Here is a 57,671-nt window from a genome sequence, read left to right as displayed (position 1 = left end):
CTGTTTTATTTCTCAGAATAACCTCATTTACTTATATACGTTTCACCGCACCTACTTAAGCTGCGGGTCTGCTAACGCTCTGCCAAATCTTTTATCAATTGCTCTATCTTCTTCTTTCTTATTTTTTCTTGTTTTTTTGCCACTTTAACCTCTTGACTTAAAGCTTTGTAAATGGAAATACACATAAAAGCCATAATAATTCCAAACGGCAATGCTGTAATAATGGAAGCTGTTTGCAGGCTATTCAATCCTCCACTCCATAACAAAACAATGGCAATTGAAGATTGAAGAATCCCCCATGTAAATTTAATCTTATTGGATGGGTTAAGATCTCCTTTAGAAGATAACATGCCTAGAACAAAGGTTGCAGAGTCGGCAGATGTAATAAAAAAAGTTATGATTAAAAGGGTTGCAATTACACTCATAATGATTCCAAACGGCAATCCTTCCAAGGTTATAAATAAAGCAGAAGTAATATCATTTTGTACAGCCTGAGTAATTTTTTCCCCCTCAAACATTTGAAGATGCAGGGCACTTCCTCCAAACACAGAAAACCATATAAAACTAAATAAACTTGGAATCATGAGGACACCTAAAACAAACTCTTTAATTGTCCTTCCTTTTGACACCCTAGCAATAAACATTCCAACAAAAGGTGCCCACGCAATCCACCAAGCCCAATAAAATAGCGTCCATGTCCCAATCCATGGATTGTCTTGAAAAGGCGTTAATCTTAAGCTCATCTGCAGGAGGTTTTGGATATAGGACCCAATACTTACAGTAAAAGTATCTAATAAAAAAGATGTTGGACCAAGTATAAAGGTAACAATTAGTAATCCTGCAGCCAAAATGAGATTCCCATTACTCAATAATAAGATCCCTTTGTCAAGCCCTGTTGTTGCAGAAATCAGATACAGAACAGTGACTATCATTATGATAATTATTTGCCAGGAGGTTGATGTTGGAATACCAAATAAATGTGATAAACCGCCATTTATTTGTAAAGCGCCGAGCCCAAGTGATGTGGCTACCCCGAAAACAGTTGCAATTATGGCCAAAATATCGATTGCTTGTCCTACTGGTCCATTTACTTTTTCCTTTAACAGCGGGTAAAAGGTGGAACTTATTAATCCCTTGAACCCCTTTCGATATTGAAAATAGGCTAAAGATAAAGAAATGATTGTGTAAATAGCCCAAGGATGTAATCCCCAATGAAAAAATGAGTAGCGAACAGCTAACCTTGCAGCTTCAGGCGTCCTAGCATCTCCATATGGTGGGTCCATATAATGAGAAATCGGTTCTGCAACGCCCCAAAATACAAGTCCAATTCCCATTCCTGCACTGAATAGCATAGCAAACCATGAGAGATTTGAATATTCTGGCTCGTCATCATCAGAACCTAACCTTATATCTCCAAACTTACTAAAGGCTAAAAAAAAAGCAAATATTAAAAAACCCAAAGTTAAAAACAGATACAGCCATCCAAAGTTATCAATCGTAAAAGAAAATGCCTCTTTAGATACAGTACCTAAGTTTTTTGGAGCAAATGCCCCCCATAATACAAATAATAAAGTAATAAAGATGGATATTTTATAAACCATTAGACCCTCCTCCAATTAACACCATTTTTTTTATCATTTGTAAAAAACCATTCTTTAATCGTCTTTTTAAACTTAATGTATTTCCTCCTTTCTCATTAGTACCTTTTTTATTACGTCTGCCGATTCATTTCAGGGACAAGGCCTTGAGTTACTGTTTTTTCATTAGATGGTGCCTGACACCCAACTAATACCGCTAATTGAAAAAGCTGACTCGAAGTGATCTGCCCCCCGTCAAGTAGACATCGGAAATAAATAAACGACACTAAGCGGCGTTAGCCCTGTATTCTAAAGGGCTAACGCCGTTTAGTCTTTTTTGCAGTCTTTCATGATTATAAAACAGTATGTAATCCTCTATGTCTTTCTTCAACTCTTCAAACGTATTGTATCTGTTTAGATAATACTTCTCGCATTTTAATGTCCCCCAAAATGCCTCCATTGGTCCGTTATCAATACACCTTTCCACTCTAGACATACTGTGCACTATTTTTGCTTTTTCAATTTTCCTTTTAAATGCAGGGGAAGTATATTGGAATCCTCTGTCACTATGAAGAAGGGGATTGGCATTCGGGTTAGCCTCTAATGCTAAATCAAGGGTCTTAAACACCAACGGATTATTATTGGATGTTCCTAATACATAACTTACGATTGATCCATCGTACAAGTCTAAAATTGCACTCAAATAAGCCTTTTGTGAGGAACCGTATTTCATTTCGGTCACATCTGTCAGCCACTTTTCATTTGGCTTCTCTGCGTTGAAATCCCTATTTAATAGGTTCTCAGCTACATGTTGTGGAGTGCTCGGCTTATATTTTTTTCTTTTACGACGAATAACCGACTGGATTCCAGCAATCCTCATCAGTCTATACACACGCTTATGGTTAATATCCTTTGATAACGTACGTCTTAGATTCATTGTTATGCGGCGATAGCCATATATGCCGTCCACCTTCTTATATAGGCGCTTTATCTCCTCAAGGATTTCCTCGTTTAAACTTTCATTTTCTGAAGGGGAACGGTCAAGCCACTTATAATACGCTGCACGTGAAATTCTCGCAATCTTACATAATAGAACGATGGAAAAATTCTCTTCCTGATGAAGTTCCTGTATAGCTACGTATTTATCCGTTAATCGGGTCTGGCTTAAGATTGCTTCTTTAAACGCCTCCTTTCGAGTTCCTCCAACTTTTTTAAAAATGCATTTTCTGCCCGAAGACGTTCATTTTCCCGCTCTAACCGCTTCATTTCTCGCTGGATTTTCTCCTCCTGAGTTAATTCTGGATCTATCTTACTCCGCCCTCGCTTATCTTTAAGACCGTCTTCTCCTTCTTTTTCATACTTCTTCATCCATTGATACACCTGTTGATAAGAAACTTCGAAAAGCTCCGAAGCCTGGTGATAATTTTTTCCGTTCTGTAGACAATACATAACAATTTCCAAACGTTCTTCAAGCGTGGTAGATCGACCTTTAATCATAGAGTTACTCATCCTTTTCGTCTCTTTTAATTCTCTATGATCATTATAATGCTTTATCCACTTTCTCAACACAGAGTCGCTTGATATTTCATACTTACGTACAATCTCAATCAGGGAATAGGTTCCTGAAAGATAATCAAGAACAGCAGCCGTTTTTACCTCGATAGAATACCCTTTCCAACCGCTAGATCCTTCAAGCCCCTTGATCCCATATGTTTCAAATAGAAACATCCATTTTTTAATCGTATTCTTCGAAATGTTGTTTTGACAGCAGAAGTCTGGAATAGAGGTTTGTCTGTCCAGATAAGCCATAATTAACTCATACTTTTCTTGTGCAGTATACGCACTTTTCGCCATAGAAAAAGCCCCCAACAAAGCAAACAGATTTTTATTATTTCATCTGTCTACTTTATCGGGAGCATATCAAAGTAGTCATCGTTTGAACGACTCTTGAGTCAGCTTCTTTGTAATTATTTCAAGTCTTCAATAGAATCAATATCCATGTAGGCAGGTACAACGAGTCCCAGTTTGGTCCCTTTTAGGTTTTCGCCGAGGTCTTCGAATTTGCCTTTATATTTTTTGTAATAATCTTCATGGGTCGATGGCAGCCAGCCCGCTACATGCGCATCTAAGCTTCCGTCTGCGATTCCTGTCCACATTGGACCAGCTTCTACTTGGAGAAGGGTTACTTTATAGCCAAGGTCCGTTAAGACCTTTCCAATGACGTTCGTGCTCGCAATTTCACTATCCCATGCCACGTAGCCAAGGGTTATTTTGTCTCCGTCTACTTTGCCCGCTCCGTTTGTCCACTCGCTTACTTTATCAGCATTGTCTTTCACCCACTTAGCAGCGGCTTCTTCCGGATCTTCACCATTTACAATACTATTCATGACCACACCCATATCATCCGGATTCCAATTGAATTGGTCAAGAACTGTATAAGCATCAGGAAGGTCTTCTTTTAAACCATTTCTAGCAATGGTATGAATATTTTCATCTTCTCCGAAAACACCCTTTGGATCTTCTAAGTACTTTAAATCAAATTGAGCAAACATCCAGTGTGGAGTCCAGCCAGTGACAATGATTGGTTCTTTTTTATTATAAGCTTTTTTCAATGAGGCTGTCATGGCAGCACTCGACCCTTCTACAAGTTTCCAGTCATCTAAGCCATATTCATCGATTGCTTTTGCTGTGGCCTTCATGAGACCAGCACCAGGGTCAATTCCAATAATTTTATAGTCGACGCTATCTCCTACAGACGCCTCTTTTTTCCCGCCTTCGTCATCCTTTGTGGTTTTGTCAGAACCGCAGGCAGCTAGCCCCATTGTCAGCAATGCCGCCAATAATAGAAACATCCATTTCTTTATCATTAAGCATTTCCCCCTTGTTTTTTATTTTTTCCTATATTTTGAGTAATCCGGTCTAGAATAATAGCAATGACAACGATCGAAAGACCGGCTTCAAACCCTTTGCCAATTTGAATTTGAGTAACAGCCCGGTACACATCTGCTCCCAGACCTGGAGCGCCAACCATAGATGCGATGACAACCATGGAAAGAGCCAGCATAATGCTTTGGTTGATTCCTGCCATAATCGTTGGCATAGCCAGTGGAAGCTGTACTTTAAGTAATCTTTGAATTGTTGTCGAACCAAAAGCCTCTGTGGCTTCAATAATGTCAGCAGGTACTTGTTGAATCCCGAGAATCGTTAACCGAATCGTCGGTGGCATAGCAAAAATCACAGAAGCGACAACGCCTGGAACTACTCCGATATTAAAAAAGAAAATAGCAGGAATAAGGTAGACAAAGGCGGGCATGGTTTGCATAAAGTCTAATATCGGTGATGCAATTTTCTTCACCGTTTGCTTTTGCGAGGCCCAGATTCCCAACGGTATACCTAAAACAATTGAAATGATGACGGCTGTTAACACCAGTGCCAATGTCTCAAGCATTGGTTCCCAGTAGCCAAGATTGGCGATTAAAAATAAACCTATTAAGGTAAAGAGTGCTATTCCTTTATTTGAAACTTTCCAGGCGAGTAAAGTTAATAGAATCATAAATAAGTAGGAAGGAATATAACCAAAGCCGATTACCATTCCATCCACAATGGATTGGAGAAAGTTGGTAATTCCATCAAAAGCTACTGCCAAATGAACCGTCAGCCAGTTTACAAATGTATCTACCCAATCGGCTATTGGGATTTTCGGGAGCCATTGTTCCATGTTATTTTCACCCCCTTGTCTTCTTGGTTAGCTGCTATCTCAGCCTTTGCTTGTTCAAAGTTGTTAATAGAATCATTGTTACCAGCTAACGCTCCAATGACGGCACCTCGGACAAGAATTCCATTTAGCCGTCGCATATGGTCGACAACTGCCACAGGAATAGTAGCAATGGAAACTTTCTCAAATAAATCGGTTAGCAGTGTATCAGGTGAAACAGTCGAAACATCCGCCTGTAAAATGTCTATGATTCCTTTATTCCGGTCAATCGCCTCTTTTGCATCTGCGGCTGTTATAGCGCCTAGTAATCGTTTCTTTCTATCCACGACATATATACTAGATATCCCTAAATCTCTCATCATTTGAAGAGCAACACGTGGGCCCTTTTCAACTGAAACAGCTTCTGCCCGTTTCATGACATGCCCTGCAGTTAAAACTTTAGATAAATCTACATCCTCTACGAATCTCTCCACATAGTCGTTTGATGGATTCATTAGGATCTCTTCTGGTGTTCCAATTTGGACAATGGAACCATCTTTCATGAGGGCAATACGATCGCCTATTCTTAGGGCTTCATCTAAATCATGGGTAATAAATACAATTGTTTTTTTCATGGTTGATTGAAGCTCAAGAAGCTCATCCTGCATGTCTTTGCGAATCAAGGGGTCCAACGCGCTAAAGGCTTCATCCATCAGCAAAATATCTGCATCATTGGCTAATGCTCTTGCTAATCCAACTCTTTGCTGCATTCCACCGCTTAATTGTTTAGGGAACTGGAATTCATATCCATCGAGCCCTACGAGTTTTAAAGCATCCATGGCTTTGTTTATTCGGGTTTCTTTTGGTACTCCTTGAACCTCTAAACCATACTCTGTATTCTCTAAGACAGTTCGATGGGGAAGAAGTGCAAATTTTTGGAAGACCATGCTTATTTTTTGGCGGCGAACATCTCTTAAATGTTCTTTTTTCATTTTTACGATATCCATGCCGTCAATCAAAACTTCACCGTCGGTCGGGTCGATTAACCGGTTAAGCATGCGGACAAGAGTAGACTTGCCGCTTCCTGATAAACCCATGATGACAAAGATCTCTCCTGATTCGACATCAAATGTTGCTTGATTTACCCCAACAGTCGCCCCTGTTTTCTTTAAAATACTTTGTTTTGTTTCCCCACTTTGTAATAACTGAAGGGCTTTTTTGGGTTTTCCAAAGATTTTCGTTACATTACGGACGCTGATTTTTTTATTATTAGAATTCAAGTGATCACCTCATTGCTGTTTCGTAAGTAGTGGAACTTTTTTCATTATAGTGCCAACTTACCGTAATTAGCAAAGTTGTTAATTGGGCAAATTTGGGCGTAAAGTACGTACAGAAAAAACTGTACGTACTGAATATGCAACATTCTCTAAATTCCTTGGAATTGCTCTCATTTCCTCTATAAGTGAATTCTTTACTTTTAAAATATACATGGTAGTCTTAGTAGGTACATTTATATAAAATGGATGTGATACAAAATGAATGGCGAAAAAAAGTTGGAGCAAGCACGTGAACGGGTGATTGAAGCTATTTCTCAAAATATGAATTTATATGGGGTAACTGAATCCATTGGAAGATTATATGGGGCTTTGTATTTTCAGGAGGGCCCGTTAACACTAGATGAAATGAAAGACGAGCTTGGGATGAGTAAAACTAGTATGAGTACCTCGGTCCGAAGTTTGTTAGAACTGAAGATGGTAGGAAAGGTTTGGAAAAAGGGCGTACGGAAGGACCTTTATCAAGCGGAGCCAGATTGGTATCAGACCTTTATCGACTTTTTTTCTATTAAATGGAGAACGGGAATCTCGATTAATGTTTCCGCTATGGAGAAGTCGCTGACAGAATTACAATCACTTTTAGAAGATGATAAAATCGATAGGAAGATACAATCGGAAGCAAGACTGGATATTGAAAAACTAAACGATGCTCTCGAATACTATGACTGGCTGAATCGCCTCGTGGACAGCTTTGAATCGAAAGAGATTTTTAACTATATTCCTAAGAAAAAGTGAAAATACAGGCTTGTACCAATGGACTACAATGACGTGACCTTTATATTACAAAAAATCAACAAAAAAAACCAGAATAGGTAATATGCAAGGTTTTTATGCACATTATCTATTCTGGTTTTTTGCAAAACAATATTTTTCCGATAAGTTATGATGAATATTTCCATAACTCCTGCTTCTTATTGGCCCCCCAGTCGAATATGCTTTAATTCCAACTTTTGAAGCTGTTTCAATTCCTCCAGTATATCCATTATAGACAGTATTTCAAATATAATGAATGTTTCATGTGAAACAAAGTGGGGAAATTGGGGATTCTGTTCTCCACTAACTTCACTTTGGGAATGTCTTAGATGTCGATCCAGTGCGTCTATTAATCGATGATTAGAGTTGGACCTGCAAATATGATCTCCCTGAAGAATCCTCTTCACTAATTGGAATGCTGAAATCATCATTTCTTTTTTATCATCGTCCAAGTGACTCTTAAGTGGGGGAAGAGAGTTTAAATTCCCTAGATGATGTATCATCTGATGCAATAAGTTAATTTTTTTATGTGCATAATGGAATACTCTTATTTCCTCTCTACTAAAATGATGAATCTTGCATTCTTTTTTCTGATTTTCACATAAAGTATCAACGGCTTCCAATTTTTTAACAAATGACTGAAACTTCATTTTTGTTTCTTTATGCAATGGGTGCCCATATACTATTTCTAGTCCCCTCTTTTCAATGTATAGGCCGGCCTCCAAAAATAGTTGTTTTGTTTTATTCATAATATTCTCAGAATAATCTGGGCGAAACACCAAAAGGTTTACTAATGATGAAACCATTAAACCAATACTTGTCGTTCCGAGCCTGATAAAAAATGATTCGATAAATTGATGATGAACCGTCGATATCATTGCCACACCTGTTAGGGTAGCAACCAAAATCCCCGCATGCAGCCGCAGCTTATGGCAAGTAAAGATTGTTCCTAAAGCTACTAAAGTGTAAGTAAACGGACGGTCACCGAAAAAAAACGTGAATAAAACAGAATAAGCTGCGCCTATCGCGGAGGCTGGGAAGCGAATAAATGCTTTTTTTATCGAGTCTAGTGATGTAGGCTCAATTGTAACAATTGCAGTAATGACTGCAAACATCTCCGGCCATTTTAATAAATAACAAAGCATTGATGTCAATAAAACTGCAATGCCGGTCTTAATAATTCTGCCTCCAACAAATTTGTTATGATGTAAAATCTCCAATATGACCTTACCTTCCCAATATTGTTATGGTTCCATTATACCGCAGGAAGAATGGAAAGAATGGAAAAATAGGTGGAAAACACCTCTTTTAAAAGTTGCCCTTAATTTCTCAAAAAACATAGACACAAAAAAAGTTATCATTATATTGACCTTTTGAAGCTAGTATCTCTCTGCTTGAATCTCCTTCACCGCTAATCTTGAAGTTGTATTAATCATTTTTTTCCTGTATGGGGAGGCTTGTTAATGTTGTAAATGCTTTTGCCACTTTTCTTGCGAAGGAGAGAGGCGGTTCAACCGATTGAATATGAATATACATCAGATTTGGTTGAGCAAATATCCAGTGATTATGCAAGGCACCCACAATTAATCCTTGAGCCACAACAGATCTTGTGAAATTTGGGATTTCCTGTTCAAGTAATGTTATCTCCCCAAGGTTTAGTGCATTACCATTTACATCCAATGACTCAAAAGAAATTCCTACTGGTAAAACAGAATGACTTGGCCGTCCTTGGACATGAACATCAAAACTGCGCTTTAAACTAACCGAACAGCCATTTTTCACCATTTTAGCTTTACCATTTAATATTTGGGCAAATTGGTCTCCCAGCTGCTTCATGTTATTCATTCATTAGCCCCCTTTTCCGCATTCTCCGAAAATAAGCCTATTAAGATTATATTCACGAGTGAAAAATATATAAAGAAAACTTGCCGATTGACGAGCCCTTAAGGGGGAAGTCAGATGAGTAGTTCGCCTAAAAGCTCAACTTTTAGGCTGCGCTGCAAATGCTCACGAGCTTTCCTAATTAGCTAAAAAAATACGTACAAAGGACGTATCTCTTAGTTACTGTATATTTAGCCCATTACTTTCTCGAAAAACGAGAGAGGAACCTTCATCATATAATAGACGATTGGTTAGACATAATTAATAAAAAACTGCTTCTATTTATGGTAAGGTTCACCGTAACTTTAAAAAGAGCAGTTTTCTGGATACGGATCTGTACTTGAAAGGAACCATCTTATTTTTATAATCATATTATACAAATAAGATAAATGGAGAAGGTGGTTGTCATTGGGGCTTCAATATATTTAGATTTTTTGTCAAAGTTTGGTGTTAGTGGTGCACATCCTGGTGGTATTAAACTAACAAAGAAAATATTCGAGAATGAAAAGATTAACAATTCTTCTCGAATTTTAGATGTGGGTTGTGGTACCGGCCAAACAGCTGCCTATTTAGCAGCCCATTATGGTGCAAAAGTAACAGGGCTGGATATCAACCCTATAATGATAGAAAAAGCCAAAAATAGAATGACAAAATACCAATTACCGGTGGACATTATTCAGGGCTCAATAGAAAAATGTCCGTTAAAAGACAGCCAATATGACTTTATTATTTCCGAATCTGTTCTTTCTTTTGTCAACAAGCCTAGAGCACTTAAGGAAATATTTCGATTATTAAAGCATGATGGTCGGTTTATTGCAAATGAACTTACCGTTAATGGGAGTCTTAGGGTGAATTCCGAAGAGGAAATTAAACAATTTTATGGGTTAGATTCTATCCTCACGGAAAAGGATTGGATAACCTTAATTCAACAGGCTAGTTTTAAAAATATAAATACTTTTATGAAAAAACCATCTATCCTTCAAAACCATTCAATGCCTGAATTCCAGTACTCAGAGCATATTGAACCTAAACTTTATGAGGTTATACATCAGCATTTTCATTTAATGGTAAAATATCAGGGGGCTTTGGACTATAGAATATTTTTATGTACTAAATAGTTATTTAGAAACTCCCCTATAGAAAGCATTCATGAGCGATTGCTCTTAATTGTTTTTTTCTTCGAGTAGGAGAGGGGATTAACCCCCGACCTCTCACACCACCATCATTGACTTTTGTCTGATGAAGATGGATTTTCGTTTTGACCTTGATCACTTATATCTGAATCTTGAGTCACCGTAATAATCACGGAATTAGCAGGGGAATAATCTCCCATTGAAAAATTAGCACCAAATAATTTTAAGTTTGCAGTATGGCTATTGTGTAAGGTTCTTCCTATATTAATGCTTGCATTTTGTGCCATCCCGTTTACGTGCAGGTTGAAAATATTAATTTGATTAGACATAAGAGCCTCCAATTAAACGTAGGTTTTGATATAAATTATGTTAAACAAGCATATTAAGAAATGGACAAACATGGAATTTAATATATATAGTTTTTATCCTATCTCTTAAATGCGATAAAAATTCATTCATCGGCATACGTAGCCTTTTCAATCCTTTTCTATCCATATCACCATTTCAAATCAATACTGTTGGGCGTTCATACAGGACCTATCTAAATTTATTATGTAAGGATAAACGAATGAAAATTTTATAGACTGGATGTTTGCCGCCCACACATAGAAAAGGCCTGTAGGTACCTATCCACTACAGGCCTTTTTTGTATAGATTTTTAAATAAAGAATGGGAAAAATGGCCCAAATCTTCTTATCCCAAAGAAAGGGAACCCAAATAACCCAAATGGTCCGAAGAAAGGGAAAAACTGTCTGCTTTCGCTGCTTTCGCTGCCTGCATCCATTGTGTGCGTTGGCATATGAGAATGCTCCATCTTCGGCATAAGAATATACATTTTCTCCCTGTCATAGCTATGAAGTATGCCCTGGTAAACAGATCCATCATTTAGTTCCACTTGAACAAACTGGTAGATATGTTTTTTGCACTTTTTATGGAAATTCTCCATATCTCTTTCAGCATATATAGCATCCTGGTTAATATATGGTTGCATAAAATGACCTCCTCTAATTCACTACCTTTACAACCTATTCTTTGACGAGGTTTTGTGTTACCTAAACTTTGAATAAAACCACATTATACCTGCAGTTAATTAGGAATTATCCATCAACAACGCAAGATACAATTCCAGCCAGGATTACAGTCTAAAACTCTTAGTGTAACAAAATACAAATTAATTAAATAGAAGAAAAAATTACTTATTTTTTATTAAATTCAGATACTTTCTTATATTGTTTATATTCATAATAAAATGATGAATTAAAACGATATACAGGCTCCCTGTGTAAAAATTCTGGGAGCTGGATAAATGAAAGTTTTATCATTTGACCTTTATAGGTTAACAAGGAGGAATGTATCAAATGAAAAAAAGGGCATTAGCACTAACCGTATTAATCATCCTCTCCCTTATTACTGTTACAGTTGTTGGAGCAAAATCGTTATATGTAACAAAACCGGTGCCAAAAGGGGAAAGACATTCCATTTCAGAAATTGTCAGTCCTAGTAGTAAATGGGAAAAGGTCGCAACTGGAAGTGGATTTATGGAGGGCATTAATTTCGACCGCAGCGGAAATATTTGGATGGTTAGTCCGCCTACAGGTGAAATTATTAAGGTCGAAGACGATAAGATTTCAATCATAGAAAAATATGCAGGGCTCCTCCCTGTAGGGGCAAAGTTTCACAAGGATGGACGCCTTTTTATCACGGATGTTACTGGAACACTCTATGCCTATGACCCTACTACTGGAGATCGCACAACCATTGTTGATTCTTACAATGGCAGCCCTTTAAAAGGTCTAAATGACCTCGTGTTTGACCAAGATGGTGGACTTTATTTTACAGAGCCAATGGGATCCAGTGCAACGAAACCAACAGGACGTGTTTTCTACTTGCCACCGAATAGTAAAGAACCAGTACTCTTTCAAGAAGGGATTGCTTATCCAAATGGGATTGCGATTTCAGCTAACGGTCAACGTGTATATATCTCTGAGTTCGCTACAAACCGAATTATCTCCGTACCTTCAAAGAATGCTAAAGACGCACGTGAAACTCCGTTTGTCTTCGGTCAATTTGAAGGCGGAATCGGTCCAGATGGCTTGGCCGTCGATACGGAGGGCAATCTTTATGTAGCCCATTTCCAGGCTGGTGAAATTGTCGTACTTGATGCAAGTGGATTTAAATACGGTACCATTCGCCTGCCTAAGGATGAGGGGACATTTACCACCAATCTGACTTTTCATAATGGATACCTTTATATAACAGAGTCATCGAAAAATGAAGTCTGGCGTATTGAGGTCAAAAAGGATGGTTTGCAGCCTTACGGATTACAATAGAACTAACAATGATAGAGGTTTTTATGGATAATTTATAGACAGAAAATAATAGTTTCTCCCTTCTTCAAAAATCTCTCGGGTTTTCTAGGGCTGCCACAAAACATTATTGTGACAGCCCCTTTTTTTGTTGTATCAAGAAAAGAAACGTAATCAAGCACTATAATTGGGTGTTAGAAGTGATAGAATTCTATGCAAAAAATTTGAAATGTAAAACTGCCTCTATTTATGGTAAGGTTCCCCCCGATTAATCCGAAACGCTCTATATATCTGCTCAACGAGTATGAGCCTCATCAATTGGTGGGGGAAGGTCATCCGCGAAAAAGAAAGCTGCTCATTCGATCTTTTTATGACTTCCTCACTTAAGCCCAATGACCCGCCGATCACAAAGGCAATCTTACTTTTTCCATAGGTAGCTAGCTTGTCTAGTGAATCAGCAAGTTCCTCGGATGAGCTTAATTTCCCCTGAATCGCTAAGGCAATTACATATGTATCTTGGCTAATCTTTGCTAAAATTCTTTCGCCTTCTTTTTGCTTTACTTGCACCATTTCCAACTCACTTAATATTTCAGGTGCTTTTTCATCGGCAACTTCAATGACATCAACTTTTGCATAGGCAGTCAGTCGTTTTAAATACTCCTCAATACCCTGTTTTAAATATTTCTCTTTCAATTTACCAACCGTAACAATCGAGATATTCACAATCCACAACCCTTTTCAACTTGATTACAAACAGCTTACAAACAAGATATCCACAGAAGTTATCCACATATTCACAATTTTTATCCACATCTTGTATGGAATCATTTGTTCGCCACCATATATACAGCTTGTTTTTCACAATATTCACAGCCTGTTGATGACTTATCCACAGGGATTTGTGATAATACTGGATATGTTTGATATTGGTCCACAATATCATCTAAAGCAATCTCCACATGTTCCTCACAGCTATAAATCATTTTTCACTTCAACCTTTCTTACACTTCATAATTAATTTTATTGTTTACAGTAAACCGTTCTGTCATACGAACTGCCTCAATAACTAATACATCATAACACAAATAAAAACAGGAAAGTGAACGGTTCACTTTCCTGTTTTGCCTACGCTTTTATTGAGTTGTTTCTGCTGCTAATCTTAATGTCGTCTGCTTCAACTTACCTTCACGGTAATATTTAATCTCCAATTGATCGCCAATTTTCTTTTTCTGGTACAAATGTTTCCGAAGATCAATGACGTCGTTAATTTTTTGCCCATCCATCTCTACGATGACATCCAACTCTTGCAAGCCTGCTTGAGCGGCTGGCGAATTGGGTACGACTTGTCGTAAGGCTACACCATAATTGATTGATCGAGGCAATTTCAACGCTTCTTCTTGATAGTAGGCTGGAATTTCAGAGACTGATTTTAAATCCACTCCCATATATGGACGTTTAACCGTTCCAAACTTTTCAAGATCATCGATAATTGGCCGGGCTGAATTGATTGGGATGGATAATCCAATTCCTTCAACTGCATTTTGCGCAATTTTCATGGAGTTAATTCCAACCAACTGGCCGGTAATATTAATTAAGGCCCCGCCGCTGTTTCCTGGATTAATGGCCGCATCGGTTTGCAGTACTTCTGCATTCCAGTCGATTAATCCATCCTGATTAATATCAACCGGAATCGTCCGCTTAAGTCCAGAGATAATTCCTTGTGTGACCGACCCTGAAAAGGTTGCACCAAGCGGGTTCCCGATTGCAATAACGGGTTCACCCATTTTTAAACTATCGGAATCACCAAATTCAGCTACCTTTTTTATCTTGTCCGCATCGACCTCGAGGACAGCCAAATCAGTCCAGACATCACTGCCGAGCAGCTTAGCTGGGATCTTTGTCCCGTCGATCAAGCTTACTTCCAGCTTTGTCGCCCCTTCAACCACATGATGGTTTGTGACAACGAAAGCTTTACCCCCAACCTTCTTATAGACAACTCCAGAGCCTGTTCCAGCGGCTTCTTCCTCTGAATCGGCTTGATTATCTGACCAAAAGCTGGTGGACTGGATATTATTGATTCCGACAACCGCATCAGCTGCTTTTTCAACAGCCTTCGTTGTATTTGTGTTCACATCATAGGCAACCTGTTTATGGATGAAATTCTGATCATTATTATTGTTAGTTGATTCTACTGCATTGTTTTCATTTGTATCAATTTGGTAGGGGAGGAACCCACGATTGGATAAGGCTGGAATAGCAATGATTACTAAAATTGCACCAAGTATCGCACCAACTACGCTGGCTAGGAAAACTCCACCCCTGTTTCCTTTCTGTTCCCTGAAGCGGTTTTGTGAATGATCATCATAATAACCCACTTTACATCATTCCTCACTTTCCGAAAAGATAGCTATCGTTTATTTTGGCTTATAATTACAATTATACTCGTTCATCTATAAATTACTAAATAATTACCTTGTATTAATAAAAACTTACGACTTTGTTCATAGTTTTTTCATAAATAGGTTGGGTCATTGATTTGCGCTCCAGGCGCTTCGCTTTCCGCTCCAATCAACATAGTTATTAACCTCTAACACTGCCAATAAAAAAAGAATGAAGTGCCTTATGAAAAAGGTACTTCATTCTTTTATAAATGTACTATACAGCTGTTAAAGCTGTTGGTGTTTTCGGGTCTGTATCGTAAAGGCCAAATTGTTCGCCAACAATCAGCCCACGCTCCTGAAGGGTCTGTGTTACCGCCATTTTTGCTAAGTCCTTCATGTTATTATCCATGCTTAAATGGGCAAGATAAATTCGCTTAGTTTGATCGCCAACCACATCACTCATCGCAAAGGCTGCGTCCTCATTAGAAACGTGGCCCACATCACTTAAAATTCTTCGTTTAATATTCCATGGGTATCTGCCCATCCGAAGCATTTGAACATCATGGTTGGATTCAAAAATATACACATCTGCATTGGAGATGGTCCCCTTCATCCTGTCACTGACATAGCCTGTATCCGTGATTAAGACAAGTTTTTTTCCTCCATGATGAAAAACGTAAAACATAGGTTCTGCAGCATCATGTGATACCCCGAATGATTCAATATCAACAGCACCAAAGCTCTTCACTGTTTCCATATTGAAAACAAACTTTTGCTCCGTTGGAATCACGCCGACCGAGTGTTCCATCGCCCGCCAAGTTTTTTCATTCGCGTATACAGGCAACTGATATTTACGGGCGAGAACCCCAATTCCCTTAATATGGTCACTGTGCTCATGCGTGACAAATATTCCGGAAAGTTTACTAATATCACGGTCAATTTGTCCAAACAGTGCCTCCATTTGCTTACCGCTAAACCCAGCATCAACTAGAAACGAATGTTCATCAGACTCCACATAAAGGGCGTTCCCTGTACTCCCGCTTGCAAGAATGCTATAACTTAAAGACATGCTATTTCACTCCAATTTACTATTTTCATCGCTGTTAAATTGAATAATCTGCCCTTCAAATGCGTTCACAAACAGGCTCTCCTTACCATCGACCTCAAAGCGCCAAGTTGGTGCTAATACTTGTGAAGCAGCCAACTGGATGAGTGTGGAGTAGCCAAGCTCTACCCTGGTAATTTTACTCTTCGACTTCAACATCCCTTTCTGGTGCAAGGTTTCAATCGCCTTTAACGGCTTAAGAATTTCTTCTTTTGCTGTTAAAGTTTCCATTTCCTCCAGGAAGGTCTGTTCATAAGATACAATTTGATCAGCTTCATTCACTTTAAATGTGATCATCCCATTAATATTCTTAAACAACGGGAAATTCTCCGATCGTTGATAGTAAGTGATCGTTTGATCTTTGTTACTTTTCTCTCCAAATTGATAATCTTCTCCAAAAAGCACATTATCCGTTAAAAAGGTAGAAAGCTCTGCCGGTTCAAACTTATTAGTTAACTGCAGTGGTTTCTCTAATTTGGCATGGAGAGAGGTTGTCCCGATTCCGCTTAGAACAACAGTCTGTCCCTTAAGTTTTTTAATATCTTCTTGATTAAACATCTTAGGCTTTGCACTGAGGTATTGAGCCTTAATGGGATCCTTGGGAAGGTCCACAAATTTGATTTCATCCGCTTTCAGTTTTTCTTCAAACGAGGCCTCAGTAATCACCTCATATTTATTGGCATCACGGACTTTCATGAATTGAAATAAGAGATAAACATCTAAAATTAAGAACGTTATAATAAAAATTGTTTTAATCTTACTCCAATCCATGCTGCAATCCTCCTAGGTCTTCCATCGTAATCTGTCCCCATGTTTTATCATAGCGATAGAACCAGGCGGGTTCTAAAAGGATTAGCTTATTCTCATCTGAATCCCTTTCCATCCGATAGCCCAAGATCATTTCTTCAAGAAGACTTGGCTTAAAGTTCTTTTTGTTTTGTAAAAATTTCAGTGCATCATGCCCCGATGGGCGTGTGACCTTTTTCATTTCCGTTGTAAGGGGAAGCTCCAAAGAAATATTTGGCCGAATATATTGATTGATTTCATCTCGGCCCCAAACCTCACTAATTTCAGCAATCCCGTTTCCGTTAAAGACAGGATAGCCTTCGATGCTGTATAAACGAAAGGTTACGGAGTGATTAAGTTCATTTTTATCAACATAGCGATAAGGGTCTGTCCAGCCGCCATGTTCGTTCACAAAGTCAATACTCCGTTTGACTAAATCATAAGAGCTATTAACAAAATTCTCTTCCACGGTTGGATTGACATAGCGAAGGACGTTACTTTCAAAATTCAACGTCATTTTACTAGAATCGTTCGTATATTCCTCCCCTGAAGGGACGAAGCTTTTTTGCACAAAACTAGGGTCGTTGAAAAGTGCTTCTTTAAATTCCTCAGAATCAAGATTAACAGGCAAATATTTATAGGTTGTCATTTCTGTTTCAGTTTCTGGAAGGAAAATCGTCCGCCATTCAGAAGCTTCATAGGCGAAATGACGTGGGAACTGCGCTGCATTTTTATAAATATTACGATTGAATTCACTTAAATGAGCAGAAGAAATATGACTTATATATACTTGCTGATGTTCAGTGGAAACAAAATAAACAATCCCATTTTCCTTTTCTGAATTCTCAACATTGACAATGATTCGATTGAAGGTGAAAGAAGGTATTTTTTTACCCTCAATATTTAAGACACTGCGATATAACTCAATCGGGACTTCTCCTGGAAAAATAATTTCCGCATTGCCGCTGCCATGGATTAATTCCTTAATGTTTTTCACATCGTTTGTATATTTTTTTACATCAAAAAAGGCCCAACTGCTTAATTGTTTGAGAACCTTTTCGATCTCTTCTGTGTTATTGGTTCCATAATGCTGACCCTTAACGTGAAAAAACACCTGGTCAGGCCTGACGATCTTTTGGACCTCTTGTTTTTCACTTAAGGTGACTTCAGCTACCGTTTTACTCTTTTCCATCGTTTCGTAATTAGGCTGGTAGGTCCAAAGATTCCATGTTAAAAGAATACTAACCAGAACTAAAAAGGTTAAAATTCCTGATTTAATATTTTCGTATCTCATGACCATTCATCCTCTTCAGAACGTTCATATGGGAGTGAAAAGGAAATCTTTGTTCCTTTCCCTTCCTCACTTGTTGCCCAGATTGCCCCACCATGAGCATTAACCATTTCCTTTGCAATCGCCAGACCTAGGCCCGTACCGCCTAGTTTCCGAGTTCTCGCTTTATCGACACGATAAAAACGATCAAAAATCTTTCCAATATTCTCTTTCGGAATCCCCATGCCTTGGTCTGTTACGCTGACAATAATTTTATCGTCCATCTCTTTAATCGAAAATGTAACGTTTCCGCCTTCAGGTGAATACTTTAAGGCATTTGAAATAATATTGTATAAGACCTGTGTCATTTTATCTTCATCAATTTCAACAAATATCACATGATTCGGGAGTTTTCTTTTAAAGGTGACGTTTTGTTCCTTCGACATTTCAAACCTGTCAATGATGCGGTGGAAGAAGTCGACGAAGTTTACCCATTCGATTTTCAGCCTGTAATCCGTACTATCCATTTTTGAAAGCTGGAGCAAGTCATTGACCAAGCGAATCATTCTTTCTGTTTCGGTCCGCGTCACTTCTAAAAATTCCGGAGCAATCTCCTCATCCCGCCAGGCACCATCTGCAAGAGCTTCTAAATAACTCCTCATTGTCGTTAGCGGTGTCCTAAGTTCATGGGATACATTGGCGACAAACTCTCTTCGTTCGGCGTCAATTTTTTCTTGATCCGTGATATCATGCAAAACCGCAATTAATCCATTGACAAAGCCCGTGTCTTTTTGAATCACAGAGAAATTGGCACGCAGGAAATAACGCTCGGTTTTTGTACTGTAATCTAAGATGATTGAATCCTTTTCCTCCAATAAGTCTTCGAAGGAATTGGTATCATCTAAATCTAATAACGAGACAATTGGCTGGGTCAGCACTGTTTCACGTGAAACATTCAGCATTTCTGCCGCTGGTTCATTGATTAAAATAACCCGGCCTTTCCTGTCGGTAGCAATAACACCATCCGTCATATAGGACAAAACAGATGACAGCTTCCGACGTTCCCCTTCGGTCATGGCCTGTGCTTCCTGGAGCTTTTTCGTTAAATTATTAAACGTAACGGCCAGTGTCCCAATTTCATCATTGCCATATACTTTTACTTTCCTTGAAAAATTACCCTTGGTCATCGCTAAGGCCTGCTTCTTCATATCAGCAATCGGTCTTGTGATGGTTTGGGCTAATAATATCCCTAATATAGCTGTAATCGATAAGGCAATTGCTGTCCCTGTAGCAAAAATCCCATTAATAGTTTTCATCTGTTCAAAGACATTTTCTATTTTTGCGACAAGATAGATTGCACCAATTACTTTTTTACCAGACATAATTGGAGTAGAAAGGACCCAAATCCGATGGCCTGTTTGGGGGTCGATTAATATTGCGCTTTGATCCTCTTCTAAAACCATTGATTGTTTGATTCGGAGCTCTGTTGTCCTTTGTCCAACCACCCCTTGGTTACTGGGATGTGAGGTACCAAGAATTTTAAGAGACCTGTTTTCAATCACCCGAACTTCCGAAATATCACCTGCATCAAAGTCTCTGAGGATTTTTTTGATATCCTCTTCGAGTGTTGGATCTTCAGGCGTTCTCTCTTTCTCCATTTCCTGAACCAGATTGTAGGCAAGCAAATCAACCCGTTGCTTTATCGAAGTCTGGAAGTTTGTCCGTAATGTTTCTTCAAGCTGTTTGACAAAATAAACGCCGATAATTTGCATGGCTACTAAAATAAGGAGGACATAGATGATAACGAATTTTACGTTTATAGAGCGAAAGAAACCAACCTTTCTCATTCATCTTACTCCTGTTCAGGATTCCGCAAATAGTAACCAACTCCGCGGCGAGTAACAATCCACGTTGGATGACTCGGGCTGTCCTCAATTTTTTCCCGCAATCTTCTAACCGTTACATCAACGGTCCGCACGTCTCCGTAGTAATCGTAACCCCAAACCGTTTGCAGGAGGTGTTCCCTTGTCATCACTTGACCGATATGTTTAGCCAAATAGTAAAGCAATTCAAATTCACGGTGTGTAAGCTCGATTGTCTCACCGCGTTTTGAAACAACATAAGCATCAGGATGGATAATAAGTGAACCAATTTCAATTTCATTGGTTTCGTTCTCTTCATCTGGCTGCGTCAGAATTTGCTGGTGACGGCGCAAGTTAGCTTTTACGCGCGCAATCAATTCTCTTGTACTAAACGGTTTGGTTACATAATCATCCGCACCGAGTTCAAGACCTAAGACTTTGTCAATTTCAGAGTCTTTGGCAGTCAACATAATAATCGGCATTTCATACTTCTTGCGGACTTCACGGCAAACTTCCATCCCGTCTCGTAAAGGAAGCATAATATCTAAGAGGATTAAGTCAGGTTCGATTTCATCAACCAACTGGAGTGCTTCGTTTCCATCATAAGCACAATAGACAACATAACCTTCTTTTTTTAAGTTAAACTGTAAGATATCAGCAATTGGCTTTTCATCATCAACTACAAGAATTTTCTTTTCCATACCATATCTCCTTATCATTTAGTCGATCTAATCTATTTAACAAATGCTCTAGAAGTCATAACTATACTAGATTACTGTATCATGTTATTGGCATAAATTCACCTATAAGTACTATTTGGAAAGATCTGGGTCATGGTGCCAGACAATTCTCTAAGAATAAAGAAAAGCCTCTAGTGACAACTAGAGACTTACCTTTTACTTTAAATAGGAAAGTGGATTTACTAGGCTGCCATTCTTATACACTTCAAAATGCAAGTGTACACCTGTTGCATCTCCCGTAGCTCCCATTACACCTATACTAGTACCCTTTGAAACTGTCTGGCCTACCCTAACCTTGAGCGACGACATGTGTCCATAAAGGGTACGGTAACCATTTTGATGGTCAATGACAATTTTATTCCCATAACCGCCGCCCCAGCCAGCAGAAACAACGACGCCATTATCGGCTGCCTTTATTGTTCTGTTGCTTGGTCTGGCAATATCAATACCTTTGTGCATTCTGCCCCATCTAGGCCCTTGTTTACTGGATACATACCCACCTACAGTCGGCCAGGCAAAGTTTCCTTCCCCACGAGACGGAATGACTTTTGTTCCTTTGATAACAATCTGATTCACAGGCTGTTCAAGGACTGTCGCATTTGACTCCACTTTCTGCACTGCTACACCATTTTGTTCAGTAATTTTATAGTTAACAGACCGCGAGCCACTTTTACCCTCTTGTTTTACCTTTTTCTCACCTTTTAGCAAGGAAGAGTCTTCAACAACTGTATTTTTAAATGGAATTTCTTCCTTTTTATTTACTTCTTTATCAATAATCACTTCGATAAATGGTTTCGGAACGGTAATATTAATTTTTTCGCCAATCTTTAAGAGCGTATCCCCTTTTAGTCCCGGATTCACTGCTAAGATCTCCGCCAATGTCAAGTCGTGGTCTTGTGCAATCATTTCGAGCACATCGCCTTCTTTAATCACATATTTCTGTTCTTCTAATGTACCTTTTTGTAAAAAGGCAACTGCTTCTTCAGCTGACATCATTTTTTGTGGAACAATATTTTCTACTGAAAAGGAAACATTTTTTGATAATCGAACGTCTAATAGACGCGACTCATTTTCTTTTAATGCTGGTAATGTCGAATTGACGGAAGCTTTTCTGGCCTTAAGTTCGGTTAATTGATCCTCCGGCACGTATTGTTGGATTAGCTTCTTCATAACTTCTTCAGCTGTATTTTGATTATCTACGTAAACAACGGGCTTACCATCAATAATAATCGCAGAGGCCTCTGTTTGAAGTTGGAATATACTCTTAATAGTTCGGACTGTTTCTTGCTTCTTTGCAGCAGAAGGAAATACTTGATATGGAATGTTTTGCACCTGTTGATCGATTTTGTTGCTGTCATCGACTTTTGCAGCAATTATTTTATTTACAACAGCCTTATCTGCAATATTTCCAATATATGTACCATCCAGATATACGTCATAATCTTTGGTTGATTTTGATGTATCTGCAAAAGCAACCGGTCCGTTACTAAATGCAATCAGCGATGAAGCAATTGTAGTAGCAATCGTTATCTTAAGAAATAACTTTTTTGTTTTTGATACCTTATTGAAAAGCAGCATTTTTCCTCCCTAAACCACGGTAAAACCCTCTTAATCTAGTGTTTACCCACAAAAGAATTCCCCAGTATTTTAGACCTTCTATACTTTAACATAATTTTTTGTAAATAGATTAATAGTCTTTATACTGTAACAAAAATGTATAATTACTGACATTCACCTACATTTACGTGAAATATTCTAATTAGATTTCCGTGTTTTTCTTTTTAAAAAGCAGGGGAAAGTCCCTATTAAATAAGGGTTTTTCTAGTTCTGAAGGAGGAGGATATAATTATTACAATAATCGACAAAAACTCATGGTTCTTTTGTAAAAAAGAGGTGGTTTTATTACACTGGGATTACAATTTCAATTTTTAACTAAAAAAAGAAGCTTGCAAATGCAAACTTCTCTTTTTATGGCTCAGGACGGAATCGAACCGCCGACACAAGGATTTTCAGTCCTTTGCTCTACCGACTGAGCTACTGAGCCACTTATATGGCGGTCTGGACGGGACTCGAACCCGCGACCTCCTGCGTGACAGGCAGGCATTCTAACCAACTGAACTACCAGACCAATATTTAATTGATTGTCAGCAAGGAAACCGTCCTTGCCAGCCTCTTACTGACAATCAAAAGCCATGACCCCTACGGGACTCGAACCCGTGTTACCTCCGTGAAAGGGAGGTGTCTTAACCGCTTGACCAAGGGGCCATATATTGAAAGTTATTTTGCAAAAGCAAAAAACTTTGGTGAGCCATGAAGGACTCGAACCTTCGACCCTCTGATTAAAAGTCAGATGCTCTACCAACTGAGCTAATGGCTCGTACTAAAAAACGTTTCAAAAACTTTATCGTACTGTGACGACGCTTTTTATAATAGCACGGACTATCTACTCAACGCAATACTTTTTTTAAAAAAACTTTTTAAAAGATTTGAAGCCCTCTAATTAGAGGGCTCCATTAGTTAAGTAACAATTAAATTTGTCTCCATGGGCTGCGGACTACATTTGTTTGATTTCGATCTGGTCCAACAGAGAACGTAGTTAACGGAATTCCAGTAAGCTGTGTTACACGTTCCACGTAATGACGTGCATTTTCAGGTAATTCATCTAATGTTTTAACTCCAGTAATATCCTCACTCCAGCCAGGTAATTCTTCATAGACAGGTTCGCACTGTGATAAAACCTTTAAGCTAGCAGGATATTCTGTAATCAATTCATCTTTATAACGATATGCAGTACAAATCTTCAATGTCTCAAGACCCGATAGTACATCAATCGAGTTGAGGGACAGGTCGGTTAAGCCACTTACACGGCGAGCATGACGAACTACCACACTGTCAAACCAGCCAATTCGACGAGGACGCCCAGTTGTTGTGCCATATTCACGACCAACTTCGCGGATACGATCGCCGATTTCATCATTTAGTTCAGTAGGGAAAGGTCCATCACCAACACGAGAAGTGTATGCCTTACACACTCCAACCACATGAGTGATTTTAGATGGTCCGACACCAGACCCAATCGTTACACCGCCGGCTACTGGGTTAGATGAGGTCACGAATGGGTATGTACCTTGGTCAATATCAAGCATGACACCCTGTGCGCCTTCAAAAAGAACCCGTTTGCCTTCATCTAAGGCATCATTCAATACAACTGATGTATCACAAACATATTGTTTAATTTGCTGACCATATTCATAATACTCTTCTAGGATTTCTTCCTTCGTAAATCCTGTAGTCTCATAAATACGTTCGAACAAACGATTTTTCTCTTGTAAATTACGATCAAGCTTTTCTTCAAATACATCGTGTTCGAGCAGGTCAGCGATTCTAATCCCCACACGGGCTGCCTTATCCATATAGGCAGGTCCAATCCCTTTTTTAGTCGTTCCAATTTTATTAGCGCCCTTACTTTCCTCTTCCACTGCATCTAGTTTTAAATGATATGGAAGGATGACATGGGCACGGTTACTGATACGAAGATTATCGGTTGTAACGCCCTTTTCATGTAAGTAGGCAAGTTCGGTTACAAGTGCCTTTGGATCAACAACCATACCATTACCAATTACACAAATTTTTTCCTTATAAAATATTCCTGATGGAATTAGATGTAATTTGTATGTTTCTCCATTGAACTTAATGGTGTGGCCTGCATTATTTCCTCCCTGGTAACGGGCAATTGCCTCGGCATTTTCTGAAAGGAAATCGGTAATTTTACCCTTTCCTTCATCTCCCCATTGCGTCCCAACCACTACTACTGATGACATATAAGGCACCTCCAAATTAAATACGATTTTCTTTTTTCCATACACAAGTTTACCAACTTTCATGGCTAAAAGCAAACAAAACACGAACGTTTTATATATGGGTATATTATTATGTTCGTAAAATATTAATTTAGGAATCTATCAAAATCGCATCCTGCAGATTTAGATATTTCTCAAATAAAATAGAATTATAGTTTCGTAAAATAATGATAAGGAAGTGAAATATGATTATTAAACATCGGCAAGAGCAATCGGAAATAATAATTTTAAGATCATTAAATGTTCGAATGAGTTTATCAGATAAGGAAATAACTAACTATTTAAGTCTTAAAAAAGGATACGAAGGGGAGCAAAAGAGTGATGTCTGGTTAGAAGGGCTTTCCGAGGATTGGCTTATTATCCATGATTTATTACTTGAGTATAACAATTCTAAATTTCAAATTGATACCTTACTTATTTCGCAGGACACCATTTACCCCATTATCTAAGCCTCCACGACCAATATTCGCTGTTAATCTACACACAAAAAAGGCTAGCCAAAAAAACTTGGCTAGCCTTAATCTATGCACCCGGCGGATCATTATACCGTGTCTCGAGGTTAACGAACTTATTATATTCCTTAACAAAGGCTAACGACACTGTTCCGGTCGGGCCGTTACGCTGCTTGGCAATAATGATCTCGATAATATTCTTATTCTCTGATTCTTTATCATAGTAGTCATCACGATACAAGAACGCCACGATATCGGCATCCTGCTCAATACTTCCGGATTCACGGATATCGGACATCATCGGGCGTTTATCTTGACGCTGCTCGACACCACGGGAGAGCTGAGAAAGAGCAATAACAGGAACCTTCAATTCACGTGCTAATTGCTTTAGGGAACGTGAAATCTCAGAAACTTCCTGCTGACGGTTTTCACCAGATCGTCCGCTTCCTAAGATCAGCTGCAAGTAATCAATTAAAATCATGCCTAAACCATGCTCCTGCTGGAGACGGCGGCATTTGGAACGGATGTCACTGATACGGACCCCTGGAGTATCATCGATAAAAATCCCTGAACTCGACAAGCTGCCCATCGCCATCGTCAGCTTACCCCAGTCTTCATCCGTCAGGGAACCTGTACGAAGTCTTTGCGCATCGATATTTCCCTCAGAACAAAGCATACGCATAACCAGCTGTTCGGCACCCATCTCCAGACTAAAAATCGCGACATTTTCATTCGTTTTCGTCGCCACATTGGCTGCAATATTCAAGGCAAACGCTGTTTTACCCACGGAAGGACGGGCACCAACAATAATTAAGTCATTACGCTGGAATCCAGCTGTCATTCGGTCCAGTTCCGCAAATCCTGTTGAAATACCCGTAATGTCCCCAACACGGTTATGCATTTCCTCAATATTGTCATACGTACGCACAAGTACATCCTTGATATTATGGAAAGCACCGGCATTCTTTCGCTGCGCCACTTCCATAATACTTTTCTCCGCTTCACTTAAGAGAGCTTCCACTTCATCTTCGCGGGAATATCCATCCGAAGCAATGCTTGTTGCGGTACGAATTAATCTTCTAAGTAATGACTTTTCTTCTACTATTCTTGCATAATACTCAATATTTGCTGCTGTCGGAACAGAGGCAGCCAATTCCCCTAAATAACTAACCCCGCCTGTATCTTCAATCAGTTTGGCAGCTGAAAGCTCCTCAGTTACCGTAACTAAGTCAACTGCTTTCCCTTGATCATTTAGACTAAGCATGACATTAAATATTTTTTGGTGGGAAGCACGATAAAAATCCTCAGGAATTAATATTTCTGAAGCTAAAATCAAAGAGGCAGGTTCTAAAAAAATCGCCCCTAACACAGCCTGTTCGGCCTCTATATTTTGCGGCGGCATCCTGTCCGCATATAAGTCATTCATCTATCAAAAACCTCCTATCATGAAGAGGATGATTTATATAAAAATAGCATAAGCTCAGCAATTATCAAAGTTCTAAACTATCATATCCTATCCAAAAAAGAAAAAAGTGACCAGTTAAGACCGATCACATGGCGTTGATTACATTTTATATTCTATCATGTTCCGCAGCGATTTCGCACTGGGAAAATTTTTATTTTACTTCGGTAACAGAAACGGTTAACGTTGCGACGACTTCATGATGGAGCTTCACCGGAACCTTTGTGTGGCCAAGCGTACGAATCGCATCCGCTAATTCCATTTTGCGTTTATCGATTTTAATACCATGTTTCTTTTGTAATTCTTCAGCAATCTGCTTCGTGGTAATCGAGCCAAATAAGCGGCCGCCTTCACCAGCTTTAGCAGTTAATTCCACCGTAATTTGATCCAATACCTCTTTTAATTTTTGTGCTTCCGCTAATTCTTCAGCTGCTTCTTTTTCTTCCTTCTTCTTAAGTGCATCCAGCGTACTGATATTCGCGTTATTGGCTTCCTTTGCTAAACCTTGTTTAATTAAAAAGTTATGGGCATAACCATCAGCTACATTCTTGACTTCGCCCTTTTTCCCTTTACCTTTCACGTCTTTTAAGAAAATTACTTTCATTCTTTTTTCACTCCTTCTAAATATTCATCAATTGCTAGCTTTAATTTACTTTCCGTTTCTGCGATCGATAAGCCACTCAGCTGTGTGGCGGCGTTAGTCAGGTGCCCTCCGCCTTTTAAGGCTTCCATAATTACTTGGACATTGATGTTTCCGAGTGACCTTGCACTGATGCCAATGACCCCTTCGCTGCGCTCGGAGATAACAAAGGAAGCAAGCACTCCGTCCATTGTTAACAATGTATCCGCTGCTTGGGCAATAATCACTTGGTCATTAAAGTCATTTGAAGTTCCTTTTGCAATGGCAATCCCATCGCGGTAAAAGGTAACAGACTCAATTAACTTGGCGCGTTTGATATATGTATCAACATCTTCTTTTAAAAACTTTTGAACGAGGATCGTATCAGCTCCATGTGCTCTTAGATAGGAGGCAGCATCAAACGTTCTTGAGCCTGTTCGTAACGTAAAACTTTTTGTATCGACGATGATTCCTGCTAACAGGGCGGTCGCTTCAATCATTTCAATTTTACCCCGTTTTGGCTGATATTCAAGAAACTCAGTCACAAGTTCTGATGTCGATGAAGCATAAGGTTCCATGTAAACAAGTAAAGGATTAGCAATAAAATCCTCACCGCGACGATGATGGTCAATCACAACGACATGATCAATTTTATTAAGAAGCCGTTCTTCCATGACCATGGAAGGTTTATGGGTATCGACGACGACGAGCAGGGTTTTATCAGATGCGATTTCAAGCGCCTCTTCTGGACCTATAAAATGTGAAAATAATTGCTCTTGATTGCGGATTTCCGACATGAGCCGTTTGACAGCATTGTCGATTTCCTGCATGTTAACAACGATATAAGCATCTTTCTGATTCATTTGGGCTACTTTATAAATGCCAATGCTAGCGCCAATTGAATCCATATCCGGATGTTTATGGCCCATGATGATCACTTTATCACTTGCCATAATTAAATCCCTTAAGGCATGCGAAATGACTCGTGCTCTAACTCTGGTTCTCTTTTCGATTGGATTGGTTTTACCGCCATAGAACTTCACCTTGCCACTTGCCAGTTTAATGGCCACTTGGTCGCCGCCTCTGCCTAAGGCTAAGTCCAAGCTGGATTGGGCTAAAACCCCCAATTCTGGCAGGGAAGAAACGCCTGTTCCGACGCCAATACTTAAGGTAAACGAGACGTTTTGTTTGGAAGTCATTTCTCTTACCTCATCAAGAATCGTAAATTTACCTTTTTCCAACTTCTGAAGTATTCCTTCACTAAACACGGCCATAAATCGTTCAGATGAAATTCTTTTTAAAAAGATCCCATTATCCTGTGCCCATTTATTCAGGATTGACGTCACCAAATTATTGATGCTGCCACGCATCTGGTCATCCATCCCTTGGGTAAGATCATCATAATTGTCTAAAAAGATGATTGAAATGACAGTTCGGTCATTTTGATACATTTTTTCGATTTCCTTTTGTTCCGTCACATCGAAAAAGTATAAAAGCCGTTCTTCCCGTCTATGAATCACACGGAATTTTCGTTCATGGAGCGTAATGATTTCTGTCTCTACTTCCTGTTTAATTAACGGAATCAGCGTATCTGCGACATCATAAAGTGATCTTCCGACCAAGGTATCCTCATCGAAACAAGAGGCTAGAAATGGATTTGTCCATTCGATATAATACTCATCATTAATAAGCATAATCCCTATTGGCATTTCCATCAATGCTTCTTCGCCCACTCTTTTAACCCGGTAAGAAAGGGTCGCGATATACTCTTCCATTTCTTTTCTTTGGCGGCGGTCAACAACAAACATATAGTAGAGCGGGAAGAGCATGATAAACAGCCCGGCTGCACTAATGGTCCAATTATAGAAGGACAGGGCAATGGTCAATACCACTGTAACGCCTATTAACCCATAAAAAGGGTAACGAATCGACCGCTTTTCTAAAAATGCAGGCAATATTTTCAGCTCCTAGTCGTAAATCTTACTCTTTCATTTCAAATCGCTTTCGAAAATCAAAGCCTAAATCAGTAATGCCTAATAACATTATTATATAACGGACTATTGGAATCATGAAAGTAAGAATTACAACTAACACAGCAAGTCCCTTTGCAACCGACTTTTGGTGGAAAATAAAAAATAAAAGAGCCAGACCCTGAAGCATGATAAATGTCTCTAATATGTACCTGGCGTTAATTAAAACAGAATATAAGTAAGTTCCCTCTTGCGGATGAAAGAGCAGCATTATCCCTAAGGCAATTAAATAATACCATAAAAGGCTTTTTGGCAGGACAAGATTGCGAAAACTGCCCCATGGCTGTACGTTCACCCCAAACCTCTTTGCAATTGGAAAGCAAATCCATTGAGTAATAAAAGAGGAAAGGATGGAAGCGAAAATCAGAGCACTTGGTGCAAGCGTTACGATTTGCTTAAGCATTAAGGCATTTTGCTCTTTTAAGAGTTCAACTTGGTCTTCTCTTCCCATTGCTTTAAGCATTGCCTCAGAGCTTTTAACTGATTCATTTAACGCTACAGTAAGTTCATGGATAATATCGATTTTCATAAAAGCAACCATGACAACATATGAAATCACAAGGCCAGCCATAAATGTAAGGGAACTAGCTATTAATATGAACGTCCGGCTCTTGCCCTTTTGGAGCAGATAGCCAATAACGGCACCTACCGAACCATAAATCAACATTAAGCCAACACCCATTAAAGAGCCTGCAATAAATGCAATAAATATGGCCGCTACTAAAAAGGCGGCAATCAGTTTCAGATTATTTTTAACAGAAAACATGATAAATGGCAGCGGCAGTACCAGGTTTAGGATTGATCCAACGACAGGAACATAAATCGTTATTAATAATAGCGCAGCAAAGGCCGCCAAAAGAACAGCACCCTCTGTAAGCTTGCGTACATCTTTCACTACTTCACCCCTAATTTTACAAAGCTATTCTTTATTTTAGCGATATAAGGTGTTCTATTCAACTCTAGAGTATAACAAAAAGGCAGCAGGGATAACCCTAACTGCCTTTTTACTTATCTATTTTTATTCACCTGCAACAAATGGAAGTAATGCCATTTGACGTGAACGTTTGATTGCAACTGTTAATTTACGTTGGTATTTAGCGCTAGTACCAGTTACACGACGTGGTAAAATCTTTCCACGCTCAGAGATAAATTTCTTAAGTAAATCCACATCTTTATAATCGATGCGAGAGATACCGTTTGCTGTGAAATAACATACTTTACGGCGTTTTGCGCGACCGCCTTTACGTCCTCCTGCCATGAAAATTCCCTCCTTTATCAATTTTAGTTTATCGTTCATTTAAGGTTGTTTAGAATGGAAGGTCGTCATCGGAAATATCAATTTGACCATTACCTGCAAACGGATCCTCGTCCATTCTTTGGAAACCTTTATTCGTGTTTTGGTTTTGACGTTGTTGATTCTGATTGCCGCCGCCATAAGGATTCCCTTGAGGTTCCCTTGGTGGAGCACCGAATTGATTGTTGTCGTTTCTACCATTGCCGCCTGAAGAACCCCTAGGTTCAAGAAATTGAACATTATCTGCCACAATCTCAGTAAAATACTGACGTTTTCCATCCTGCTCGTAAGTACGAACTTGAATTCGACCATCAACACCTGCCAAGCTGCCCTTTTTCAAGAAGTTGGCAACATTTTCAGCAGCCTTACGCCAAACTACACAGTTAAGAAAGTCTGCTTCACGTTCCCCTTGGGGATTTGAAAATTGACGATTTACTGCAAGAGTAAATGTAGCAACCGCAATGCCATTTGGTGTATATTTCAGTTCAGGGTCTTTGGTTAAACGGCCAACAAGAACAACACGATTTATCATCAGAATCAACTCCTTTTTTTTCAGAAAATGTTTCACATGAAACATTTTCAAATCTATTATTAAGCTTCTTCTCTAATTACTAGATGGCGAATGATATCTTCGCTGATTTTTGCAAGACGAGAAAATTCTTGTACTGCAGCAGCTGAAGATGTTGTTTTAGTGATTTCGTAGTATCCGTCGCGGAAATCGTTGATTTCATATGCTAAACGACGCTTACCCCAATCCTTTGTTTCAGCAGTTTCCGCACCGTTATCAAGAAGAATTGTATTAAAACGCTCTACAAGAGCCTTTTTAGCTTCATCTTCAATATTTGGGCGGATGATGTACATGATTTCGTACTTATTCATCACAGTCACCTCCTTTTGGTCTAAACGGCCCATTTGGGCAAGGAGCAATTATTCATTACTCACAAGTTGAAATTATAGCATAGTTATTTAACAAAAGCAATCTCATTCACAGGATTGAGATTTTTCCAATAAAAAAAGCTCTGCAAATTCTGCAGAGCTTGAAATATTATACGTTGAAACGGAAATGGATGACGTCGCCGTCTTTTACTTCATATTCTTTTCCTTCTAAACGGACCTTGCCCGCTTCTTTTGCTGAGGTATGACTGCCAGCGGCTAATAAATCTTCATAAGAAACGGTTTCGGCGCGAATAAAGCCGCGTTCAAAATCAGAGTGAATAACTCCTGCACATTGCGGTGCCTTCATTCCTTTTCTGAAGGTCCAGGCTCGAACTTCTTGAACACCTGCTGTGAAATAAGTCGCTAGGCCAAGCAAGTGATAGGCCGCACGGATTAATTGGTCAAGGCCGGATTCTTCAATGCCTAACTCCGATAGGAACATTTGCTTTTCTTCACCTTCGAGTTCAGCAATTTCCTCTTCAATCTTTGCACAAATCACGATCACTTCTGCATTATCTGCAGCAGCAAATTCGCGGACCTTTTGAACATATTCATTGTCAGAAGGATCGGCAATATCATCTTCACTCACGTTGGCCACATAAAGAACAGGCTTGATTGTTAACAGATGCAGTCCTTTAACAAGTTTCATTTGTTCTTCCGTAAAATCAACGGTACGAGCTGGTTTCTCTGCTTCAAACGCATCACGAAGCATGGAGAGGACTTCGAATTCAGCCGCTGCTTCCTTATCTTTTTGCTTAGCCAATTTTTCAACACGGTTAATCCGCTTTTCAACCGATTCCATGTCAGCAAGAATTAACTCCAAGTTAATGACTTCAATATCATCGATTGGATCGACTTTACCAGATACATGGGTAATGTTATCGTCTGCAAAACAGCGGACTACTTGGCAAATCGCATCCACTTGACGAATATGTGAGAGGAACTTATTTCCGAGTCCTTCACCTTTACTTGCACCTTTAACAATCCCGGCAATATCGGTAAATTCAAAAGCGGTGGGAACCGTCTTTTTTGGTTGAACAAGTTCAGTTAATTTTTGCAGACGGGCGTCAGGTACTTCAACGATTCCGACGTTCGGGTCAATCGTACAGAAAGGGTAATTGGCCGATTCTGCCCCTGCCTGGGTAATTGCGTTAAATAAAGTAGACTTACCAACGTTCGGCAAACCTACGATACCAGCTGTTAATGCCATTTATTTCACTCCTCAAAAAAATAAGATCTATTTTAAATAAAATTAGTTCTGATAATAAAAAGACAAGTCTTTCACAATTATAGGCATTTCAATGTAAAAAGACAAGAATGATTAATGGTAACAACAATTAAAGAAAGCAGGTACGAAGATTTGGTTTTATGCCAATAAATGCTAAATAAAGATAAAAAGAGATCGAAATTTCAAACTAATTCTCCCTCTTTCTACAAATTTTCCTATATTATTTGGTAAATATGGTAAAATTTAATACAAACTTTACTTGATAGTTTTACTAGAATAATAGATTAAATGAAAGAATTCTGTCTGGAAAAGGTAGTTTGCAAGGATTAGCATCCACCTTTATCAAGGCTGGAAATACATATGGAATGAATGAACTTTACTTAATATCCCATGCTTTATTAGAAACAAATAAAGGTAAATCACAACTGGCTCAAGGCGTCCAAATTAATGGAAAAACTGTTTATAATATGTTCGGAATTGGTGCTTATGATCAAACTGCGGTCACCAGCGGGGCCCAATTTGCTTATAATGCTGGTTGGTTTACTCCTGAGAAGGCTATTCTCGGCGGTGCTCAATTTATTTCCAACGGATATATTAACGCAGGGCAGGATACCCTCTATAAAATGAGATGGAATCCAGGTTCAACAGTAACAAGCGATCGTGCAACACATCATTATGCGTCAGATATCGGCTGGGCTGCCAAGCAAGTCCACCAAATATACAATTTATATAATTTAATAGATTCTTATAAACTAGTACTAGAGATCCCGAAATATAAATAAGTCTAGTTATGAGAAAGGGGGCCTCTCTGCAGCCCCCTTTTCTCATATAAATTAATGGACCTTTTCAATATTCACGAGACAATCATATAAGGTGCTCCCAAGACCATTATCAGATGCACCGCTCGAGGTCAGGTGATTAACAGACCCACCAAACTGCATCCAAATTCCTTCATCGATATTAATGGTGTTCGGATGGGCAGCCGCTGCTATCGAAATATAGCCCTTTACTTCCCCGCGGTCATTCCAGACCCTTACAAAATCATCCTTTTGCAAACCGAGAACATCAGCAATATTTTGGGCAACCTCCATCTTCACTTTTGGTGTCACTGGGTAAAGGTGATAGTTCTGCGAGTGATTGGAGCGCATCGGATGAATGGTCAGCAGACTGTATGGATATTTTTCAGCAAGCTTCGGATTTTCCCATTTAGACTCTGCGGGTACAGCTAAGGTTAACCGTCCATCGCTGCCGTTACGTTGACCTAACTGTGCCGTGAATTCAAACTTTCCGGATGGTGTTTTAAACTTTCGGTCCTGCCATGGGATGGCGAGTACCGGCAATTCTAATGTATGCTTATCCATTAAAGTTTCTAGAGATGCACCCTTTTCTTCTAATGCTTGAAAGGCCATCCTTAGGAATTGCTGTCTTGTAAAACCAAATTCCTCACCAAAGCCAAGTCTTTTCGCTAATTCAGTCCAGATCCATAAATCCGGTTTGGCTTCACCCGGTGCTTCTACAAGCTTAGGGCCATAATTCACATAATGATGATACATCGAAGAATAATAAATATCCTCTTCCTCAAAGGCAGTTGTAGTCGGCAACACATAATCGGCAAGCTGTGCGGTGTCCGTCATAAATTGCTCAATCACTACCAGCGTCGCTACGGAAGAGAAGGCTTTTTCAACCACTTGGGTGTCAGGCACCTGGGTCAAGGGATTCCCACACGTCACTACAATCATCTGAATTTCTGGGTCTATTGCCTTTAACACTTCTTCTGCCTGCTTCATAATTGAAAATTGGCGCAGCTTTTGTTTGCGAGTTGGCAGGGTCAACTCTTCAAACACGAAGCTCTGCCCAACTTGAAGGTTGGCATAATTGGCGCCGCCGCCCGCAATGCCAATATTCCCGCTGCATGCAACAAGGGCATCAATGAAGCGAATCGTATTGCCGCCATTTTTATAGCGTTGTAAGCCAAGCCCCATAAAGGTAGAAGTTGGTTTGTCCGCATATACATGAGCTAATTTAGTGATCACTTCACAAGGGACTTCCGTCATTTCACTAATTTTTTCGATCGAGATGCTGTTAAGGAGCTGTTCAACCTCATCAAAGCCAGCGGTAAATTGCTCAATAAAGCTGCGGTCTTCTACTCCTAAACGGAGCATTTCCTTGATAATTCCCGCCGCTAATAGTCCGTCCATCCCAGGTTTAATCGATATATAGTCATCGGCAATTTTCGCCGTTGCATTAAAGATAGGGTCAATAACCACTAGTTTCGCGCCACGTTTTTTCGTTTCTAAAAGCTTTTCGTAAAAGTGCATATTTGTCCGGGCGACATTTCGTCCCCAGACAATAATATTTTTACTGTTATAAAGATCATCTGGTTTGTGGCTGTAAGCATCTCCAAAATCCCATTTTTGTGCTTCAATTCCAGCTCCCCAGCAGAGCGAGCCGTAAAGCTCAGTCACACCGCCATAGCAATTAAAGAAACGCTGGTCGAGGTTTTTCAATAAGCCATTATTCGCGTAGTCATGGCTGTGTAAAACAGCGGTAGAACCGTACTGTTCTTTTATTTGTTTTAATTTATCAGCAATCTCATTGAGTGCCTGTTCCCAGGAAATTTGCACAAATTGACCGTTTATCTTTTTTAATGGATGCAACAACCGTTGCGAGGAGTTTGTCCTTGTTTCGAGCATCCGTCCCCGACCGCAAATTTTCCCTTGTGTGATTGGATGGGAGGGATCTCCTTCTACTTTAGTGACCCGGTCATTTTCGACTGTTACATTAAAGCCGCAGCTATCCCAGCAATTTAACGGACATGCTGCCTGATGTATTTGTGCCAATTTCCTCACCCCCTATGTCAAAATTCTATTTCTACTTTTCTAATAAGAATAATATAATTTGGCAAAAAAAAGAAGCATAAGACTACTCCTCATGCTTCACCAAAATTTTCTTCATTTTCCTTGAAAATTCTCTCCTTGGTATGAGGACACTGTGACCACAGCCCTCACATTTGATCCGAACGTCCATCCCCATGCGGATCACCTTCCAACGATTTGTTCCACAGGGATGCTGTTTCTTCATCTCGACAACATCATTTAAGGCAAATTCTTTTTCTTCCATTGCAAAATCTCCCCTTATTTAGGTTGTTCAGACCCATACATGACCACTCTTGGATTTGGAGCTTTAATGCCATTCTCGTCTAATTGAAGCTTGATATCCCTGCGAATATTTCGAGAAACGGCCGCTTGCTTCATTGGCTGTGTTTCTGCGACAACCCGTAATACAACCTCGGTTGCACCCATTGTTTGAATCCCTAATAGCTCAGGGGCTTTAACTAACTCTTCATATTGGGCAGGCATAAACTGAATGGTATCCTCAATTACCTTTTCCGCCTTCGCTATGTCCTCACCATAGGCGATGGCAATATCAACAACGGCGATACTATTATTTATAGAGAAATTGGTTACTTCGATGATACTGCCATTTGGTAAAATATGCAGTTCCCCGGTCCAGCTTTTAATTTTTGTGGTTCTTAGTCCTATAGTTTCGACATTACCTTCATATTGTCCTATGCGAACATGATCACCGACTGAAAATTGATCCTCAAAAATAATAAAAAAGCCAGAAATGATATCCTTCACTAAACTTTGTGCACCAAAACCGACGGCTAAACCTACAACCCCAGCCCCAGCAATCAGTGCTTTTACATCAATTCCTAACACAGAAAGGATCATCATAAAGGCGATAAAATAAACCACATAAGAAAGGACATTATCCAGGAGCCTTGAGAGCGTTTCTTCACGCCGATCTGATGTATTAAGTGGAGAGAGGTTTCTAATTTTAAAAATGTTATGGATCATCAATTTTCCAATTCGAATCAAGATATTGGTAATGATTAAAATCACAAGGATTTTTAGAAGGGCTTCCCCCATATTCAACCATGTATCTTCATTTTGAAATTTATCGATTAATCTTTGCATTCCCTTTTGTGTAAGACTCATTCAGACACCATCCTCTAATAACTTCATATTCCACATCTATTTTAGCAATTATTCTGTGCAGTTAATAGCATAATGAATTTTCCTTTTTCTCCCCAGTCCATGTATAGATTTACTGAAAATTCCGTATACTAATAAGACTTAAGGGTGAGGGAGTGACTTAATGAATCTGAAGACCAGTTTTTTTGACAGGAGGGCTAAGATGCGAATCAGCCACGATGATTTGCATGCGGCTGAAAATCTAGCCGAAGAGTTACTTGCTATGATTCCCAGTCTGACAAACCGCTCAATTGTCTTTGTATGTATTGGTACCGACCGCTCCACAGGGGATTCATTAGGACCACTTGTTGGGACACTGCTGGAAGAAAAGGGTATGAGGTCGTTTTATGTGTACGGAACATTAGATGAACCGATTCATGCCGTCAATCTTTCTGAAAAACTAAAGGAAATCCATGCAAAACATGATGACCCCTATATTATTGGGATTGATGCTTGTTTGGGCAGGACTAAAAATGTCGGAGTCATTCAATTAGGAAAAGGTCCTGTCAAACCAGGAGCCGGAGTAAACAAAGAACTTCCAGAGGTCGGAGATATACATATCACCGGCATCGTCAATGTCAGCGGGTTTATGGAGTTTTTTGTTTTACAAAACACCCGCTTAAATCTTGTCATGAGAATGGCAAAAACGATTGCCAATGGGATCCATCAAGCAAGCCTGTTATACCCTAAACAAACCTGGACGGAATTAAACTTAAATTGGCTCGAAGAAGAGAAAACAAATTAAAAGAGCAAACGGTGTTATATCCGATTGCTCTTTTATTTCCATTGATTATAAATAGTGATGATAATTATAAAGAATAGTTACGATCAGTCCCGTTACGACAATGCCAGGCAGCAGATTGGCTACTTTAATTTTCACCATTCCGGTTAAATTTAGGCCAATCGCAAAAATCATGATCCCACCCGTGGACGTCATTTCAACAATAAACTGATCCATTAATGCTTGGGGAACAAACCGGTCAATCTGGGTAGCAAACAGGGCAATCACCCCTTCATAAAGGACAACCGGAATCGCAGAAAAAATAACGCCTATCCCTAAAGTTGTCGTTAAGATTAACGCAGTAAATCCATCGATCAATGATTTGGTGTACAAAACAGCATGATCACCGCGGATGCCGCTATCAAGTGCACCAATAATCGCCATCGCCCCAATCACGAAGATGAGTGTAGCAGTGACAAACCCTTCTGAGATACTCCCTTTTCCATTGTTAGAGCCGACTTTCTGCTCAAGCCATATACCTAAGTCATTTAATTTATCCTCCAATTTGAGAGCCTCGCCGGCTACAGCTCCAACCACCAAACTAATAATAACAATGAGAAAGTTTTCACTCTTCAAGCCCATTTGCAACCCTAAAACCATGACGGACAACCCGATGGCATACATGACTGTAACCTTCATTCCTTCTGGGATGCGATTTAACAACTTCCCAAGAAGCGTTCCAATGACTATTAACAGCCCATTTACAAGTGTTCCTAATAAAAACATCCTATTTCACCTTTTTCTTCGACCTTCGAAATATATACCTAATAAACTATCATATTTACCCAAAAAAATAAACCATCGAAAGGATGGTTATAAGGATTCATTTTGATCAAGCATTTCCAGAATTCGTTCAAGATCATCTTGTGAGAAAAATTCAATTTCAATTTTCCCTTTATTTTTATTCTGCTTAATGTTTACAGTGGTTCCAAACCGTTCACGAAGGGTGTGTTCACGTTCCTGGATAAACACATCCTTCTTCTGTTCTGGCTTTTTTGTTTCACGTGAAACATTTTCATTTAAGTGCTGAATCAGTTTTTCTAACTGACGGACACTGAGCGCTTCCTTGATGATCTTTTCCACCAATGCAGGAACTTTTGCCTTTTCCCTGAGTCCTAACAAGGCACGGCCATGTCCCATTGATATCTTAGCAGTGGATATTAACTCTTGAATGTTCGGAGGGAGGGAAAGCAGACGAACATGGTTCGCTACATGCGGCCGGCTTTTGCCTAATCGCTTCGCTACCTCTTCTTGGGTTAGCTTTAACTTTTCCATTAATGTTTGATACGCTAAACCCTCTTCGATGGGATTTAAATCTTCTCGCTGCAGATTTTCAAGAACGGCCAATTCCATCATTTGCTGCTCTGAAAGGTCACGAACAACAGCTGGGACTGTTTCAAGCTTTGCTTCCCTTGCAGCCCGAAAACGCCGTTCACCGACAACAATTTCATACCCTCTAAGGCTTTTTCTAACGACGATTGGCTGTAAGATTCCATGTTCTAAAATAGAATCTTTTAATTCATCAATTGCCTCTTGTTGGAAGTTTTTCCGCGGCTGGTAAGGGTTAGGACGCAGTTCCTTAAGCTTGATTTCTTGAACTGTTTCTTCCTTGCCAACATCCGTAAAAATTGCGTTTAATCCCTTTCCTAAACCTTTAGCCATTTGAGACCACTTCCTTCGCTAAATCTAAATACACCTCAGCACCACGGGATTTCGAATCATAAGTAATGATTGGTTCCCCATGGCTTGGTGCTTCACTTAGGCGGACATTTCTTGGAATAATGGTTTTATACACTTTATCTTGAAAATACTTTTTTACTTCTTCAATTACTTGAAGGCCGAGATTAGTTCGAGCATCAAGCATCGTTAATAATACGCCTTCAATTTTCAAATCCTGGTTCAAATGCTTTTGAACAAGTCTGACTGTACTTAATAATTGGCTTAAGCCTTCTAACGCATAGTACTCACATTGAACAGGAATTAAGACAGCATCAGAGGCCGTTAACGCATTGATCGTCAATAAGCCTAACGATGGCGGACAGTCGATAATAATATAATCAAATTGTTCTTTGACTTCTCCAAGTGCACGTTTCAGACGAACTTCTCTTGAAATAGTCGGAACTAATTCAATTTCTGCCCCAGCCAGCTGAATTGTTGCTGGTATCACATACAAATTTTCCACCGATGTTTGTTTAATAACATCCTTTGCTTCTACATCATCTACTAAAACATCATATATACATTGGTCAACTTCTGCCTTTTCAATACCAATCCCGCTTGTTGCGTTTCCCTGCGGGTCCGTGTCGACTAGCAGGACACGTTTCCCAATATATGCTAAGCAGGCCCCTAGGTTGACAGAGGTAGTCGTTTTACCGACTCCGCCTTTTTGATTCGCGATTGCAAGAACTTTGCCCACGATGTCACCTACCCTTTTATTCTCTCAAAGTTTTATTCTATGTTTCTATTAAATTCTATTAAAATACTAGTCATTTGGCTAATCTAAACTGAATTTATGATAGGAAAATTCCATTCCTTTATTTTAGCATGAAACAGAAAGGTTGTTGGATTTTTTCTGAAAATATTCCAAACTTCCAATTCGTTGATGTTCTTAATTTAGCGGTCAAGGGATGTATTTCATCAAACATTATAATAAAAAATTAAGTCAAAAAAAGAACCAAACATTTGTATATGTCTGGTTCTGGTATCTATTATTCTATTGATCTTACTTTTTCTTTGGTATGCGAATCGTAAATTGGTAGAATTCATCAAATTCTTCTTCTTCAGCATTGAGGTTAATCCCGCTGTCCGTTACCATTGTTAATGATTGACGAATGGTATTTACGGCGATTCTCATATCTTTACTGAAAGCCTTCCGTTTCGGCTTTGGCTTTTCGCTTTTTTGTTCAAGCAGTTTGACCACACGTTCCTCTGTCTGCTTGACATTAAAATTCTTATCAATAATTTCAGCCAATAGCACCACTTGTTTTTCTGGATCCTTGAGAGGGATCAGTGCACGAGCGTGGCGCTCTGTAATAATTTTATTTAACAATGCCTCTTGAATAGGCTGCGGTAATTTAAGAAGACGAAGCTTGTTAGCAACGGTTGACTGCCCTTTCCCAAGGCGTTGTGCTAATGCTTCTTGGGTTAAATTGTGCAATTCCAGCAATTTACCATACGCCATCGCTTCTTCAATCGGCGACAGCTCTTCCCGTTGTAAATTCTCAATTAAAGCAACAGAGGCCGTTTCAGTATCTGATAAATTTTTTATAATGGCTGGTGCTTCGGTCCAACCGAGCTTTTTCATCGCACGAAAACGGCGTTCCCCAGCAATAATTTCATATTGGTCAATGGCAAACTCTCTAACGACAATCGGTTGAATGATCCCATGAATGTGAATTGTTCGCGCTAATTCTTCAATTTTCTCTTCATCAAAAACCGTACGAGGCTGAAATCGGTTTGCAACAATATGGTCAATTGGAATCTTTTTTATTTCCTCGTTTTTTTCTACAATTAGCTCTTTTTCAAGCTCAACCTCTTGTTCTCCCTTATCGCCGAGGCCAAAAAAGCGTGTAAACGATTGCTTCATCCCCAACACCACCTTTACGAAACTCCCTATTACTTATTCTCTGAATACAGACATTCTTCCTGCCTAGAATAACATGTTTATTGAAAAATTGTTAGCACTCCAAATCCGTTTTTATTACAATACACCGCGCAAAGGAAGCGTGCTTTTCTTATTCAATCGGTGTCTTTCCCGGTGTCCCAGGCTTGCGCGGGTATTTCTTTGGCGTTTGTTTTTCCTTCTTAATGATTAAAATATTCCGCTCGCTTTCTTCCATTGGCAGTGTAAAGGTGTACATATCTTCCAACCTTCCACCAAGAGTGGTAATTGCCTTTTGACCGATTTCTAATTCATCTTTCGCATGGGCAGCCTTCATGGCAATAAAGTGTCCGCCTACTTTAACAAGCGGCAGGCAAAGTTCACTCAACACAGACATTCTTGCCACGGCCCTTGCCGTTACGACTTCAAAATTTTCACGGAAATTTGGATTTACCCCAAAGGTTTCGGCGCGATCATGAATAAAATGAACATTTTCCAATTTTAATTCCTTTGCGAGATGATTTAAAAACGAAATGCGCTTGTTTAGCGAATCAACAATCGTCACTTCGATATGTGGGAAAACAATTTTTAGCGGAATACTAGGGAACCCCGCCCCCGCCCCCACATCACAAAGATGGAAAGGCTTTGTAAAATCAAAATAGAATGAAGCCGTAATCGAATCATAAAAATGCTTTAGATACACTTCAGCTTTATCGGTAATGGCGGTTAAATTCATTTTTTCATTCCACTCGACCAATGTCTCAAAGTACATTTCAAATTGGCCGAGCTGTTCACTTGAAAGGGAGATCCCTTTTTCCCTTAGGTTTGCTGCAAATTGTTCAATGATCATTCAATAATCTTCCTCACATTATTATTCATTTGAAACTCTAGCTATTTTGCCTTGTTCTAGGTACACAAGCAGGATCGAAACATCCGCTGGATTCACCCCTGAAATCCGGGATGCCTGAGCAATTGATAGCGGTTTGACTAGTTTTAGCTTCTGTCTGGCTTCTGTCGCAAGGCCTGACACCGTGTCATAATCAATATTCTCAGGAATTTTCTTATCTTCCATTTTCTTTAAGCGGTCAACCTGTTGTAGTGACTTGGTAATATAGCCCTCATATTTTAACTGGATTTCAACCTGTTCCTTCACATCTTCATCAAGGCTGACATCACTAGGAAAAATGGTTTCAAGCAGATCATAGTTCATCTCAGGTCTTTTTAATAAATCAGAAGCGCGGATTCCATCCTTTAATTCACTGCCGCCAATGCTTCGAATCAGCTCTTGAACCTCAGCAGTCGGTTTCAAGAACGTTGACTCTAAACGCTGCTTTTCAGCCTCAATTGCGCCTTTCTTTGCTAAAAATCGTGCGTATCGGTCGTCACGAATCAGTCCAATTTGATGGCCTATTTCAGTTAAGCGCAAATCAGCATTATCATGTCGTAACAGTAGGCGATACTCTGCTCTTGACGTTAACAATCGGTAGGGCTCATTTGTCCCTTTAGTGATCAAATCATCAATTAAAACTCCAATATACGCATCGGAACGACTTAAAATTAACTGGTCACGGCCAATCGCTTTTAGTCCTGCATTGATACCAGCCATGATTCCTTGTCCTGCTGCTTCTTCATAGCCGGATGTTCCATTAATTTGACCCGCTGTATACAGTCCTTCAACCACTTTAGTTTCCAGGGTTGGCCATAACTGTGTTGGCACAATCGCATCGTATTCAATCGCATATCCAGCTCTCATCATTTGCACATTTTCAAGTCCTGGAACGGTTTTAAGAATTTCCTGCTGTACATCTTCCGGTAAGCTCGTGGATAGACCCTGTACATAGACTTCCTTTGTGTGTCTTCCTTCAGGCTCAAGGAAAATCTGATGGCGCGGCTTATCATTAAAGCGGACAACCTTATCTTCAATCGATGGACAATACCTTGGTCCTGTTCCTTTAATCATTCCGGAATACATTGGAGAACGATGTAGATTGGCATCAATTAGCTGATGGGTGCGTTCATTTGTATAGGTCAACCAGCATGGCAGTTGATCCGTAATATATTTCGTTGTTTCATAGGAAAAAGATCGTGGAACTTCGTCGCCAGGCTGGATTTCTGTTTTACTATAATCAATCGTATTGCTATTAACACGCGGCGGGGTTCCAGTCTTAAAACGGACGAGGTCGAAACCAAGCTCCTCTAAATGTTCAGACAGCTTAATCGAAGGCTGCTGATTATTTGGACCACTTGAATATTTCAACTCACCAAGGATAATTTCCCCACGCAAATAGGTTCCGGTTGTAATGACGACCGTTTTTGAGCGGTAGACCGCCCCTGTCTTTGTGATAACCCCTTTAGAAACTCCATCCTCAACAATCAGTTCCTCGACCATACCCTGCAGTAAGGTTAGTTTAGGTTCTTCTTCTAGTGTTTTTTTCATTTCATGCTGGTAAGCAAATTTATCAGCCTGCGCTCTTAACGCGCGGACAGCTGGACCTTTACCCGTGTTCAGCATTCTCATTTGGATATAGGTTTTATCAATATTTCGACCCATTTCCCCGCCCAGAGCATCTATTTCACGAACGACGATCCCCTTAGCTGGTCCGCCAACGGATGGGTTACATGGCATAAAGGCAACCATATCAAGATTGATGGTAATCATTAATGTTTTGGCGCCAAGTCTCGCAGCCGCAAGGCCCGCTTCACAGCCGGCATGGCCTGCTCCAACGACAATGACGTCATAATTTCCTGCTTCGTATTGCATGTTGTCACTCCTCTTTCTATTTCCCTAAGCAAAACTGTGAAAAAAGTTGGTCGATCAGGCTTTCGTGGACACTCTCACCGATGATTTCGCCAAGTAATTCCCACGTTCTTGTTAAATCTATTTGAACAATATCAATAGGGGTACCCATTTCGACCCCATCAATTGCTTCCTCGATTGTCTTTAAACTTTGGTGCAATAGTGCAATATGACGACTGTTTGAAACATAGGTCATATCGCCAGCATCAATCGAGCCTGCAAAGAATAACGAAGCAATCGCTTCCTCTAACTCATCGACGCCACGGTCCTCAAGGAGTGAAGTAGTGACAATCTTATGCTCTTTTGCTAACTCATTCACTTTCTCCAGGTCAATTTGCTGCGGCAAATCCGTTTTATTGACGATAACGATAACATCCATCCCTTTAACCACTTCAAAAAGCTGCTCATCTTCCATGCTTAACTTGTCAGCGTAATTTAAAACAAGCAAAATCAAATCCGCGTCTTGTAAAACTTGACGGGAACGCTCCACTCCAATTCGTTCGACAATATCCTCAGTTTCCCTAATTCCCGCCGTGTCCAACAGTCGCAATGGGACACCGCGAACATTCACGTATTCTTCAATTACATCCCTTGTGGTTCCAGGAATATCTGTCACAATCGCCTTGTTTTCGTGAACTAGACTGTTTAATAACGAGGATTTTCCTACATTCGGACGGCCAACAATCGCAGTAGACAGACCTTCTCGCAAAATTTTCCCCTGTTCCGACGTTTGCAATAGCTTTTTGATCTCTTCCCGAACAAAATGGGCCTTCTCTGCTAACATCTTATGAGTCATTTCTTCGACATCGTCATATTCTGGATAATCTATATTCACTTCCACATGGGCAAGGATTTCTAAAATCTCCTGCCGTAGTCGTCGAATTAATTTCGACAGGCGCCCTTCCATTTGTCCCAAGGCAACGTTCATCGCGCGGTCCGTTTTTGCCCTGATTAAATCCATTACCGCTTCAGCTTGGGATAAATCGATCCGTCCATTTAAAAACGCCCTTTTTGTAAACTCCCCCGGTTCCGCGAGTCTCGCTCCATTCGTTAACACCTGCTGAAGAACTCTATTCACAGAAACAATCCCGCCATGGCAGTTTATTTCAACAACATCCTCTTTTGTAAAAGTTTTTGGCCCTTTCATGACAGACACCATAACCTCTTCAACCACTTGCCCCGTATTAGGGTCTATCAAGTGTCCATAGTGGATCGTATGGGTTGCTGCTTCAGTCAGCCTTTTCCCACCGATACTCCTAAATAGCTTGTCTGCTATCGGGAATGCTTCATCCCCACTCAAACGCACAATCGCAATCGCCCCCTCACCCATCGGAGTCGATATTGCCGCAATCGTATCAGATTCCATTTCCTTCACCTCACATTAAAAAATCGGTTCATCTATATAAAAAAGATTTTTTCTCCAAAACAATAGAATACCACATCATTTTCTGTGGAAAAAGTAAACCCTCTTCCAAATAATTAATCCACAGTTCACTTCTATCTCATTATTATTTTAACTTATCCACATGTGAATAACAATAAAACGAAAAATGTGAAAAAATTCAATGTTATCAACAGACTCACTTTTTTTAAATTCGACAAAAAAAGACACCCTATTATTCAATAGGATGCCTTTGTGATTTTGTTTTTAAGTTAAATCCTTATCTTTTTGATGCTGGAGTAATCACAATATAGCGATGTGGCTCCGATCCATCAGAGAGTGTTTTGACGCGTTTATTATCAGATAATGCAGCATGAATCACTTTTCGCTCATAGGAAGGCATCGGTTCTAAGGTTACATCTTTTCCTGACTTAATCACCTTTTGGGCGAGACGATGTGCTAATTGAATAAGCGTTTCATTTCTTCTTTTTCGGTAATCCTCCGCGTCCAAGATCACAGTTAAATACTGATTCGAAAAACGATTTAGCACTAATTGCGTCAAATATTGAAGCGAATTTAATGTTTGACCTCTTTTGCCAATCAATAACGCAATCTTTTCACCAGTCATAATAAAATGAACATGTTTACCCTCGCGTTTGATCTCTATTTCTGCGGGCGCTCCCATCTGTTCACTTACTTGAGTTAGAAATTTCTTTGCTTCTTCAATGGGATCAATGATGACGGTTACCTTCACAATAGCGGGACGTGAACCAAAAATACCGAAAATCCCTTTTTTCCCTTGATCAATAATGTCAATATCTGTGCGGTCTTTGCTGGTTTGTAATTGAGCTAAAGCTGATTTTACTGCTTCTTCGACAGTTTGTCCTGTAGCAGTTACCTGTTTCACTTTTTTGCTCCTCCCGCATTACCGGATGCTTTTGCCATTTTCAAATCCGGTCCTTTAATAAAATAGGTCTGCACAATCATAAAAATATTTCCTACTACCCAGTACAACGAAAGCGCGGCAGGGAAACTAAAAGCAAAAACAACAATCATGATTGGCATCATCCAAAGCATCATCGCCATTTGTGGATTCTGAGCTTGTCCAGCCATCATAATTTTTTGCTGAATAAACGTGGTTATACCCGCCACTATCGGCAAAATATAGTAAGGATCTTTATCACCAAGGTCAAACCATAAGAAATTATCGTTGGCAATTTCCCTTGTTCGTGAGATGGCATGGTAAAAACCAATTAAGATTGGCATTTGTACGATTAATGGAAAACAGCCAGCCATTGGATTTACACCATGTTTTGAAAAAAGTGCCATGGTTTCCTGTTGCAGCTTTTGCTGTGTTTTTTGATCTTTAGAACTATATTTCTTTTTCAATTCGGCCATTTCTGGCTGCAATGCCTGCATCGCTTTTGAACTTCTTGTCTGTTTGATCATTAGCGGCAAAATCGCAAGGCGGATCAGGATGGTTACGACAATAATCGATAACCCAAAACTGCCTCCGAGAATATGCGCCCCTTCTTTGATCAACCAGGATAAAGGATAGACAATGTACTCATTCCAAAAGCCTGAACTCTCCGATGTGATTGGCTTCTTAATTTCACTGCATCCTGTCAGGAACATAAATACAGAAAGTAAACCAATACCTAGTAATATTCGCTTTTTCAACCAAATTTTCCTCCTTACAATAAAGATAATGAACAATCTAGAATCAAATCTATGTACAATTTATTTTGGATGATTTCAAAGGTATTTTATCATTTCGGCAAAGGAATTGTCTTCAATATGATGCAAATATTCAACGAATTCCTTTGCAACTTATATCCTTAAAGTCACTTTTTCAAAACCTTTCCAACCTTAAGTACATGGGTCAAACTTTTTTTCACCTCAAAAAAATCCATTTCAGCTGCAGGTTTCCTGGCAATAATCACATAATCATTCCCTGGTGTTAGCTGTTCGTTCAGTTCAAAAATGGATTGTCTTACATACCTTTTAATTCTGTTCCTTGTCACCGCATTTCCAATCTTCTTACTCACTGACAGGCCAATGCGAAAATAGTCTTGTCCCTCTTTTTTTAATGAATAGATGACAAACTGCCTATTTGCAAATGAGTGGCCCTTTTGAAATGCCGCTTGAAATTCTTTATTTTTTTTAATACGCAGCTCTTTTTTCATAAAAACACCTTCAGTCGGATTAGAAAAAAGACCACTGACTTTGCAGTGGTCTATGCTGATAATACTTTTCTTCCCTTTAGACGACGACGAGCTAGAACCTTACGGCCATTAGCTGAGCTCATACGACTACGGAAGCCATGAACTTTACTGTGTTTACGGCTATTTGGTTGATATGTTCTTTTCATTATATGACACCTCCCTGAGGAATAGCTATCAAGTTTAAATGACAGTCTTACTTATTATAAAGACCTCACCATAAAATTGTCAACTACTCTTCACTATTGTTTCCATTTCCAAATTTTATTGAACATGAATTTGCTAATTTCCAGAAATTCTATACCTATAAGAAATGATCTGAACCATAAAAGCGGAATTGTTAATTTTAACTCCAAAAATTCATCCAGCCCTTTCCCCAGGAAGGTACGAATATCCTGTGGATAAATTTTCGACATTTTTTTCACATTCTACACAAGATATTGACAGGTTTTGCACAAAACATCTACTTGTGGACAATTACTGTGCACATATTGTTACAGTTGTGGATAAACTGCGAAAAGGCATTGCATATCAAGCAATTATTTGATATCATATTTGTGTTTTCACTCTGAATAACTTTATCCACAATAATACGTTATCCACAATTTGTGGATATCATGTGGATAGTTTATCCGAGGGTACTGCAGAAAGTTGTCCACAAGAGGTGGATATTGTCGAAACTCCATTTTACTTCCTTATTATTTATTATCCACATTCACTATTTCGTATATTTATAAATTAATAGGTTGTACTGACGGTATAATTAAGAAAAGCGCGTTATTTTATAAAAAAAAAACAACAAAGGAGGGATATTATTTGGAGAATATTGCGGATCTTTGGCATGCTGTATTAGGCAATATAGAAAAAAAAATAAGCAAACCAAGCTTTGATACCTGGCTTAAGTCCACCAAGGCCCATTCCCTTCAAGGCGATTTGCTAATCATCACTGCTCCCAATGAGTTTGCTCGTGATTGGCTGGAAGAGCGTTATTCGCAGCTAATCTCTGGGATCCTCTATGAAATTACCGGAGAAGAGCTTTCTGTTAAGTTTATCATTCCGCAAAATCAAAACGAGGGAGAAAGTGATGTCCTGCTGCCACCAAAAAAGGTAAAAAAGGACGATGACCATGGGGAATTTCCTCAGGGTATTTTAAATCAGAAATACACTTTTGATACGTTTGTTATTGGCTCAGGCAACCGTTTTGCCCACGCTGCATCACTGGCAGTTGCCGAAGCACCAGCCAAAGCATACAATCCCCTCTTTATTTATGGAGGAGTTGGATTAGGAAAAACGCACTTAATGCATGCGATTGGCCATTATGTCTTAGATCATAACCCTGCAGCAAAAGTGGTTTATTTATCATCAGAAAAATTTACAAATGAATTTATTAACTCGATTCGTGATAATAAAGCAGAGAGTTTCCGCAATAAATATCGAAATGTCGATATTTTACTTATAGATGATATTCAATTTTTAGCTGGAAAAGAATCAACACAAGAAGAATTTTTTCATACCTTCAATGCTCTTCATGAGGAAAGCAAACAGATTATTATCTCCAGCGACCGGCCGCCTAGAGAAATTCCAACGTTAGAGGACCGGCTCAGGTCACGGTTTGAATGGGGATTGATTACAGATATTACACCGCCCGATTTGGAAACAAGAATTGCCATTCTTCGCAAAAAGGCTAGAGCTGAAGGATTAGATATACCTAACGAGGTAATGCTTTATATCGCCAATCAAATTGATACAAACATCCGGGAGCTAGAAGGAGCACTGATCCGAGTGGTCGCCTATTCTTCCTTAATCAATAAAGATATTAATGCTAATTTAGCAGCAGAGGCATTAAAAGATATTATTCCAAGTTCAAAGCCTAAAGTAATAACCATTCTGGATATTCAGAAGACTGTCGGGGAACTCTTTAGTATAAAACTCGAGGACTTTAAGGCAAAAAAGCGGACAAAGTCGCTTGCCTTTCCTAGACAAATTGCGATGTACCTATCACGGGAATTAACCGATTATTCTTTGCCAAAAATAGGAGAAGAATTTGGGGGCCGCGATCATACGACTGTTATACATGCTCATGAGAAAATTTCCAAACTTCTTCAGACCGATGCCCAGCTGCAAAGGCAAATGAAAGAACTGCATGAACTATTAAAAGTTTAGGCAGTTATTGGTGTTTTTTTCTTTCAAATATGTGAATAACTTCTTTGCATTTACACACAGTCTGTCCACATGTGGATAGGCTGTGTTTCCGTTGAAATAATTCGGTTATCCACATATCAACAGGCCCTACTAGTACTTCTACTCTTTTTTTTAAAAAAATATATTATGTTATTGCTATAAAAAATATGCTTAAAACGGAGGATTACATGCGATGAAATTTATCATCCAAAGAGATCGGTTAGTTCAGAGTGTTCAAGACGTTATGAAGGCTGTCACTACAAGAACAACAATCCCTATCTTAACCGGAATTAAAATCACAGCTACATCAGAGGGTGTTACCCTAACAGGAAGTGATTCCGATATTTCCATTGAATCTTTTATTCCAAAAGAGGATGCCGGTGATGAAATTATTGAATTGAGACAAGCAGGAGCCATCGTTCTCCAAGCAAAAGTATTTAGTGAAATTGTCAAAAAGCTCCCGACTGATTCGGTTGAAATTGAAGTCTTAGGCTCTCTTCAAACGGTCATTCGTTCTGGAAAATCTGAATTTAACTTGATTGGCCTGGATGCTGAAGAGTATCCTCACCTTCCACAGATCGAAGAAAATAATAAATTTCATATTGCAACAGATCTTTTAAAAGCGATGATTCGCCAAACTCATTTTGCAGTGTCCACCTCAGAAACACGCCCCATCTTGACAGGTGTAAACTGGAAGGTTGAAAACGGGGAACTAAACTGTATTGCAACAGATAGCCACCGTCTCGCGCTTCGAAAGGCGAAGATCGAAATAGCGAACAATGAAAATTATAATGTGGTCATTCCAGGGAAAAGCTTGAATGAGTTGAGTAAAATTATTGATGACAGCCATGACTTAATTGATATTGTTATTACCGAGAATCAAATATTATTTAAAGCTAAGCACTTATTATTTTTCTCAAGATTGTTAGAAGGAAATTATCCGGATACCTCTCGTTTAATTCCTAATGAAAGTAAAACGGATGTGACGGTAAATACAAAGGAATTTTTACATGCGATTGATCGGGCCTCCTTACTAGCAAGAGAAGGAAGAAACAATGTTGTCAAATTTTCGATAATTGAAGGCGGAATTATTGAAATTTCTTCAAACACTCCTGAGGTTGGGAAGGTAGTAGAGGAAATTCAAAGCGAAGCCATCGAGGGTGAAGAATTAAAGATTTCTTTTAGTGCTAAATATATGATGGATGCATTAAAGGCACTTGAAGGAACAGATGTAAAGGTAAGCTTTACTGGAGCCATGCGCCCGTTCGTCATTCGCCCGCTTCATGATGAAACGATTTTGCAATTAATATTACCCGTTCGAACATACTAAATTTAAAGAGCCTAAATCCATATGCCACCACACATTGGTGGCTTTCTTTTAGTTTCCTTTGTATCTCTGTGAAATATTTAGTAAAATAAAGTATTGAGACCATTTTAGAAACGAGGGTGACGATTTGCCTGAAAAAATTAAGATCGATACTGAATTTATTACGCTGGGTCAATTTCTTAAATTGGCTGAAGTAATACAATCAGGCGGCATGGCAAAATGGTTTTTAAGTGAACATGATATATTGATTAATGGCGAACAAGATCAAAGAAGAGGAAGAAAGCTGCGCACCGGTGACAAAATCCAAATTGCTGGTTTTGGGGAGTTTGTAATTACCGAGTAATTATCAAAATAATTACCGAGTAGCAAGGCTAAAGGATGTCGTTTGCATGTATATCGAAAAATTAGCGCTAACAAATTATCGAAACTACGAAGAATTGTTCGTAGAATTTGAAAATAAAGTAAATGTCATCCTGGGTGAAAACGCCCAAGGTAAAACAAACGTCATGGAATCTATTTATGTTTTGGCCATGGCGAAGTCGCACCGGACCTCCAATGATAAAGAACTTATTCGCTGGGACCAAGAGTATGCTAAAATAGAGGGTAGGGTTCAAAAACAACACAGCTCATTGCCGCTGCAATTAATTATTTCTAAAAAGGGCAAAAAAGCAAAATGCAATCATATTGAGCAGCAAAAATTAAGTCAATATGTAGGCAATATGAATGTGGTTATGTTTGCTCCTGAGGACCTTAACTTAGTGAAAGGCAGCCCGCAGGTCCGAAGGCGATTTATTGATATGGAAATTGGACAGGTATCGCCCATTTATTTACATGATATGAGTCAATATCAAAAAATTCTCCAGCAGCGTAATCATTTTTTGAAAATGTTACAGATCAGAAAACAGACCGATCAGACCATGCTTGAGATATTAACGGAACAATTTATCCAGATGGCTGTGAAAATTGTGGCGAAAAGGTTTGAATTCCTGCGCTTACTTCAGAATTGGGCAAAACCGATCCATCAAGGGATTTCAAGAGGCTTGGAAACGCTCGAAATTACCTATAAACCGTCAGTAGAGGTATTAGAAGATCAAAATTTGTCGAAGATGATAGCATGCTTTGAAGAAAAATTCAGCAAGGTTAGAACAAGGGAAATTGAGCGAGGTACTACGCTTTTCGGTCCCCATCGTGATGATCTGCTTTTTTATGTGAACGGTAGAGACGTTCAAACATTTGGATCACAAGGTCAGCAGCGTACCACAGCACTTTCAGTAAAGCTTGCTGAAATTGAATTGATTTCTGCTGAAATTGGTGAATATCCCATTTTACTGCTAGATGATGTTTTATCGGAATTAGATGACTATCGGCAGTCTCACTTGCTTAATACCATCCAAGGAAGGGTTCAAACCTTCGTGACTACCACAAGTGTCGAGGGAATTGACCATCAAACATTAAGGGAAGCTTCCACATTTATTGTTGAAGCTGGTGCCATAAAGAAAATTCATTGAGGTGAACCATGTATATCCATATCGGGGAAGATATTAATATTAGGGCAAGAGATATTATTTCTATCTTGGATAAAGAGAGTGCAAACAACTCGCCGCTTGTAGAGGAGTTCATCAGTCAACGTAAAGAAAAGGTAATCAATCTATCGAAAAACCCCTTTAAATCAGTCATTATTACATTTGACAATGTATACTTATCCCCGATTTCTTCAGGAACTTTAAAGAAACGATCAACTCAAATGAATATACATGAATTTTGATATTTATTATTTATTTTTTAATTAACGATATAGATATACTTTTGTCAGAAGGTGCAGGTGAACAAGCATGACTTTGGAACAAAAAGCAGTCGAAGAAGCATATGGTGCGGATCAGATACAGGTTCTTGAAGGACTTGAAGCTGTTCGAAAAAGACCCGGTATGTATATTGGTTCAACAAGTGGTAAAGGTCTTCATCATCTTGTTTGGGAAATTGTTGATAACAGTATTGACGAGGCGCTGGCTGGTTTCTGTGATGAAATCAATGTCATTATTGAAGAAGACAACAGCATCACGGTAAAGGATAATGGCCGTGGAATCCCAGTTGGAATTCAGGAAAAAATGGGTAGACCAGCGGTTGAAGTCATTATGACTGTGCTGCACGCCGGCGGTAAATTCGGCGGCGGAGGATATAAGGTATCCGGTGGACTGCATGGTGTAGGTGCGTCAGTAGTTAATGCCCTCTCTACGGAACTTGAAGTATATGTACACAGAGATGGTCAAATCTACTCAATCAAATTTGAACGCGGCGCGGTAGTTCAAGAATTAGAGGTCATTGGAACGACTGATATCACGGGTACAGTTACGCACTTTAAACCAGATGGTGAGATTTTTACAGAAACATTAGTATATGAATATGACATTCTAGCCACTAGACTTCGTGAACTTGCCTTCCTTAACAGGGGAATAAAGATCACGATTGAGGATAAGCGTGTTGAAAATAAACGCAATGAATACTACTACGAAGGCGGAATTAAATCATATGTTGAGCATTTAAACCGCACAAAAGAAGTGATTCATGAAGAACCGATTTACATGGAAGGAGAGCGTGACGGCATTAGTGTTGAAGTCGCACTCCAATATAACGAGGGGTATACTGATAACATTTACTCTTTCGCAAATAATATCCACACCTATGAAGGTGGAACGCATGAATCCGGTTTTAAGACTGCGTTAACAAGGGTTATAAATGATTACGCACGGAAAAATAGTTTAATCAAGGAGAATGATACCAATCTTTCTGGTGAAGATGTTCGTGAAGGTATCACGGCGATCGTCTCGATTAAACATCCTGATCCCCAATTTGAAGGACAAACAAAGACTAAATTAGGGAATTCTGAAGTGAGAACGATCACTGATACCGTTTTTGCAAGTACCTTTGATAAGTTCATGTTGGAAAATCCATCAGTTGCTAAAAAAATTGTCGAAAAAGGCTTAATGGCAGCACGTGCAAGGCTTGCTGCAAAGAAAGCTAGGGAATTAACACGCCGAAAAAGTGCTTTAGAGGTTTCTAGTTTACCTGGGAAATTGGCTGACTGTTCTTCGAAGGATCCGGCTGAAAGTGAAATGTATATCGTAGAGGGTGATTCCGCTGGCGGATCGGCAAAGCAAGGTCGTGATCGCCATTTCCAAGCGATACTGCCACTTCGAGGGAAAATTCTTAATGTGGAAAAAGCCCGGCTCGATAGAATCCTTTCTAACAATGAAGTTAGGGCGATGATTACAGCGATTGGAACAGGCATTGGTGAAGATTTTGATATTGCTAAAGCCCGTTATCATAAAATTGTCATTATGACCGATGCTGATGTGGATGGTGCCCATATTCGGACGCTTCTCTTAACGTTCTTTTACCGTTTTATGAGAAAAATCTTAGAAGCCGGTTATATTTATATTGCCCAGCCGCCGCTTTATAAGGTTCAACAAGGTAAACGAATTGAGTACGCCTATAATGATAAAGAACTTGAACGGATATTTGCCATGCTCCCAGCTACTCCAAAACCGAATATCCAACGGTATAAAGGTTTAGGTGAGATGAATCCTGAACAATTATGGGAAACAACAATGGATCCTGAACATAGAAGTATGCTCCAGGTAAGTCTTGAAGATGCGATCGAAGCAGACGAAACCTTTGATATGTTAATGGGTGAAAAAGTAGAACCACGTCGTAATTTCATTGAGGCGAATGCTCAATACGTGAAGAATTTAGATATATAAAGAAAAGGTGAAAGGAGGAAATAAGTATGGCTGAAACCCCAAATTCTCAAGTAACAGAGATTAATATTAGTAAAGAAATGAAAGCTTCCTTTCTTGACTATGCGATGAGCGTTATCGTTTCACGTGCCCTTCCAGATGTTCGGGATGGGTTGAAACCAGTTCATCGCCGGATTCTATATGCTATGCATGATCTTGGTATGCATTCAGATAAACCATATAAAAAATCTGCCCGTATCGTTGGGGATGTTATCGGTAAGTATCACCCGCATGGTGACTCTGCCGTTTATGAAACAATGGTTCGGATGGCACAGGACTTCAACTATCGGTATATGCTTGTAGATGGGCATGGAAACTTCGGTTCTGTCGATGGTGACTCAGCGGCAGCAATGCGTTATACAGAATCAAGAATGTCTAAAATCTCGATGGAATTATTAAGAGATATAAACAAAGATACCATTGATTATCAAGACAACTATGATGGCGAAGAAAGAGAGCCTGTTGTATTACCGGCCAGGTTCCCTAACCTTTTAGTCAATGGGTCGACCGGGATTGCCGTTGGTATGGCGACCAATATCCCTCCGCACCAGCTTGGCGAAGTGATTGATGCTGTGTTAGCGCTTAGTCGTGACCCTGAAATTTCGACGCAGGAGCTTATGGAAATTATCCCAGGTCCAGATTTCCCAACAGGTGGAATCATCTTAGGCCGGAGCGGTATTCGTAAAGCGTATGAAACGGGCAGAGGATCAATAACAGTTCGTGCAAAAGTTGTAATCGAACAAAAGGCAAATGGTAAAGAAGTTATCATTGTTAATGAATTACCATACCAAGTGAACAAAGCGAGATTGGTTGAAAAAATCGCTGAATTAGCCCGTGATAAAAAAATTGAAGGTATTACCGACCTAAGAGATGAATCCGATCGTAAAGGAATGCGGATTGTTATTGAGGTTCGTAAAGATGCGAATGCCAACGTCCTTTTAAATAATTTATATAAACATACAGCACTTCAAACCAGCTTTGGAATTAACACCTTAGCCCTAGTAAATGGACATCCAAAGGTGTTGTCTCTCAAGCAATGCTTAGTGCATTACTTAGATCATCAAGTAGTAGTCATTCGTAGAAGGACTGAGTTTGAATTACGTAAAGCAGAAGCGCGTGCCCACATTTTAGATGGTTTAAGAATTGCATTGGATCATCTTGATGAAGTTATTAGTTTAATCCGCAGCTCACAAACGACAGACATCGCTCGTGAAGGCTTAATGACTACCTTTAATCTTTCTGAAAAGCAAGCTCAGGCCATTCTGGATATGCGTCTGCAGCGTTTAACTGGCTTGGAAAGAGAAAAGATTGAAGAAGAATATCAAAACCTTGTGAAGCTAATCGCTGAATTAAAGGCAATTTTAGCGGATGAGGAAAAGGTTTTTGAAATTATCCGCGAAGAAATGACTGAAATCAAAGAGCGTTTTAATGATAAGCGCCGGACAGAAATCGTAACTGGCGGAATTGAAAATATTGAGGATGAAGATCTAATTCCTCGTGAGAATATCGTTATTTCTTTAACCCATAACGGTTATGTTAAACGTCTCCCTGTTTCCACCTATCGTGCCCAAAGACGAGGCGGACGGGGAATCCAAGGAATGGGTACAAACGAGGATGACTTTGTTGAACACTTGATCACCACTTCAACACATGATACGATTCTTTTCTTTACAAATAAAGGTAAGGTATACCGTTCTAAAGGCTATGAAATACCTGAATACAGCCGAACAGCGAAAGGGATACCAATTATCAATCTCCTTGGTGTCGAAAAGGGTGAATGGGTCAATGCAATCATTCCTGTTGAGGAATTTGTAGATGATTGGTTCTTATTCTTTACGACCAAAGAAGGGATTTCAAAACGGTCTCCGTTAACATCGTTTGCACATATCCGCAACAACGGCCTTATTGCTCTAAGTTTGCGTGAAGGGGATGAACTAATCTCTGCCCGCTTAACTGATGGCACAAAGCATATGATTATCGGTACAAAGAAGGGTATGCTGATTCGTTTCCCGGAAACAGATGTTCGATCAATGGGACGAACAGCCACTGGCGTAAAAGGCATTACGCTCGATAGTGACGATGAAGTTGTCGGAATGGAAGTATTAGAGGAAACGAATGATGTGTTAATTGTAACGAAAAATGGTTATGGTAAACGTACCAAAGCGGAAGAATACCGGATCCAAGGCAGAGGCGGTAAAGGGATTAAAACCTGCCACGTTACAGAAAAAAATGGCGACCTTGTTTCGATGCGTGCGGTAACAGGTGAAGAGGACCTGATGCTTATTACCACAGGTGGTGTCCTCATCCGAATGGATGTTGGCAGTATTTCTAAAATGGGACGTAATACTCAAGGTGTAAAGCTCATTAGTATGAAGGAAAGCGAAGATGAATTTGTTGCCACTGTGGCAAAAGTAGAGAAAGAAGAAGAGGAAGAAAACCTTGAAAATAATCCTAATGAAGCTGAAGGAGACTCTCCTGAAGAAAATCATGAGGTTGAAACAAACGAGGATGTAGAATAAAAAAGTAGAGGGGGCACACAATAAATGTGCTCCTTTTCTTATGTGCATGAATTATAAAATAGAGATGTAATAGTAAGAAAGAGTTATTATATTGTTCATAGTAAAAAAGATAGAAAAACTGTTGACTTTAATTTCATCAGATGGTATATTAATTAAGTCGCTTACGGGCGATAGAGAAATTGTCCTTTGAAAACTAAACAAACAAAATCGTGCAAACAAACAAAAATTTTAGTTTCAATTAAGAAACTAAGCCAACGTAACAAAATGAGCTAATCAACTTTCTTGGAGAGTTTGATCCTGGCTCAGGACGAACGCTGGCGGCGTGCCT

The 57,671-nt window shown here is 39.4% G+C and carries 52 protein-coding genes, 4 tRNA genes and 2 pseudogenes; 13 read left to right on the top strand and 45 right to left on the bottom strand.

All coding sequences use genetic code 11. From position 1 onward, the window contains the following. Window positions 1–71: 71 nt before the first annotated feature. The 5 genes and pseudogenes from J7E66_RS00290 to J7E66_RS00270 form a co-directional block, all read right to left on the bottom strand. Complete coding sequence (locus tag J7E66_RS00290) at window positions 72–1,601, bottom strand: glycine betaine uptake BCCT transporter (protein WP_214997486.1); 1,530 nt, start codon at window positions 1,599–1,601, stop codon at window positions 72–74. 262 nt (window positions 1,602–1,863) lie between these two features. Further along, window positions 1,864–3,431, bottom strand: a pseudogene (locus J7E66_RS00285) (IS3 family transposase). A gap of 113 nt (window positions 3,432–3,544) precedes the next feature. Then, entirely contained in the window at window positions 3,545–4,444 is a 900-nt protein-coding gene (locus tag J7E66_RS00280) for a glycine betaine ABC transporter substrate-binding protein (protein WP_214997485.1), read from the bottom strand. Next, window positions 4,444–5,295 carry an ABC transporter permease gene (locus J7E66_RS00275; RefSeq protein WP_214997484.1) on the bottom strand — a complete coding sequence of 284 codons (852 nt, stop codon included), beginning with the start codon at window positions 5,293–5,295 and terminating at the stop codon, window positions 4,444–4,446. Before J7E66_RS00275 ends, J7E66_RS00280 begins: the two co-directional genes overlap by 1 nt. Beyond that, window positions 5,265–6,551, bottom strand: a complete 1,287-nt coding sequence (locus J7E66_RS00270; RefSeq protein WP_214997483.1) for a quaternary amine ABC transporter ATP-binding protein — start codon at window positions 6,549–6,551, stop codon at window positions 5,265–5,267. The genes J7E66_RS00275 and J7E66_RS00270 overlap by 31 nt, the downstream gene beginning before the upstream one ends. Before the next feature lie 255 nt (window positions 6,552–6,806). Between J7E66_RS00270 and cudC the strand changes: the two genes are divergently transcribed. Further along, on the top strand, window positions 6,807–7,340 hold the full coding sequence (gene cudC / locus J7E66_RS00265) for a choline uptake/conversion transcriptional regulator CudC (protein WP_214997482.1): 534 nt from the start codon (window positions 6,807–6,809) through the stop codon (window positions 7,338–7,340). Window positions 7,341–7,516: 176 nt separating this feature from the next. Here cudC and J7E66_RS00260 read toward each other — a convergent pair whose 3' ends face one another. Together J7E66_RS00260 and J7E66_RS00255 are read right to left on the bottom strand one after the other, a co-directional pair. Next, on the bottom strand, window positions 7,517–8,578 hold the full coding sequence (locus J7E66_RS00260) for an aromatic acid exporter family protein (RefSeq protein WP_214997481.1): 1,062 nt from the start codon (window positions 8,576–8,578) through the stop codon (window positions 7,517–7,519). Window positions 8,579–8,786: 208 nt separating this feature from the next. After that, window positions 8,787–9,203 carry a DUF1259 domain-containing protein gene (locus tag J7E66_RS00255; protein ID WP_214997480.1) on the bottom strand — a complete coding sequence of 139 codons (417 nt, stop codon included), beginning with the start codon at window positions 9,201–9,203 and terminating at the stop codon, window positions 8,787–8,789. Window positions 9,204–9,628: 425 nt separating this feature from the next. On the opposite strand from J7E66_RS00255, the gene J7E66_RS00250 reads away from it, so the two are divergent. After that, on the top strand, window positions 9,629–10,357 hold the full coding sequence (locus J7E66_RS00250; protein WP_214997479.1) for a class I SAM-dependent methyltransferase: 729 nt from the start codon (window positions 9,629–9,631) through the stop codon (window positions 10,355–10,357). A gap of 104 nt (window positions 10,358–10,461) precedes the next feature. Here J7E66_RS00250 and J7E66_RS00245 read toward each other — a convergent pair whose 3' ends face one another. Together J7E66_RS00245 and J7E66_RS00240 are read right to left on the bottom strand one after the other, a co-directional pair. Further along, window positions 10,462–10,701, bottom strand: coding sequence for a spore germination protein (locus J7E66_RS00245; protein WP_214997478.1), 240 nt, complete (start codon window positions 10,699–10,701; stop codon window positions 10,462–10,464). 329 nt (window positions 10,702–11,030) lie between these two features. Then, a complete protein-coding gene (locus tag J7E66_RS00240; RefSeq protein ID WP_214997477.1) occupies window positions 11,031–11,363 on the bottom strand; it encodes a hypothetical protein in 333 nt (110 codons plus the stop codon). 367 nt (window positions 11,364–11,730) lie between these two features. On the opposite strand from J7E66_RS00240, the gene J7E66_RS00235 reads away from it, so the two are divergent. Then, entirely contained in the window at window positions 11,731–12,702 is a 972-nt protein-coding gene (locus J7E66_RS00235) for an SMP-30/gluconolactonase/LRE family protein (RefSeq protein ID WP_251032674.1), read from the top strand. Window positions 12,703–12,921: 219 nt separating this feature from the next. Here J7E66_RS00235 and rlmH read toward each other — a convergent pair whose 3' ends face one another. The 14 genes from rlmH to J7E66_RS00165 all read right to left on the bottom strand — a co-directional run bounded on the left by rlmH (window position 12,922) and on the right by J7E66_RS00165 (window position 24,643). Beyond that, a complete protein-coding gene (gene rlmH, locus J7E66_RS00230) occupies window positions 12,922–13,401 on the bottom strand; it encodes a 23S rRNA (pseudouridine(1915)-N(3))-methyltransferase RlmH (RefSeq protein WP_214997475.1) in 480 nt (159 codons plus the stop codon). Between the two features lie 101 nt (window positions 13,402–13,502). Beyond that, the gene (locus J7E66_RS00225; RefSeq protein WP_214997474.1) at window positions 13,503–13,661 is read right to left on the bottom strand and encodes a CxxH/CxxC protein; all 159 of its coding nucleotides are present in this window, start codon (window positions 13,659–13,661) and stop codon (window positions 13,503–13,505) included. 150 nt (window positions 13,662–13,811) lie between these two features. Beyond that, window positions 13,812–15,053, bottom strand: coding sequence for a S1C family serine protease (locus J7E66_RS00220; protein ID WP_214997473.1), 1,242 nt, complete (start codon window positions 15,051–15,053; stop codon window positions 13,812–13,814). A 280-nt stretch (window positions 15,054–15,333) separates the two neighbouring features. Beyond that, window positions 15,334–16,128: an MBL fold metallo-hydrolase gene (locus J7E66_RS00215; protein ID WP_214997472.1), complete on the bottom strand. Its 795-nt coding sequence runs from the start codon at window positions 16,126–16,128 to the stop codon at window positions 15,334–15,336. Between the two features lie 6 nt (window positions 16,129–16,134). Beyond that, entirely contained in the window at window positions 16,135–16,935 is an 801-nt protein-coding gene (locus tag J7E66_RS00210; protein ID WP_214730824.1) for a two-component system regulatory protein YycI, read from the bottom strand. Beyond that, window positions 16,922–18,244, bottom strand: a complete 1,323-nt coding sequence (locus J7E66_RS00205) for a YycH family regulatory protein (protein WP_214997471.1) — start codon at window positions 18,242–18,244, stop codon at window positions 16,922–16,924. The genes J7E66_RS00210 and J7E66_RS00205 overlap by 14 nt, the downstream gene beginning before the upstream one ends. Then, a complete protein-coding gene (walK, locus tag J7E66_RS00200; RefSeq protein ID WP_214997470.1) occupies window positions 18,241–20,067 on the bottom strand; it encodes a cell wall metabolism sensor histidine kinase WalK in 1,827 nt (608 codons plus the stop codon). Before walK ends, J7E66_RS00205 begins: the two co-directional genes overlap by 4 nt. 5 nt (window positions 20,068–20,072) lie before the next feature. Beyond that, on the bottom strand, window positions 20,073–20,783 hold the full coding sequence (gene yycF / locus J7E66_RS00195) for a response regulator YycF (RefSeq protein ID WP_214997469.1): 711 nt from the start codon (window positions 20,781–20,783) through the stop codon (window positions 20,073–20,075). A 195-nt stretch (window positions 20,784–20,978) separates the two neighbouring features. Next, window positions 20,979–22,400, bottom strand: coding sequence for a peptidoglycan DD-metalloendopeptidase family protein (locus tag J7E66_RS00190; protein ID WP_214997468.1), 1,422 nt, complete (start codon window positions 22,398–22,400; stop codon window positions 20,979–20,981). A gap of 393 nt (window positions 22,401–22,793) precedes the next feature. Then, window positions 22,794–22,866, bottom strand: a tRNA-Phe gene (locus tag J7E66_RS00185). Between the two features lie 7 nt (window positions 22,867–22,873). Beyond that, window positions 22,874–22,950, bottom strand: a tRNA-Asp gene (locus J7E66_RS00180). Between the two features lie 65 nt (window positions 22,951–23,015). Beyond that, window positions 23,016–23,087 (bottom strand) — tRNA-Glu (locus tag J7E66_RS00175). Window positions 23,088–23,123: 36 nt separating this feature from the next. Continuing rightward, window positions 23,124–23,199: transfer RNA gene (locus J7E66_RS00170), tRNA-Lys, on the bottom strand. 151 nt (window positions 23,200–23,350) lie between these two features. Beyond that, complete coding sequence (locus J7E66_RS00165) at window positions 23,351–24,643, bottom strand: adenylosuccinate synthase (protein ID WP_214997467.1); 1,293 nt, start codon at window positions 24,641–24,643, stop codon at window positions 23,351–23,353. A gap of 224 nt (window positions 24,644–24,867) precedes the next feature. Between J7E66_RS00165 and J7E66_RS00160 the strand changes: the two genes are divergently transcribed. Then, window positions 24,868–25,131: a nuclease-related domain-containing protein gene (locus tag J7E66_RS00160; RefSeq protein WP_214997466.1), complete on the top strand. Its 264-nt coding sequence runs from the start codon at window positions 24,868–24,870 to the stop codon at window positions 25,129–25,131. Between the two features lie 73 nt (window positions 25,132–25,204). Here J7E66_RS00160 and dnaB read toward each other — a convergent pair whose 3' ends face one another. From dnaB to ychF, 8 genes are all read right to left on the bottom strand, one after another. Further along, window positions 25,205–26,560: a replicative DNA helicase gene (dnaB, locus tag J7E66_RS00155; RefSeq protein WP_088084864.1), complete on the bottom strand. Its 1,356-nt coding sequence runs from the start codon at window positions 26,558–26,560 to the stop codon at window positions 25,205–25,207. A 190-nt stretch (window positions 26,561–26,750) separates the two neighbouring features. Next, the gene (gene rplI / locus J7E66_RS00150; protein ID WP_214997465.1) at window positions 26,751–27,200 is read right to left on the bottom strand and encodes a 50S ribosomal protein L9; all 450 of its coding nucleotides are present in this window, start codon (window positions 27,198–27,200) and stop codon (window positions 26,751–26,753) included. Next, window positions 27,197–29,170, bottom strand: coding sequence for a DHH family phosphoesterase (locus J7E66_RS00145; protein ID WP_214997464.1), 1,974 nt, complete (start codon window positions 29,168–29,170; stop codon window positions 27,197–27,199). Before J7E66_RS00145 ends, rplI begins: the two co-directional genes overlap by 4 nt. Window positions 29,171–29,195: 25 nt before the next feature. Then, a complete protein-coding gene (locus J7E66_RS00140) occupies window positions 29,196–30,140 on the bottom strand; it encodes a YybS family protein (protein ID WP_214997463.1) in 945 nt (314 codons plus the stop codon). Between the two features lie 123 nt (window positions 30,141–30,263). Further along, window positions 30,264–30,503 carry a 30S ribosomal protein S18 gene (gene rpsR, locus J7E66_RS00135; RefSeq protein WP_088084868.1) on the bottom strand — a complete coding sequence of 80 codons (240 nt, stop codon included), beginning with the start codon at window positions 30,501–30,503 and terminating at the stop codon, window positions 30,264–30,266. 49 nt (window positions 30,504–30,552) lie between these two features. Continuing rightward, window positions 30,553–31,071 carry a single-stranded DNA-binding protein gene (gene ssb / locus J7E66_RS00130; protein ID WP_168241417.1) on the bottom strand — a complete coding sequence of 173 codons (519 nt, stop codon included), beginning with the start codon at window positions 31,069–31,071 and terminating at the stop codon, window positions 30,553–30,555. Between the two features lie 59 nt (window positions 31,072–31,130). Then, window positions 31,131–31,418 carry a 30S ribosomal protein S6 gene (gene rpsF / locus J7E66_RS00125; RefSeq protein ID WP_088084870.1) on the bottom strand — a complete coding sequence of 96 codons (288 nt, stop codon included), beginning with the start codon at window positions 31,416–31,418 and terminating at the stop codon, window positions 31,131–31,133. A 166-nt stretch (window positions 31,419–31,584) separates the two neighbouring features. After that, window positions 31,585–32,685 carry a redox-regulated ATPase YchF gene (gene ychF, locus J7E66_RS00120; protein ID WP_214997462.1) on the bottom strand — a complete coding sequence of 367 codons (1,101 nt, stop codon included), beginning with the start codon at window positions 32,683–32,685 and terminating at the stop codon, window positions 31,585–31,587. A gap of 302 nt (window positions 32,686–32,987) precedes the next feature. Between ychF and J7E66_RS00115 the strand changes: the two are divergent. Next, window positions 32,988–33,485, top strand: a pseudogene (locus J7E66_RS00115) (N-acetylglucosaminidase); the annotation flags it as partial. Between the two features lie 51 nt (window positions 33,486–33,536). Here the strand turns inward: J7E66_RS00115 and J7E66_RS00110 are convergent. The 3 genes from J7E66_RS00110 to J7E66_RS00100 form a co-directional block, all read right to left on the bottom strand. Further along, on the bottom strand, window positions 33,537–35,543 hold the full coding sequence (locus J7E66_RS00110) for a molybdopterin-dependent oxidoreductase (RefSeq protein WP_214997461.1): 2,007 nt from the start codon (window positions 35,541–35,543) through the stop codon (window positions 33,537–33,539). Between the two features lie 82 nt (window positions 35,544–35,625). Continuing rightward, window positions 35,626–35,823 carry a DUF951 domain-containing protein gene (locus J7E66_RS00105; protein WP_026568062.1) on the bottom strand — a complete coding sequence of 66 codons (198 nt, stop codon included), beginning with the start codon at window positions 35,821–35,823 and terminating at the stop codon, window positions 35,626–35,628. 14 nt (window positions 35,824–35,837) lie between these two features. After that, window positions 35,838–36,704 (bottom strand): mechanosensitive ion channel family protein, encoded by an 867-nt coding sequence (locus J7E66_RS00100; protein ID WP_214997460.1) that lies wholly within the window; start codon window positions 36,702–36,704, stop codon window positions 35,838–35,840. A gap of 160 nt (window positions 36,705–36,864) precedes the next feature. Here J7E66_RS00100 and yyaC point away from each other — a divergent pair, with 160 nt between their 5' ends. Next, window positions 36,865–37,485 (top strand): spore protease YyaC, encoded by a 621-nt coding sequence (gene yyaC / locus J7E66_RS00095; RefSeq protein WP_214997459.1) that lies wholly within the window; start codon window positions 36,865–36,867, stop codon window positions 37,483–37,485. Window positions 37,486–37,530: 45 nt separating this feature from the next. On the opposite strand, the gene J7E66_RS00090 is transcribed toward yyaC, so the two are convergent. The 11 genes from J7E66_RS00090 to rpmH form a co-directional block, all read right to left on the bottom strand. Next, window positions 37,531–38,247, bottom strand: coding sequence for a DUF554 domain-containing protein (locus J7E66_RS00090; protein ID WP_214997458.1), 717 nt, complete (start codon window positions 38,245–38,247; stop codon window positions 37,531–37,533). 87 nt (window positions 38,248–38,334) lie between these two features. Then, entirely contained in the window at window positions 38,335–39,183 is an 849-nt protein-coding gene (locus J7E66_RS00085; RefSeq protein WP_214997457.1) for a ParB/RepB/Spo0J family partition protein, read from the bottom strand. Beyond that, window positions 39,176–39,937: a ParA family protein gene (locus J7E66_RS00080; RefSeq protein ID WP_214997456.1), complete on the bottom strand. Its 762-nt coding sequence runs from the start codon at window positions 39,935–39,937 to the stop codon at window positions 39,176–39,178. The genes J7E66_RS00085 and J7E66_RS00080 overlap by 8 nt, the downstream gene beginning before the upstream one ends. A 306-nt stretch (window positions 39,938–40,243) precedes the next feature. Beyond that, window positions 40,244–41,107 (bottom strand): nucleoid occlusion protein, encoded by an 864-nt coding sequence (gene noc, locus J7E66_RS00075; RefSeq protein ID WP_214997455.1) that lies wholly within the window; start codon window positions 41,105–41,107, stop codon window positions 40,244–40,246. Window positions 41,108–41,255: 148 nt separating this feature from the next. Further along, window positions 41,256–41,972, bottom strand: a complete 717-nt coding sequence (gene rsmG / locus J7E66_RS00070) for a 16S rRNA (guanine(527)-N(7))-methyltransferase RsmG (RefSeq protein ID WP_214997454.1) — start codon at window positions 41,970–41,972, stop codon at window positions 41,256–41,258. Between the two features lie 21 nt (window positions 41,973–41,993). Further along, window positions 41,994–43,883 carry a tRNA uridine-5-carboxymethylaminomethyl(34) synthesis enzyme MnmG gene (gene mnmG / locus J7E66_RS00065; protein ID WP_214997453.1) on the bottom strand — a complete coding sequence of 630 codons (1,890 nt, stop codon included), beginning with the start codon at window positions 43,881–43,883 and terminating at the stop codon, window positions 41,994–41,996. Between the two features lie 16 nt (window positions 43,884–43,899). Next, a complete protein-coding gene (mnmE, locus tag J7E66_RS00060; RefSeq protein ID WP_088084882.1) occupies window positions 43,900–45,285 on the bottom strand; it encodes a tRNA uridine-5-carboxymethylaminomethyl(34) synthesis GTPase MnmE in 1,386 nt (461 codons plus the stop codon). A gap of 295 nt (window positions 45,286–45,580) precedes the next feature. After that, window positions 45,581–46,207, bottom strand: coding sequence for an RNA-binding cell elongation regulator Jag/EloR (jag, locus tag J7E66_RS00055; protein ID WP_214997452.1), 627 nt, complete (start codon window positions 46,205–46,207; stop codon window positions 45,581–45,583). Then, window positions 46,204–46,980, bottom strand: coding sequence for a YidC family membrane integrase SpoIIIJ (gene spoIIIJ / locus J7E66_RS00050; RefSeq protein ID WP_214997451.1), 777 nt, complete (start codon window positions 46,978–46,980; stop codon window positions 46,204–46,206). The genes jag and spoIIIJ overlap by 4 nt, the downstream gene beginning before the upstream one ends. Before the next feature lie 164 nt (window positions 46,981–47,144). After that, window positions 47,145–47,486: a ribonuclease P protein component gene (gene rnpA / locus J7E66_RS00045; RefSeq protein ID WP_214997450.1), complete on the bottom strand. Its 342-nt coding sequence runs from the start codon at window positions 47,484–47,486 to the stop codon at window positions 47,145–47,147. Window positions 47,487–47,536: 50 nt separating this feature from the next. After that, the gene (gene rpmH / locus J7E66_RS00040) at window positions 47,537–47,671 is read right to left on the bottom strand and encodes a 50S ribosomal protein L34 (protein WP_035446353.1); all 135 of its coding nucleotides are present in this window, start codon (window positions 47,669–47,671) and stop codon (window positions 47,537–47,539) included. A 667-nt stretch (window positions 47,672–48,338) separates the two neighbouring features. On the opposite strand from rpmH, the gene dnaA reads away from it, so the two are divergent. From dnaA to gyrA, 7 genes are all read left to right on the top strand, one after another. After that, complete coding sequence (gene dnaA, locus J7E66_RS00035) at window positions 48,339–49,685, top strand: chromosomal replication initiator protein DnaA (RefSeq protein ID WP_214997449.1); 1,347 nt, start codon at window positions 48,339–48,341, stop codon at window positions 49,683–49,685. A 211-nt stretch (window positions 49,686–49,896) separates the two neighbouring features. Then, complete coding sequence (gene dnaN, locus J7E66_RS00030) at window positions 49,897–51,033, top strand: DNA polymerase III subunit beta (RefSeq protein ID WP_214997448.1); 1,137 nt, start codon at window positions 49,897–49,899, stop codon at window positions 51,031–51,033. A gap of 124 nt (window positions 51,034–51,157) precedes the next feature. Then, entirely contained in the window at window positions 51,158–51,373 is a 216-nt protein-coding gene (yaaA, locus tag J7E66_RS00025) for a S4 domain-containing protein YaaA (protein WP_098934341.1), read from the top strand. Between the two features lie 46 nt (window positions 51,374–51,419). Then, window positions 51,420–52,538, top strand: coding sequence for a DNA replication/repair protein RecF (recF, locus tag J7E66_RS00020; RefSeq protein ID WP_214997447.1), 1,119 nt, complete (start codon window positions 51,420–51,422; stop codon window positions 52,536–52,538). Between the two features lie 8 nt (window positions 52,539–52,546). Further along, window positions 52,547–52,795: an extracellular matrix regulator RemB gene (remB, locus tag J7E66_RS00015; RefSeq protein WP_214997446.1), complete on the top strand. Its 249-nt coding sequence runs from the start codon at window positions 52,547–52,549 to the stop codon at window positions 52,793–52,795. Between the two features lie 67 nt (window positions 52,796–52,862). Beyond that, window positions 52,863–54,788 carry a DNA topoisomerase (ATP-hydrolyzing) subunit B gene (gyrB, locus tag J7E66_RS00010; RefSeq protein WP_374103815.1) on the top strand — a complete coding sequence of 642 codons (1,926 nt, stop codon included), beginning with the start codon at window positions 52,863–52,865 and terminating at the stop codon, window positions 54,786–54,788. Window positions 54,789–54,814: 26 nt separating this feature from the next. Continuing rightward, window positions 54,815–57,343, top strand: a complete 2,529-nt coding sequence (gene gyrA, locus J7E66_RS00005) for a DNA gyrase subunit A (protein ID WP_214997445.1) — start codon at window positions 54,815–54,817, stop codon at window positions 57,341–57,343. Window positions 57,344–57,671 lie beyond the last annotated feature (328 nt).

This window comes from Bacillus sp. ISL-7 (assembly GCF_018613065.1).
The sequence above is the reverse complement of the archived record's forward strand: the minus strand, read 5'-3'. Positions and strand labels throughout refer to the sequence as shown.

What these genes read in the sequence shown, in the direction of transcription:
- dnaN (WP_214997448.1), top strand. Translation starts at nt 49,897, where the DNA reads ATGAAATTTATCATCCAAAGAGATCGGTTAGTTCAGAGTGTTCAAGAC.
- walK (WP_214997470.1), bottom strand. Translation starts at nt 20,067, where the DNA reads ATGAGAAAGGTTGGTTTCTTTCGCTCTATAAACGTAAAATTCGTTATC.
- J7E66_RS00160 (WP_214997466.1), top strand. Translation starts at nt 24,868, where the DNA reads ATGATTATTAAACATCGGCAAGAGCAATCGGAAATAATAATTTTAAGA.
- J7E66_RS00100 (WP_214997460.1), bottom strand. Translation starts at nt 36,704, where the DNA reads ATGAGTCTTACACAAAAGGGAATGCAAAGATTAATCGATAAATTTCAA.
- yycF (WP_214997469.1), bottom strand. Translation starts at nt 20,783, where the DNA reads ATGGAAAAGAAAATTCTTGTAGTTGATGATGAAAAGCCAATTGCTGAT.
- rsmG (WP_214997454.1), bottom strand. Translation starts at nt 41,972, where the DNA reads ATGATCATTGAACAATTTGCAGCAAACCTAAGGGAAAAAGGGATCTCC.
- cudC (WP_214997482.1), top strand. Translation starts at nt 6,807, where the DNA reads ATGAATGGCGAAAAAAAGTTGGAGCAAGCACGTGAACGGGTGATTGAA.
- yyaC (WP_214997459.1), top strand. Translation starts at nt 36,865, where the DNA reads ATGAATCTGAAGACCAGTTTTTTTGACAGGAGGGCTAAGATGCGAATC.
- rpsR (WP_088084868.1), bottom strand. Translation starts at nt 30,503, where the DNA reads ATGGCAGGAGGACGTAAAGGCGGTCGCGCAAAACGCCGTAAAGTATGT.
- noc (WP_214997455.1), bottom strand. Translation starts at nt 41,107, where the DNA reads ATGAAGCAATCGTTTACACGCTTTTTTGGCCTCGGCGATAAGGGAGAA.
- remB (WP_214997446.1), top strand. Translation starts at nt 52,547, where the DNA reads ATGTATATCCATATCGGGGAAGATATTAATATTAGGGCAAGAGATATT.
- gyrB (WP_374103815.1), top strand. Translation starts at nt 52,863, where the DNA reads ATGACTTTGGAACAAAAAGCAGTCGAAGAAGCATATGGTGCGGATCAG.
- J7E66_RS00280 (WP_214997485.1), bottom strand. Translation starts at nt 4,444, where the DNA reads ATGATAAAGAAATGGATGTTTCTATTATTGGCGGCATTGCTGACAATG.
- J7E66_RS00190 (WP_214997468.1), bottom strand. Translation starts at nt 22,400, where the DNA reads ATGCTGCTTTTCAATAAGGTATCAAAAACAAAAAAGTTATTTCTTAAG.
- J7E66_RS00240 (WP_214997477.1), bottom strand. Translation starts at nt 11,363, where the DNA reads ATGCAACCATATATTAACCAGGATGCTATATATGCTGAAAGAGATATG.
- J7E66_RS00245 (WP_214997478.1), bottom strand. Translation starts at nt 10,701, where the DNA reads ATGTCTAATCAAATTAATATTTTCAACCTGCACGTAAACGGGATGGCA.
- J7E66_RS00255 (WP_214997480.1), bottom strand. Translation starts at nt 9,203, where the DNA reads ATGAATAACATGAAGCAGCTGGGAGACCAATTTGCCCAAATATTAAAT.
- J7E66_RS00225 (WP_214997474.1), bottom strand. Translation starts at nt 13,661, where the DNA reads ATGATTTATAGCTGTGAGGAACATGTGGAGATTGCTTTAGATGATATT.
- recF (WP_214997447.1), top strand. Translation starts at nt 51,420, where the DNA reads ATGTATATCGAAAAATTAGCGCTAACAAATTATCGAAACTACGAAGAA.
- rplI (WP_214997465.1), bottom strand. Translation starts at nt 27,200, where the DNA reads ATGAAAGTAATTTTCTTAAAAGACGTGAAAGGTAAAGGGAAAAAGGGC.
- gyrA (WP_214997445.1), top strand. Translation starts at nt 54,815, where the DNA reads ATGGCTGAAACCCCAAATTCTCAAGTAACAGAGATTAATATTAGTAAA.
- J7E66_RS00290 (WP_214997486.1), bottom strand. Translation starts at nt 1,601, where the DNA reads ATGGTTTATAAAATATCCATCTTTATTACTTTATTATTTGTATTATGG.
- J7E66_RS00085 (WP_214997457.1), bottom strand. Translation starts at nt 39,183, where the DNA reads ATGGCTAAAGGTTTAGGAAAGGGATTAAACGCAATTTTTACGGATGTT.
- rpsF (WP_088084870.1), bottom strand. Translation starts at nt 31,418, where the DNA reads ATGAATAAGTACGAAATCATGTACATCATCCGCCCAAATATTGAAGAT.
- J7E66_RS00090 (WP_214997458.1), bottom strand. Translation starts at nt 38,247, where the DNA reads ATGTTTTTATTAGGAACACTTGTAAATGGGCTGTTAATAGTCATTGGA.
- J7E66_RS00215 (WP_214997472.1), bottom strand. Translation starts at nt 16,128, where the DNA reads ATGTCTTTAAGTTATAGCATTCTTGCAAGCGGGAGTACAGGGAACGCC.
- J7E66_RS00165 (WP_214997467.1), bottom strand. Translation starts at nt 24,643, where the DNA reads ATGTCATCAGTAGTAGTGGTTGGGACGCAATGGGGAGATGAAGGAAAG.
- mnmE (WP_088084882.1), bottom strand. Translation starts at nt 45,285, where the DNA reads ATGGAATCTGATACGATTGCGGCAATATCGACTCCGATGGGTGAGGGG.
- mnmG (WP_214997453.1), bottom strand. Translation starts at nt 43,883, where the DNA reads ATGCAATACGAAGCAGGAAATTATGACGTCATTGTCGTTGGAGCAGGC.
- rnpA (WP_214997450.1), bottom strand. Translation starts at nt 47,486, where the DNA reads ATGAAAAAAGAGCTGCGTATTAAAAAAAATAAAGAATTTCAAGCGGCA.
- dnaB (WP_088084864.1), bottom strand. Translation starts at nt 26,560, where the DNA reads ATGAATGACTTATATGCGGACAGGATGCCGCCGCAAAATATAGAGGCC.
- J7E66_RS00275 (WP_214997484.1), bottom strand. Translation starts at nt 5,295, where the DNA reads ATGGAACAATGGCTCCCGAAAATCCCAATAGCCGATTGGGTAGATACA.
- J7E66_RS00205 (WP_214997471.1), bottom strand. Translation starts at nt 18,244, where the DNA reads ATGAGATACGAAAATATTAAATCAGGAATTTTAACCTTTTTAGTTCTG.
- rpmH (WP_035446353.1), bottom strand. Translation starts at nt 47,671, where the DNA reads ATGAAAAGAACATATCAACCAAATAGCCGTAAACACAGTAAAGTTCAT.
- J7E66_RS00105 (WP_026568062.1), bottom strand. Translation starts at nt 35,823, where the DNA reads ATGGAAGAAAAAGAATTTGCCTTAAATGATGTTGTCGAGATGAAGAAA.
- ssb (WP_168241417.1), bottom strand. Translation starts at nt 31,071, where the DNA reads ATGATAAATCGTGTTGTTCTTGTTGGCCGTTTAACCAAAGACCCTGAA.
- J7E66_RS00210 (WP_214730824.1), bottom strand. Translation starts at nt 16,935, where the DNA reads ATGGATTGGAGTAAGATTAAAACAATTTTTATTATAACGTTCTTAATT.
- J7E66_RS00235 (WP_251032674.1), top strand. Translation starts at nt 11,731, where the DNA reads ATGAAAAAAAGGGCATTAGCACTAACCGTATTAATCATCCTCTCCCTT.
- J7E66_RS00250 (WP_214997479.1), top strand. Translation starts at nt 9,629, where the DNA reads ATGGAGAAGGTGGTTGTCATTGGGGCTTCAATATATTTAGATTTTTTG.
- ychF (WP_214997462.1), bottom strand. Translation starts at nt 32,685, where the DNA reads ATGGCATTAACAGCTGGTATCGTAGGTTTGCCGAACGTTGGTAAGTCT.